At 59.3% G+C, this 55866-nt stretch carries 56 protein-coding genes, 2 pseudogenes and 1 riboswitch (2 of these 59 only partly in view); of the genes and pseudogenes, 25 read left to right on the top strand and 33 right to left on the bottom strand.

What is annotated here, in order from left to right:
• On the bottom strand, window positions 1-570 hold the 5' portion of the coding sequence (gene rpsD / locus RBH10_RS13580; RefSeq protein ID WP_306180652.1) for a 30S ribosomal protein S4. It extends 48 nt beyond the left edge of the window; only the first 570 of its 618 coding nucleotides appear in the window; the start codon lies at window positions 568-570; its stop codon lies beyond the left edge, outside the window.
• 452 nt (window positions 571-1022) lie between these two features.
• Here rpsD and RBH10_RS13575 point away from each other — a divergent pair, with 452 nt between their 5' ends.
• Both RBH10_RS13575 and RBH10_RS13570 read left to right on the top strand, forming a co-directional pair.
• Window positions 1023-2006, top strand: a complete 984-nt coding sequence (locus tag RBH10_RS13575) for a TerC family protein (RefSeq protein ID WP_281036854.1) — start codon at window positions 1023-1025, stop codon at window positions 2004-2006.
• Window positions 2006-2653, top strand: coding sequence for a hypothetical protein (locus RBH10_RS13570; RefSeq protein ID WP_306180650.1), 648 nt, complete (start codon window positions 2006-2008; stop codon window positions 2651-2653). Before RBH10_RS13575 ends, RBH10_RS13570 begins: the two co-directional genes overlap by 1 nt.
• 3 nt (window positions 2654-2656) lie before the next feature.
• On the opposite strand, the gene RBH10_RS13565 is transcribed toward RBH10_RS13570, so the two are convergent.
• The 9 genes and pseudogenes from RBH10_RS13565 to RBH10_RS13525 form a co-directional block, all read right to left on the bottom strand.
• On the bottom strand, window positions 2657-4171 hold the full coding sequence (locus RBH10_RS13565) for an ATP-binding protein (protein ID WP_045017170.1): 1515 nt from the start codon (window positions 4169-4171) through the stop codon (window positions 2657-2659).
• Window positions 4172-4298: 127 nt separating this feature from the next.
• The gene (locus RBH10_RS13560) at window positions 4299-5183 is read right to left on the bottom strand and encodes an EamA family transporter (protein WP_281036856.1); all 885 of its coding nucleotides are present in this window, start codon (window positions 5181-5183) and stop codon (window positions 4299-4301) included.
• A 37-nt stretch (window positions 5184-5220) separates the two neighbouring features.
• Complete coding sequence (locus RBH10_RS13555) at window positions 5221-5859, bottom strand: LysE family translocator (RefSeq protein WP_281036857.1); 639 nt, start codon at window positions 5857-5859, stop codon at window positions 5221-5223.
• A gap of 74 nt (window positions 5860-5933) precedes the next feature.
• Window positions 5934-6221: a HigA family addiction module antitoxin gene (locus tag RBH10_RS13550; protein WP_281036858.1), complete on the bottom strand. Its 288-nt coding sequence runs from the start codon at window positions 6219-6221 to the stop codon at window positions 5934-5936.
• 14 nt (window positions 6222-6235) lie between these two features.
• A pseudogene (locus tag RBH10_RS13545) lies at window positions 6236-6513 on the bottom strand (type II toxin-antitoxin system RelE/ParE family toxin).
• 96 nt (window positions 6514-6609) lie between these two features.
• Complete coding sequence (locus RBH10_RS13540; RefSeq protein WP_281036861.1) at window positions 6610-6849, bottom strand: hypothetical protein; 240 nt, start codon at window positions 6847-6849, stop codon at window positions 6610-6612.
• A gap of 376 nt (window positions 6850-7225) precedes the next feature.
• Window positions 7226-8047 carry a glutamate racemase gene (murI, locus tag RBH10_RS13535; protein ID WP_281036862.1) on the bottom strand — a complete coding sequence of 274 codons (822 nt, stop codon included), beginning with the start codon at window positions 8045-8047 and terminating at the stop codon, window positions 7226-7228.
• Entirely contained in the window at window positions 8031-8873 is an 843-nt protein-coding gene (locus tag RBH10_RS13530; protein WP_045017415.1) for an RNA methyltransferase, read from the bottom strand. The genes murI and RBH10_RS13530 overlap by 17 nt, the downstream gene beginning before the upstream one ends.
• Window positions 8874-9048: 175 nt before the next feature.
• The gene (locus tag RBH10_RS13525; protein ID WP_281036863.1) at window positions 9049-9579 is read right to left on the bottom strand and encodes a hypothetical protein; all 531 of its coding nucleotides are present in this window, start codon (window positions 9577-9579) and stop codon (window positions 9049-9051) included.
• 215 nt (window positions 9580-9794) lie between these two features.
• Here RBH10_RS13525 and RBH10_RS13520 point away from each other — a divergent pair, with 215 nt between their 5' ends.
• On the top strand, window positions 9795-11009 hold the full coding sequence (locus RBH10_RS13520) for an NADP-dependent isocitrate dehydrogenase (RefSeq protein ID WP_281036864.1): 1215 nt from the start codon (window positions 9795-9797) through the stop codon (window positions 11007-11009).
• Window positions 11010-11041: 32 nt separating this feature from the next.
• Here RBH10_RS13520 and RBH10_RS13515 read toward each other — a convergent pair whose 3' ends face one another.
• Window positions 11042-11653, bottom strand: a complete 612-nt coding sequence (locus tag RBH10_RS13515) for a TetR/AcrR family transcriptional regulator (protein ID WP_281036865.1) — start codon at window positions 11651-11653, stop codon at window positions 11042-11044.
• Window positions 11654-11733: 80 nt separating this feature from the next.
• Here RBH10_RS13515 and RBH10_RS13510 point away from each other — a divergent pair, with 80 nt between their 5' ends.
• Together RBH10_RS13510 and RBH10_RS13505 are read left to right on the top strand one after the other, a co-directional pair.
• Window positions 11734-12270, top strand: coding sequence for an anthrone oxygenase family protein (locus RBH10_RS13510; RefSeq protein ID WP_281036866.1), 537 nt, complete (start codon window positions 11734-11736; stop codon window positions 12268-12270).
• Window positions 12271-12615: 345 nt separating this feature from the next.
• Window positions 12616-13242 carry a glutathione S-transferase family protein gene (locus RBH10_RS13505; protein ID WP_281036867.1) on the top strand — a complete coding sequence of 209 codons (627 nt, stop codon included), beginning with the start codon at window positions 12616-12618 and terminating at the stop codon, window positions 13240-13242.
• Between the two features lie 77 nt (window positions 13243-13319).
• On the opposite strand, the gene RBH10_RS13500 is transcribed toward RBH10_RS13505, so the two are convergent.
• The 3 genes from RBH10_RS13500 to recA form a co-directional block, all read right to left on the bottom strand.
• Complete coding sequence (locus RBH10_RS13500) at window positions 13320-13703, bottom strand: VOC family protein (protein WP_281036868.1); 384 nt, start codon at window positions 13701-13703, stop codon at window positions 13320-13322.
• A gap of 74 nt (window positions 13704-13777) precedes the next feature.
• Window positions 13778-16441: an alanine--tRNA ligase gene (gene alaS, locus RBH10_RS13495; RefSeq protein WP_281036869.1), complete on the bottom strand. Its 2664-nt coding sequence runs from the start codon at window positions 16439-16441 to the stop codon at window positions 13778-13780.
• A 233-nt stretch (window positions 16442-16674) separates the two neighbouring features.
• Window positions 16675-17766, bottom strand: coding sequence for a recombinase RecA (recA, locus tag RBH10_RS13490; protein WP_045017155.1), 1092 nt, complete (start codon window positions 17764-17766; stop codon window positions 16675-16677).
• 246 nt (window positions 17767-18012) lie between these two features.
• On the opposite strand from recA, the gene RBH10_RS13485 reads away from it, so the two are divergent.
• On the top strand, window positions 18013-18954 hold the full coding sequence (locus RBH10_RS13485; RefSeq protein ID WP_045017153.1) for a carbohydrate kinase family protein: 942 nt from the start codon (window positions 18013-18015) through the stop codon (window positions 18952-18954).
• A gap of 31 nt (window positions 18955-18985) precedes the next feature.
• Window positions 18986-19910 (top strand): annotated as a pseudogene (locus RBH10_RS13480) (pseudouridine-5'-phosphate glycosidase).
• Window positions 19911-20093: 183 nt separating this feature from the next.
• Here RBH10_RS13480 and RBH10_RS13475 read toward each other — a convergent pair.
• Entirely contained in the window at window positions 20094-22424 is a 2331-nt protein-coding gene (locus tag RBH10_RS13475; RefSeq protein WP_281036871.1) for an OmpA family protein, read from the bottom strand.
• Between the two features lie 343 nt (window positions 22425-22767).
• Between RBH10_RS13475 and RBH10_RS13470 the strand changes: the two genes are divergently transcribed.
• The 5 genes from RBH10_RS13470 to RBH10_RS13450 all read left to right on the top strand — a co-directional run bounded on the left by RBH10_RS13470 (window position 22768) and on the right by RBH10_RS13450 (window position 26629).
• A complete protein-coding gene (locus tag RBH10_RS13470; protein WP_281036872.1) occupies window positions 22768-23541 on the top strand; it encodes an ABC transporter substrate-binding protein in 774 nt (257 codons plus the stop codon).
• 113 nt (window positions 23542-23654) lie between these two features.
• Window positions 23655-24458 (top strand): ABC transporter permease, encoded by an 804-nt coding sequence (locus RBH10_RS13465; RefSeq protein WP_045017145.1) that lies wholly within the window; start codon window positions 23655-23657, stop codon window positions 24456-24458.
• Window positions 24455-25285: an ABC transporter permease gene (locus RBH10_RS13460; protein WP_281036873.1), complete on the top strand. Its 831-nt coding sequence runs from the start codon at window positions 24455-24457 to the stop codon at window positions 25283-25285. The genes RBH10_RS13465 and RBH10_RS13460 overlap by 4 nt, the downstream gene beginning before the upstream one ends.
• A gap of 168 nt (window positions 25286-25453) precedes the next feature.
• A complete protein-coding gene (locus RBH10_RS13455) occupies window positions 25454-25720 on the top strand; it encodes an usg protein (RefSeq protein ID WP_035224318.1) in 267 nt (88 codons plus the stop codon).
• A gap of 84 nt (window positions 25721-25804) precedes the next feature.
• Complete coding sequence (locus RBH10_RS13450; protein WP_281036874.1) at window positions 25805-26629, top strand: class I SAM-dependent methyltransferase; 825 nt, start codon at window positions 25805-25807, stop codon at window positions 26627-26629.
• Between the two features lie 96 nt (window positions 26630-26725).
• On the opposite strand, the gene RBH10_RS13445 is transcribed toward RBH10_RS13450, so the two are convergent.
• From RBH10_RS13445 to RBH10_RS13430, 4 genes are all read right to left on the bottom strand, one after another.
• Window positions 26726-27691, bottom strand: a complete 966-nt coding sequence (locus tag RBH10_RS13445) for an aliphatic sulfonate ABC transporter substrate-binding protein (RefSeq protein ID WP_281036875.1) — start codon at window positions 27689-27691, stop codon at window positions 26726-26728.
• Between the two features lie 291 nt (window positions 27692-27982).
• Entirely contained in the window at window positions 27983-28471 is a 489-nt protein-coding gene (locus RBH10_RS13440) for an Lrp/AsnC family transcriptional regulator (RefSeq protein WP_003507846.1), read from the bottom strand.
• A gap of 70 nt (window positions 28472-28541) precedes the next feature.
• Window positions 28542-29186: a uracil-DNA glycosylase family protein gene (locus RBH10_RS13435; RefSeq protein ID WP_281036876.1), complete on the bottom strand. Its 645-nt coding sequence runs from the start codon at window positions 29184-29186 to the stop codon at window positions 28542-28544.
• On the bottom strand, window positions 29179-29772 hold the full coding sequence (locus tag RBH10_RS13430) for a thermonuclease family protein (RefSeq protein ID WP_281036877.1): 594 nt from the start codon (window positions 29770-29772) through the stop codon (window positions 29179-29181). Before RBH10_RS13430 ends, RBH10_RS13435 begins: the two co-directional genes overlap by 8 nt.
• Before the next feature lie 108 nt (window positions 29773-29880).
• On the opposite strand from RBH10_RS13430, the gene pdhS2 reads away from it, so the two are divergent.
• Window positions 29881-31416, top strand: coding sequence for a two-component system sensor histidine kinase PdhS2 (gene pdhS2, locus RBH10_RS13425; protein ID WP_045017135.1), 1536 nt, complete (start codon window positions 29881-29883; stop codon window positions 31414-31416).
• Between the two features lie 16 nt (window positions 31417-31432).
• Here the strand turns inward: pdhS2 and RBH10_RS13420 are convergent, their stop codons facing one another.
• Window positions 31433-31837 (bottom strand): diacylglycerol kinase, encoded by a 405-nt coding sequence (locus RBH10_RS13420; RefSeq protein WP_281036878.1) that lies wholly within the window; start codon window positions 31835-31837, stop codon window positions 31433-31435.
• A gap of 8 nt (window positions 31838-31845) precedes the next feature.
• Window positions 31846-32880, bottom strand: a complete 1035-nt coding sequence (cobT, locus tag RBH10_RS13415) for a nicotinate-nucleotide--dimethylbenzimidazole phosphoribosyltransferase (protein WP_045017131.1) — start codon at window positions 32878-32880, stop codon at window positions 31846-31848.
• Between the two features lie 131 nt (window positions 32881-33011).
• Between cobT and RBH10_RS13410 the strand changes: the two genes are divergently transcribed.
• The 4 genes from RBH10_RS13410 (at window position 33012) to ribB (ending at window position 35788) form a co-directional block, all read left to right on the top strand.
• Window positions 33012-33797 (top strand): adenosylcobinamide-GDP ribazoletransferase, encoded by a 786-nt coding sequence (locus RBH10_RS13410; RefSeq protein ID WP_281036879.1) that lies wholly within the window; start codon window positions 33012-33014, stop codon window positions 33795-33797.
• Window positions 33798-33817: 20 nt separating this feature from the next.
• Window positions 33818-34012: a DUF1289 domain-containing protein gene (locus tag RBH10_RS13405; protein ID WP_281036880.1), complete on the top strand. Its 195-nt coding sequence runs from the start codon at window positions 33818-33820 to the stop codon at window positions 34010-34012.
• Complete coding sequence (locus RBH10_RS13400; RefSeq protein ID WP_281036881.1) at window positions 34009-34716, top strand: TIGR02281 family clan AA aspartic protease; 708 nt, start codon at window positions 34009-34011, stop codon at window positions 34714-34716. The genes RBH10_RS13405 and RBH10_RS13400 overlap by 4 nt, the downstream gene beginning before the upstream one ends.
• A gap of 161 nt (window positions 34717-34877) precedes the next feature.
• Window positions 34878-35027: riboswitch (FMN riboswitch) on the top strand.
• A gap of 119 nt (window positions 35028-35146) precedes the next feature.
• Window positions 35147-35788, top strand: coding sequence for a 3,4-dihydroxy-2-butanone-4-phosphate synthase (gene ribB, locus RBH10_RS13395; protein ID WP_281036882.1), 642 nt, complete (start codon window positions 35147-35149; stop codon window positions 35786-35788).
• Between the two features lie 199 nt (window positions 35789-35987).
• Here the strand turns inward: ribB and RBH10_RS13390 are convergent, their stop codons facing one another.
• The 5 genes from RBH10_RS13390 to RBH10_RS13370 all read right to left on the bottom strand — a co-directional run bounded on the left by RBH10_RS13390 (window position 35988) and on the right by RBH10_RS13370 (window position 42499).
• Window positions 35988-36749: an ABC transporter permease gene (locus RBH10_RS13390; RefSeq protein WP_045017122.1), complete on the bottom strand. Its 762-nt coding sequence runs from the start codon at window positions 36747-36749 to the stop codon at window positions 35988-35990.
• Window positions 36746-37672 carry an ABC transporter ATP-binding protein gene (locus tag RBH10_RS13385; protein ID WP_281036883.1) on the bottom strand — a complete coding sequence of 309 codons (927 nt, stop codon included), beginning with the start codon at window positions 37670-37672 and terminating at the stop codon, window positions 36746-36748. The genes RBH10_RS13390 and RBH10_RS13385 overlap by 4 nt, the downstream gene beginning before the upstream one ends.
• A 106-nt stretch (window positions 37673-37778) precedes the next feature.
• Window positions 37779-38600 (bottom strand): sulfite exporter TauE/SafE family protein, encoded by an 822-nt coding sequence (locus RBH10_RS13380; protein ID WP_281036884.1) that lies wholly within the window; start codon window positions 38598-38600, stop codon window positions 37779-37781.
• A gap of 449 nt (window positions 38601-39049) precedes the next feature.
• On the bottom strand, window positions 39050-40318 hold the full coding sequence (locus RBH10_RS13375) for an extensin family protein (RefSeq protein ID WP_281036885.1): 1269 nt from the start codon (window positions 40316-40318) through the stop codon (window positions 39050-39052).
• A gap of 366 nt (window positions 40319-40684) precedes the next feature.
• Entirely contained in the window at window positions 40685-42499 is a 1815-nt protein-coding gene (locus RBH10_RS13370; protein ID WP_281036886.1) for a methyl-accepting chemotaxis protein, read from the bottom strand.
• A 252-nt stretch (window positions 42500-42751) separates the two neighbouring features.
• Here RBH10_RS13370 and RBH10_RS13365 point away from each other — a divergent pair, with 252 nt between their 5' ends.
• Window positions 42752-43066: a DUF1883 domain-containing protein gene (locus RBH10_RS13365; protein ID WP_281036887.1), complete on the top strand. Its 315-nt coding sequence runs from the start codon at window positions 42752-42754 to the stop codon at window positions 43064-43066.
• Window positions 43067-43146: 80 nt separating this feature from the next.
• On the opposite strand, the gene RBH10_RS13360 is transcribed toward RBH10_RS13365, so the two are convergent.
• Together RBH10_RS13360 and RBH10_RS13355 are read right to left on the bottom strand one after the other, a co-directional pair.
• On the bottom strand, window positions 43147-44463 hold the full coding sequence (locus RBH10_RS13360) for a replication-associated recombination protein A (protein WP_281036888.1): 1317 nt from the start codon (window positions 44461-44463) through the stop codon (window positions 43147-43149).
• Window positions 44460-45866, bottom strand: coding sequence for a DegQ family serine endoprotease (locus RBH10_RS13355; protein WP_281036889.1), 1407 nt, complete (start codon window positions 45864-45866; stop codon window positions 44460-44462). The genes RBH10_RS13360 and RBH10_RS13355 overlap by 4 nt, the downstream gene beginning before the upstream one ends.
• A 174-nt stretch (window positions 45867-46040) precedes the next feature.
• Here RBH10_RS13355 and RBH10_RS13350 point away from each other — a divergent pair, with 174 nt between their 5' ends.
• From RBH10_RS13350 to RBH10_RS13340, 3 genes are read left to right on the top strand one after another with little or no spacing between them, the layout of a single operon-like run.
• On the top strand, window positions 46041-46394 hold the full coding sequence (locus RBH10_RS13350) for a lysozyme inhibitor LprI family protein (RefSeq protein ID WP_281036890.1): 354 nt from the start codon (window positions 46041-46043) through the stop codon (window positions 46392-46394).
• Window positions 46395-46442: 48 nt separating this feature from the next.
• Window positions 46443-46898, top strand: coding sequence for a MarR family winged helix-turn-helix transcriptional regulator (locus RBH10_RS13345; protein WP_281036891.1), 456 nt, complete (start codon window positions 46443-46445; stop codon window positions 46896-46898).
• A gap of 25 nt (window positions 46899-46923) precedes the next feature.
• The gene (locus RBH10_RS13340; protein ID WP_281036892.1) at window positions 46924-47358 is read left to right on the top strand and encodes a hypothetical protein; all 435 of its coding nucleotides are present in this window, start codon (window positions 46924-46926) and stop codon (window positions 47356-47358) included.
• Between the two features lie 17 nt (window positions 47359-47375).
• Here RBH10_RS13340 and RBH10_RS13335 read toward each other — a convergent pair whose 3' ends face one another.
• Together RBH10_RS13335 and ilvD are read right to left on the bottom strand one after the other, a co-directional pair.
• On the bottom strand, window positions 47376-48377 hold the full coding sequence (locus RBH10_RS13335) for a serine hydrolase (RefSeq protein WP_281036893.1): 1002 nt from the start codon (window positions 48375-48377) through the stop codon (window positions 47376-47378).
• Between the two features lie 379 nt (window positions 48378-48756).
• Complete coding sequence (gene ilvD / locus RBH10_RS13330; protein WP_045017104.1) at window positions 48757-50592, bottom strand: dihydroxy-acid dehydratase; 1836 nt, start codon at window positions 50590-50592, stop codon at window positions 48757-48759.
• 312 nt (window positions 50593-50904) lie between these two features.
• Between ilvD and msrP the strand changes: the two genes are divergently transcribed.
• Together msrP and msrQ are read left to right on the top strand one after the other, a co-directional pair.
• A complete protein-coding gene (gene msrP / locus RBH10_RS13325; protein WP_281036894.1) occupies window positions 50905-51846 on the top strand; it encodes a protein-methionine-sulfoxide reductase catalytic subunit MsrP in 942 nt (313 codons plus the stop codon).
• A gap of 2 nt (window positions 51847-51848) precedes the next feature.
• Entirely contained in the window at window positions 51849-52496 is a 648-nt protein-coding gene (gene msrQ / locus RBH10_RS13320; RefSeq protein ID WP_281036895.1) for a protein-methionine-sulfoxide reductase heme-binding subunit MsrQ, read from the top strand.
• Here msrQ and RBH10_RS13315 read toward each other — a convergent pair.
• Window positions 52450-52878, bottom strand: coding sequence for a DUF2809 domain-containing protein (locus RBH10_RS13315; protein ID WP_281036896.1), 429 nt, complete (start codon window positions 52876-52878; stop codon window positions 52450-52452). The genes msrQ and RBH10_RS13315 overlap by 47 nt on opposite strands.
• Window positions 52879-52934: 56 nt before the next feature.
• On the opposite strand from RBH10_RS13315, the gene RBH10_RS13310 reads away from it, so the two are divergent.
• On the top strand, window positions 52935-53807 hold the full coding sequence (locus RBH10_RS13310) for a DUF817 domain-containing protein (protein ID WP_281036897.1): 873 nt from the start codon (window positions 52935-52937) through the stop codon (window positions 53805-53807).
• Between the two features lie 5 nt (window positions 53808-53812).
• Window positions 53813-54331, top strand: a complete 519-nt coding sequence (locus tag RBH10_RS13305; RefSeq protein WP_281036898.1) for a hypothetical protein — start codon at window positions 53813-53815, stop codon at window positions 54329-54331.
• 153 nt (window positions 54332-54484) lie between these two features.
• On the opposite strand, the gene rplQ is transcribed toward RBH10_RS13305, so the two are convergent.
• A complete protein-coding gene (gene rplQ / locus RBH10_RS13300; RefSeq protein WP_003495230.1) occupies window positions 54485-54910 on the bottom strand; it encodes a 50S ribosomal protein L17 in 426 nt (141 codons plus the stop codon).
• 119 nt (window positions 54911-55029) lie between these two features.
• Window positions 55030-55866: the 3' portion of a DNA-directed RNA polymerase subunit alpha gene (locus RBH10_RS13295; protein ID WP_045017096.1), read on the bottom strand. The gene runs 174 nt beyond the window's last position; only the last 837 of its 1011 coding nucleotides appear in the window; the start codon falls outside the window, past its right edge; the stop codon is at window positions 55030-55032.

Here is a 55866-nt window from a genome sequence, read left to right as displayed (position 1 = left end):
GTACGGAACGTCAGAGAGAGCCGGGATGCGAGCGTAGGTCGCAACCATCTTGTTGTGATCGACTTCGATGTAATCAGGAACGTCGCGTTCTGCGAGCTGAACGGCTTCGAGAACCGTAACCAGCTGCTTGGACTTCTGACGAACTTCAACAACGTCGCCCGGCTTGCAACGGTAAGAACCGATGTTGACGCGAACGCCGTTAACCGTGACGTGGCCATGGTTGATGAACTGACGCGATGCGAAAACGGTCGGAACGAACTTGGCGCGGTAGACGATGGCGTCCAGACGCGACTCGAGCAGGCCGATCAGGTTCTCGGAGGTATCGCCCTTGCGACGGTTTGCTTCGTCGTAGGTGGCGCGGAACTGCTTTTCACGCAGTTCGCCGTAGTAGCCCTTGAGCTTCTGCTTGGCGCGCAGCTGCGTGCCGAAGTCGCTCATCTTGCCCTTGCGGCGCTGGCCGTGCTGGCCCGGGCCGTATTCGCGACGGTTTACCGGGGACTTCGGACGGCCCCAGATGTTTTCGCCCATACGGCGGTCAATTTTGTACTTAGCCGATCTGCGCTTGCTCATCGTATTTCCTTCTCAAAAGGTTATACCGGCCTGTTACCAAACCGGTTTAAGGAAACACGCCCTCCTCTGAAGTCCGTTTCAGGACCTCTGACAGGCTTCTCACATGCAAATGGAGAGACCACGGGACATGTCGGTGATGTTGACCGCCGAACGTCAGCTATTAAACTGCAAGGCAGTCAACGAAACACACCGGACATGACTGCCCGGCGTTGGGGCGGCTTCTAAACACGTTTTACAAATTTGTCAAACAGCGCCTTCCGCTTTTTTCCTGGCAATGCCCTTGAAAACACGGGGACTGCTCCCATCTACCCATCGTAATCAGGACTCGGGCCCCTCTGGCGTGTTACCGGACAACACGCGATGTCGAGTCTCTTGAAGGTTGGGGCCCACGTCGATTCTTGATACGCGTTCCCCATCCGCAAAGCCAACCTCGTCCGGCAAAAGGTTGACTGATGGACTTCCTCCTTACGGATTTTCTCGGCACGCCCACATGGATGTGGGCTGTGTTTATTTCTCTCGTCCTTGGCCTGCTCGCGCTCGATCTGGGCGTATTGCACAAGAATTCCAAGGAAATCGGCATTCGTGAAAGCCTGATGATGTCGGGTTTCTATATCGCCATCGGTTTGGCCTTCGGCGGCTGGATCTGGTACCAGTCCGGCGAACAGTCGGCGATGGAATATGTCACCGGCTTCGTCGTCGAAAAAAGCCTGGCGATGGACAATATCTTCATCATCGCCATGATCTTCTCCTATTTCGCCATTCCCCGCCAATATCAGCACCGCGTGCTGCTGTGGGGTATCCTCGGCGTCATCGTGCTGCGCGGTATCATGATTGCCGGCGGCGCTGCCATCGTCGAAAACTTCCACTGGGTGCTTTATCTCTTTGCGGCCTTCCTCGTCTTCACGGGCCTCAAGATGCTGTTTTCGTCCGACCATGACGAATCCGACATCGGCAACAACCGCATCCTGAAATTCCTGCGCAGTCGCCTGCCGGTGACAGAGAAGCTGCATGGCGAGAAATTCTTCGTCAAGGAAACCGATGAAACCACCGGCAAGCTGAAAACCTTCGTGACGCCGCTGTTTCTGGCGCTCATCATGGTCGAAATCGCTGACCTGATCTTCGCGGTCGATTCGATCCCGGCGATCTTCGCGATCACCACCGATCCGTTTATCGTCTACACCTCGAATATCTTCGCGATCCTCGGCCTGCGTGCGCTCTATTTCGCGCTTGCCGCCCTGATCCACCGCTTCGCTTATCTGAAATACGCGCTGGCTGCGGTTCTGGTCTTTGTCGGCTCGAAGATCTTCGTCGCTGACATGCTCGGCATCGCCAAGATCCCGCCCGTCGTGTCGCTCGGCGTCACCGTCGCCATCCTCGCAACCGGCATCATCGGTTCACTGATCGCGACGCGCAAGGAAGTGAAGGCCATAGAATAATGATGGCCAAAGAGGAGGCGACAACGCCTCCTCTTTTTTTGACAATGAAATATATAACTCGCATCATTGTTGCAGAGCCTAAAATCTATTCTCCCAATATCGAAACAAACTTCCAATTCATTACAAAAATGACTTTTGAACCCGTTGACCAGGCAATATCAGAACAGAAACTTTGGCGAGCGAAGGAAATCCTTCAGGGCAGGCTCAGCCATCCCGAAGTCGATCTGGCGCTCTTTCAAAAATACGGCGAAGTGCTGCTCGAGATGAACGATCTCATTGAAGCGGGACGCATGTTGTTCTGCTCAGGCGCACGCGATGAGCGTTTCAGGGAAGCGATCAATATATTCCTGTCGAAAAGCGACAGGCGTGAACCGCAACGCTTTCTGGCCACGTTGCCTTCTTCCATGAGACGACAACGACATCTGGCGGAATTTATCGCTTCGCCGGAATTCGAACGCGGCGGATGGACATCGGCACAACTCTCCCGGATTGCTCCCATGCAAACGGATGTCAGCCCTCGCCCGCATCAACGGCCACATCGATTGGCTTCCGCACTGGTGGTATTCGTTATCGTTTCCGTTCTGGCATTAAGCCTCGTCGGTCTCTACACGACGATAGGCTTCGCAGTGCGGATTTTGATGCAATAGCGACTACTCCGCCGCAAGCCTTGCATCATCCTCTGCCGCATCCGCATCGCCGGGTGCGGTTTTTGCGTCGAGATCGGGGAAAGCCACGATACGCTTGCCGGAGAAATCGGCATGCACCACGACGAGTTCCTTCTCCTCGAAATAACCGAGAAGACGGCGAGCACGGCGGGCAGAATGGGTGCCATAAGCACGGGCGATACGGGCGTCTGACGGGCAAGGCTCCTCTCCCAGCGCAGCCTTGACCAGCAGCAGGAAAACGCCCTGCAGATCGTCGGAAACCGACATCGACAGTTCCAGCGCCTTCTCCCAGCCTTCACTGGCCGCCATCGCCGCATCCACGCCGGAGCGGGCAATCGCCACCTGCCGGCGGAAATCCGCCAGCGTCATCGGCGTGCCGGGAATGCGGCGCATGCGGGCGCGCACCAGAAAATCCTGATAAAGCACAGCGTCGGTGCGATAGGCGGATTGCGGATCGTCGAGAATTTCGACGAGTACGGCCGCAATCTTCTCTTCGCGGTCCTCCGGCGTCATTTCAACCTGGCCGGCGCGTGGCTGGTCCGTGGAGGGTCCGACGGCGGCGGGGGTGGAGCGGGACAGTTCGGCAAGAATATCTGTGGTCGGGCGCGGTGCCGGCGGCGTGCGGCGGACAGTGGGCCGCGTGAATTCTTCCGGGTCCGGCGTGAAGATCAAGTCTTCCACATCCTGCGGTGCATCCGGCAGCGGCATCAGCTTCGGCGAAGACGAGCGCGCCGAGGTTTCCACTGTTCCAATGACGATGGGCAACGGGCGGCGCGACAGCGCAGGTCCGAGCGCCACGAAATTGCCGCGCTGTAGATCACGGAACATTTCCGCCTGCCGTCGGTCCATGCCGAGCAGATCGGCCGCGCGCGCCATGTCGATATCGAGGAAGGTACGGCCCATCAGGAAGTTCGAGGCTTCCGCGGCCACGTTCTTGGCGAGCTTGGCAAGGCGCTGCGTGGCAATGACGCCCGCAAGTCCGCGTTTACGGCCACGACACATCAGATTGGTCATCGCACCCAGCGACGCCTTGCGTGCATCCTCGGTCACCTCGCCGGCAACGGAGGGCGCAAACATCTGCGCCTCATCCACCACGACCAGTACAGGATACCAGAATTCACGATCCGCATCGAACATGCCGTTGAGGAAAGCGGCGGCGGCCCGCATCTGCTGTTCGACATCAAGGCCTTCGAGCGTCAGCACGCAGGAGACGCGGTGCTGGCGAATGCGGTTGGCAATGCCCGCAAGCTCGGCTTCCGTGCGCTCGCCATCCACCACCACATGGCCGAACTTGTCGGAAAGCGTGACGAAATCGCCCTCGGGATCGATGATGACCTGCTGCACCCATTGCGCCGATTGCTCCAGGAGCCGCCGCAGAAGATGCGACTTGCCGGACCCGGAATTGCCCTGCACCAGCAAACGTGTCGCAAGCAATTCCTCAATATCGAGCTTGGCCGCCTGCCCGCCCGATAGGGTCCCCATGTCGATGCCGACCTGCAATGTTCAATTCCTCGTGCTGCATCAAATCGGGCCGATTCCTGCGCGGACGGCCGAACATGCTCTTTACCAAAAAATCCGGGATTGCGTCTGTTACATCCGCACAATGCACAGACAAATGCGCTTTCGCCTATGCGATCTTCGATATCCGGAAAAAACGCAGGCGTCTGCCGAAGACATTCAACACCAGACCCGCGATCACCAGCCCGCCGCCAAGCACTTCGAACAGCGTGATATGTTCGGCAAAGGCAAGATAGGCGCTGATGAAACCGACAACAGGCACCAGCAGCGAAAAGGGAGCGACGGTCCCCGCCGGATAACGCAGAAGCAGATAACTCCAGATTCCGGCACCGACGATCGTCGCGCCATAGGCCATGTAGATCACCACGAAAGCCATCGTCGGTGTCGCATTGAGCAGGCCTCCCACAATCGCTTCAGGTCCTTCCACCACCAGCGAAAGCAAGACCAGCGGTAGAACGGGCACAAGGCTCGTCCATGCGACAAAGGAGACCGCATTCACCTGGCCGATACGACGGTTGACAATATTACCGCACGCCCAGGCGACCGCCGAGCCGATCCCCATCAACAGCGGCACAAAAGCCGCAGCCGTCATGCGCTCCACGCCGATGACCGCCAGCCCGCCAAAAGCAACAATCGCGCCGACGATCTGTGAAGGCAACGGCCGCTCGCCGAGAAACACCACGGCAAGCGCCAGCGTGAAGAAGGCCTGCGACTGCATGACGAGCGAAGCAAGCCCCGCCGGCAGGCCAAGCTTGATGGCCGGGTAAAGCAGGCCGAATTGCACGAAACCCATCGCCATGCCGTAAACGATCATATGCCGCCACGGCACATTGGGTTTCGGCAGGAAGAACACCAACGGCACGGCCGCAAACAGATAGCGCACCCCTGTCAGAAACAAAGGCGGCATGTCGGCAACGCCGATCTTGATGGCAACGAAGTTGAAGCCCCACAAAAACACGGTGATCAGGGCAAGAAGAATATGCGGCAATGCCATTTTGTTATGTCCGAATTTCAGGCGATCGACCGGCGCGTTACGCCGAAGCGGCCCTCTTCCAGCCAAACGTAATGAGACCCGCGCCGATCAGGAGACCGCCGCCCGTGCGGTTGACGATGCGCTGAACCTTCGGTTTGCGGATCGTATTGCGGGCAGCACTTGCCAGAAGTCCATAAAGGGCCGCATTGCAGGTGGCAAGCACAAGGAATGTCACTTCAAAAATCAGCACCTGCGGCCAGAATGGCAATGTCGGCACCAGAAACTGCGGCAGGAAGGCGACGAAGAACACGATGCTCTTGGGGTTCAGCGCGGTGACGATATAAGCGTGCAGGAATATCTTGAGCGGCCTTTCGCGGCCCGTCACGCCCTTGCCTTCCACCCCTTCGCCACCAACCGGTGAACGCCACAGCTTGATGCCGAGATAGATAAGGTAAGCGGCGCCGATCCATTTCAGACCGGTGAAAAGGGCCGCCGATGTGGCAAGCAGCGCACCGAGCCCGAGCATCGAGGCCGTCATCGCGGTGAAATCACCAAGTGCCACGCCTGTCACCGTCGCGGTGCTCGCCTTGCGTCCGTGACCGAGCGCATAAGAAATCACCAATAGGATCGTCGGTCCCGGAATAGCGAGCATGATGGCGGATGCGGCCACGAAGGCCAGCCAGTTTTCAAGCGGCATGATGCAATCTCCCCTGTTCGATTTTCAGGAGCAAGCCACCAAAAGCGCCCAGCATCAAGCCGAATTTTCGGAGATCATCCCGCTTTGTCATCTAGCGGCCGAACGGGTGGCTGCTCCCGTTTCATCGCTTGTGCGAGATCGTAATTTGACTGCATGGCAAGCCATGCCCGCGCCGTACTGACGCCGGCCCGCTCCAGCCGCAGGGCAAGGTCGGGACTGACCCCTGCCCGCCCGTTTAGCACACGAGAAAGCGCTACGCGCGACATGCCGAGCCTTTCCGCAGCTTCTGTCACGGAAAGCTGAAGTGCTGCAATGACCTCCTCCCGTAGCAATTCACCAGGATGAACAGGAAATTTCATCATTCGAACCACTCCCTTCAATGATAATCCTGATAGTCGACCAGTTCGACATCGCTATCCAAAAATCGAAAAGTGACGCGCCAGTTTCCATTCACCCATACCGACCAGTGACCCTTCATATCGCCTTTGAGGGGATGCAATTTGAAACCAGGAAGTTGAGATCGGAGGCGCCTGCCGCAACCTCAAGCAAGGTGAGTATTCGGCCCAATTTGGCAGCATGAGTCGACTGAATACCCTTGGTCGTCCCGGAACGGTAAAAAGCTTCGAGCCCTTTGTGACGGAAACTGACGATCATACAAAAATTGTATCCTGTATCGCATCGCTATACAGCCATATTAAACGACACAGACAAAACCTCTCCGGCATTTTCTCGCCGGAGAGGCTGCCGCCATCAAAACCGTGGCGCCCAGTGAGGTGTCGACCACTCCCGCCGCCTTTTCCGCCTGGACGGCTCGAGGCCGATATCGTCCAGCAGCCGCTCCGGCAGATCGGTAACATCGGTCGGCGGCGCGCGTGGCACCATTGCCGCGACGAGAACGGCTTTCAGGGTTTTCCAGACGCCGAATGTGACGAAAAGACGGTCGACCGCATCCGGCAGCGCACATGCTACCAATGGTTGATTTTTTTGCATAGGGGATCCATCCCGGCGCGGCAAAGCGGCCAGGTCCTTTGTCGATGGAAAACGACATGCTGCAACGGCGGGCGCAGCACGGGCCACGCGGACGCACAATTCAGATGTCGAACGAAGTGAAAATGCCAAACGGCAGGGAAATCAGGCCATAAGCCTTATCGGAGGTCGATGCCTCGGGGCATATAACCACCAATGACCATGCCGGAAATGCCAGACATGCCGTTAAGGCGCATATTCATATAGTCAGTCATTCCACGCCTCCTTTTATAGCGGTTACAGACGAGAAGCATCTTACACGAGATGCCGGACGCGACAAGAGGCCGCAATCTCGAATTGCAAAAGTCAAATGAAATAGATGCAAAAATACAACAAACAGTCAGGTCAGCGAAACGCTGAGGCCAAAACCCTGCATCAGCCGCCGCGTGGCGAAATCCGGTTTGCCTGATGTGAAGACGGCGAAGTCGAAACCATCGGGATGCTCCGCATCCTGCGGCAGCGGCACCAGATGGCGGGCGCGCCTTGCGATCGCCTCGGCCGGGTCCAGCCAGTCCACCGGCCAGGGGGCCAGCCGGCGAAACACATTGGCCATGAAGGGATAATGGGTGCAGGCGAGAACAACGATGTCAGTACGCTTGCCGTCGCTATCAATGAAGCAGGGCTCGATTTCGGCCAGAACCGCCTCGTCCGGAACCGGCTCGCCCCTGATCCAGCTTTCCGCCATGCGCGCCAGATTTTCCGACCCCACAAGACGGACATGGCATTGCGTGGCGAAGGACTGGATGAGATCACGCGTATAGGCGCGCTTGACGGTGCCGGGCGTCGCCAGCACGGAGACGAGGCCGGAGCGGGTGCGCTCCGCAGCAGGTTTGATGGCGGGAACGGTGCCGACGAAGACCATCTCTGGAAACCGCGCCCGAAGATCGGCCCCGGCCAGAGTGAAGGCCGTGTTGCAAGCGATGATGCAGACTTCGGGGCTATAGTCTTCGAGAAGCTTTTCGAAGAGCGAAAGAATACGCGCCTTCAGCGCCTCCTCTTCCCAACCGCCATAGGGGAAACCTGCATCGTCGGCCACATAGATGAAACCGCGCTCGGGCATCAGTACGCGCGCCTCGCGCAGCACGGTCAGCCCGCCAATGCCGGAATCGAACACCAGCACCGGTTTCAGTTCGTTGGCCGCCACCTCACTCGTTTTCAGCATTCTCCCCCGTACCCTCCGACGATATTCCCTCTGCCGTTTCCACCTTGCCGACCTGTTTTGGCCAACGGCGGGGAAAACGGTCGAGCGTATTGAGCACGCCACGGAAGACGCTGATTTCCTGTTCGGAAAATCCGCGTCTCGACAGCACCGCACGCAGATTGTCGACCATTTTCGGCTTTTTTTCGGGCGGATGAAAATAACCGCGTGAATCGAGCGCTTCCTCGATATGTTCGAACAGGCCGAAAACCTGTTCCTTGGTCGAAGGACGCTGCTCGACGGACTGGAAAAGCGTCTCGCCGAGATCGTCCATGCCTGACTTCATCCACTCATAGGACATCAAGAGCACGGCCTGTGCGATGTTGAGCGATGCAAAGGCGGGATTGACCGGAAATGTCACGATCTCGTCGGCCAGCGCCACTTCCTCATTGGTAAGGCCCCAGCGCTCGCGCCCGAACAGGATGCCGGTTCTGTCACCCGTCTTGAATTTTGCACGCAATGTCTCGGCGGCGGTAACAGGCGCACGCACCGGCTTGAAACCGTAACGCTCGCGCGCGGTCGTCGCATAGACAAAGTTCAGATCCTTGACCGCCTCTTCAAGCGTCTCGAACACCTTTGTCCCGTCGATGACATGATCGGCCTTGGAGGCGGCAGCGCGCGCCTTCTCGCTCGGCCAGCCGTCACGCGGATTGACCAGGCGCAATTCGGCAAGGCCGAAATTAGCCATCGCCCGCGCCACCATGCCGATATTTTCGCCGAGCTGCGGTTCGACCAGAATGATCGCCGGGCCTTCCGCCAGAAGTTCAAGCTCGCTGTTTGTGCCTGCCATCGTCGTTTTCCAGTTTATTGAAGCGCCGCATCGATTTTCACGCCAATGCGGTAGAGCGTTTTGGCGCATTTCAGGACGGAAACCCGAGTTCCACTTTTCCAGGAAATGCTCTAAAGCGCGCTTCACTGGCACAGATCGGCGCCAAAATCAAAGCCGGAGGCCGCAAAACGCCCGCTCATTCGCCCTTGATGATCGCCGCCATCTCAGCGCGCAGCGAATCCCTGCCCTCATCGCCGACGCGGTGAATGTCGCTGATGACCGGCTGGCCATTTTCCTCGATGACATCGAAATGCACCTCGTCGACCGTCGCCTTCATCTCCGCCTCGTCCATGCAGGCCCAGAGCTTGAACTTCGCCGTCACGTCAGTCACGCCGTCCTTAACCGCACCCGGCGTTACCGAAACATCCACCAGCGGACAGCCATCCTGCGAGTTGGTCACCACATCATAACCGAAGGGATCGCCGGTCTCGCCGCTTTCCGCTTCGTAAGCCGGCTTCTTGGAAGCCTCGCGATATTGGGCAACGAAGTCCTTGCTGAACAGGCTGGTCAGCATGTCCTCGTCGAAGATGTATTTCCAGTTCTCCGCATCGCCGGACCAGTTCTTGACGGTGATGTCCATCACCTTCTGGACGGGATCGGCAGGCCCTGCCGCAAGGGCGCTGTGGGAAACGAGGACGGCGGCAGTAAGAAGCAGAATATTCCGCATGATGTGATCCCGAAGGTAGGCCCGATGGCGGGCGAAGCGATTCGCCTGACTGTATTCCGGCAATATGGTTTGGCAATGCGCAAAGCGATATTGCACCGCGCCAAAAAAGCGCCCCCCATGGCTTTGCCTCAGACGCTCGCAATGCTATAGCCGCACCGGATATTTTTCCGAATACCGGCGTTATCAGACGCCACAGCTTCGAAGGTGAGGAATTCATGGCAAAGATCAAGGTAGCCAATCCGGTCGTCGATCTCGACGGCGACGAAATGACCCGTATCATCTGGCAGCTCATCAAGGACAAGCTGATCCTGCCATACCTCGATCTCGACATCGAATATTACGACCTCTCGGTTGAAAACCGCGATGCCACCAACGACCAGGTCACCGTCGATGCGGCACACGCCATCAAGAAGCACGGCGTCGGCATCAAGTGCGCCACGATCACCCCGGATGAGGCACGCGTCGAGGAATTCGGCCTGAAGCAGATGTGGAAGAGCCCGAACGGCACCATCCGCAACATTCTGGGCGGCGTCATCTTCCGCGAGCCGATCATCTGCAAGAACGTTCCGCGTCTTGTTCCCGGCTGGACGAAGCCGATCGTCGTTGGCCGCCACGCCTTCGGCGACCAGTACAAGGCAACCGATTTCAAGTTCCCCGGCAAAGGCAAGCTGACGATCAAGTTCGTCGGTGAAGACGGTCAGGTCATCGAAAAGGACGTCTTCGACGCTCCCGGCGCAGGCGTCGCCATGGCGATGTACAACCTTGATGAATCGATCCGCGAATTCGCCCGCGCATCCATGATGTACGGCCTGATGCGCAAGTGGCCGGTCTACCTGTCCACCAAGAACACCATCCTGAAGGCCTATGACGGTCGCTTCAAGGACATCTTCGAAGAAGTCTATCAGGCCGAGTTCAAGGCGAAGTTCGACGAAATCGGCATCATTTATGAACACCGCCTGATCGACGACATGGTTGCCTCCGCTCTGAAGTGGTCCGGCGGCTACGTCTGGGCCTGCAAGAACTACGATGGCGACGTGCAGTCCGATACGGTTGCGCAGGGCTTCGGTTCGCTCGGCCTGATGACCTCAGTTCTTCTGTCGCCGGACGGCCGCACGGTCGAAGCCGAAGCTGCGCATGGCACGGTTACGCGCCACTACCGCCAGCACCAGAAGGGTCAGGAAACCTCGACCAACTCGATCGCCTCGATCTTCGCCTGGACGCGTGGCCTCGCCCACCGCGCCAAGCTGGACGACAATGCGGAACTCGCAAAGTTCGCAGCAACGCTCGAAACCGTCTGCGTCGACACCGTTGAAAGCGGCTTCATGACCAAGGATCTGGCCCTCCTCATCGGTCCGGACCAGCCGTGGCTCTCCACCACCGCCTTCCTCGACAAGATCGATGAAAACCTCAAGACGGCGATGGCAGCTTAAGCCTTTTCGCTCAGCAGCTTTAAAACCCGGCCTCAGCGCCGGGTTTTTTCATTCGTGCCATAGAGCCGGAATATCAGTATCGCGGCGCGCGCCGATCGCGCCCTTATGTCCTCTTCCGTCGGAAGGCCGATTGCACCCGTGGCGCGTCTGATCTGCAAATCCCCAACCAGAAGCGACAACCAAATGTCCGCAGGCTCTTCCGAAGCCTCGGCACATATGGCGCCCTGCTGCGCCAAAGCCGCAAAATAGATGGCAAGCTTCGGCATGACATGGCTACGGCCTTTGGCCGAGAGAAATTCCCCGAGCGTGGTTTCGCTGCCTGCCTCCGCCGCCGCCACCCTGTTGAGCAGCACCGCCCGTTCTCCCAAAAGCACCGTCAGAAGATCGGCCCCGAAACGCGAGAGCTCGCCAACGCCATCGGCCACCTCCGCCGATGGCAACATCAGCTTTCCAGCATTTTCGGCGACCATGGCTTCATACAGGCCAGCCTTACCTCCGAACCAGCCGTAGAGCGTCTCCTTGGAAGACCTGCTCACCTTTGCCAGCGCCTGCATCGAAAACGCGGCATAACCGTCTTGCGCAAGCATGGCGAAGGCGTGCTCGACAATCTCACGCCGGCGTAATTCCTTGCTTTCGCTTCGCATCAGTGCTCCCTTGACAAAAACCGTACAGATACGTACGGAATATCCGTACGATATCGTACGGATATTCTATGGAGATTTTCATGTCCAGCTCATTTCTGCATGACATAAAAACAAAGCACTTTCCCGCACTGGAAATGGCACGAGAACCGGCGCGCCTTGCCCTGCGCCTGTTCGCGCCGTTTAGTCTTGGCATCATGGCCGGTTTTTTCTTCGCCTTCAGCAATCCCGTCATGATGGCCTTCCAGCAACTGGAAGCGGATATTTTCATTCAGGCGTTCAACGGCATCAATATCAGCGTCCGCAACGGCATTTTCTTTGCTGCCTTCTTTGTTCCGCTTGCCGCCCTTCTTGGCGCAGCGCTTGTTGACCGTAACAATCGGCTGCTCTGGTTGTCTGCATTGGTTATCTACACCGTCGTCGTGATCCAGACCTGCATGGTGAATGTGCCCATCAACGAGTTCTTCAAGACTATTTCGACCGAAATACCAAGCAACTGGCAGGAGCTGCGCGACCGCTGGGCACTTTCCAACCTCGTCCGCACCATGCTCACTACAATCGCCTTTTTTCTCGCGCTGCTCGCTGCCGCAAGAAATAGCGAAAGACACGCACCCGTTTGACGCGTGCGACAATGGCTGACCGGCGACATGAAAGATTCAGGAAACGGGAACCCGGCTGCAACGCCGGGTTTTCTTTTTTGTTCACAGTATCTTGATTAGATGTAGCACTAGGCGCAGACTTCGATTCCGCACTGTGCCGCGGCCACTACAACAATAAGACGAAGCTGAAACAGCATCAATTTACACATAACTTGCCCGACACAGTCAAAATTTTACCGAAGCATCGGCGCAATCTTGAGGAATGCGAAAAAGATGCTGCAGACTATAAAAAAACACCGCGCCAGCACGAAATCCATAACGGTTTTCCCGTGATGCTTCGGCGATTTTGCTTGGGGAGGCAAAAGCATGAGTGAATTGATCTTTTACACCAATCCCATGTCGCGCGGACGCATTGCCCGCTGGATGCTTGAGGAAGTGGGCGTTCCGTACAAAACGGAAATACTCGGCTTCGAAACCTCGATGAAATCGCCTGCCTACCGGCTGATAAACCCGATGGCCAAGGTGCCGGCCATCAAACACGGCGATACCATCGTCACCGAGGCGGCGGCGATCTGCGCCTATCTCGCCGATGCCTTTCCGGGCGCGAACCTCGCGCCGACGCCGAAGGCGCGCGGGCTCTATTACCGCTGGATGTTCTTCGCCGCCGGCCCGCTGGAAATGGCATTGAGCATGAAGGCAATGGGTTTTGAAGTGCCGAAGGAAAAGCTGCGCATGGCGGGCTGCGGCAGCTATGCGGATGTGATGAACACGCTCGAACGGGCCGTCAGCGAAAACCGCTTCGTCGCCGGTGATCTCTTCACCGCGGCGGATGTCTATGTCGGCGCCCATGTCGGCTGGGGGCTGCACTTCGGCACAATCGAAAAACGGCCGGCCTTCACCGACTATATGGCGCATCTGAGCGACCGCCCGGCCTTCAAGCGGGCCGCCCAGCTCGATGAAGAAGCGGCAAAGGACTTGCAGGCGGCGGGTTGAGAAAACCGGCAGGCTATTTCGCCTGAAAGTGGAGCATCAGCGCTCGCAAGGTCACAAAACGGATTTCTGGGACGGTCTTACTTGCTGGACTGGCCGAGTGGTTCGCCGATCTCGATTGCATGCCCGTCCGGGTCATAAAAACGGAACACTCTCTGTCCCCACGCCTGCCGCTCAACGGGATGGATCACCTCCACATGCGGCGCAATATTCTGAAAAGCCGCATCCACATCCTCATGTTCAAAATAGAGCAGCAGATTTCGCCTGCCGTAAGGTTCGCCCGTGTCCGACGATGTCCGCCAGACAGTCTGCTCGAGTGACCGCCCCTCATGTATTGCAAAGCCGCTTTCAAAGAGGACGAAGTTTCCGAAATCTTCCAGAACTTTCAGGCCGAGCCTGTCGCGATAGAATTCCCTGGAGCGGCTGATATCGCGCACGAAAGGGATGGGATTTACAAAGCGCATCACATTCCTTTCGGAGTTCACCATCCAGAATCAAAAAGGCGGGGTAGAACCCCGCCTTTTTCAATTCATCCAGATCAGGCCGCCAGGGCCGCTGCCACCGCGTCGATGGCGTCCTGCGCCTTGGCGCCATCAGGGCCACCGGCCTGCGCCATATCAGGGCGTCCGCCGCCGCCCTTGCCGCCAAGGGCGGCAGAGGCCGTGCGAACGATATCCACCGCGCTGAACCGGGCCGTCAGATCTTCGGTCACGGCAGCGACAGCACTTGCCTTGCCGTCTTCGGAAACCGCGATCAGCAGCACGACGCCGGAGCCGAGATTTGCCTTGGCTTCATCGGCAAGGCCCTTCAAGTCCTTGGCATCGATGCCGGACAGGGATTTTGCGAGGAAATTGACGCCTGCAACCTGCTGGACGTCGTTTGCACCGGCATCCGACGAGCCTCCACCCATTGCGAGTTTCTTGCGGGCATCGGCAAGCTCGCGCTCCAGCTTCTTGCGCTCGTCAAGAAGTCCCTCGACACGCGACAGTACCTCGCCCGGCTGAACCTTCAGCGACGAGGCCAGTGCCTTTACGCGCTCATCCTGCTCGGCGAGATAGGCAAGCGCGCCCTGCCCCGTCACGGCTTCCAGACGGCGCACACCCGCACCAACGGCGCTTTCGCCGAGAATGCGGATAAGGCCGATCTGGCCGGTTGCGGCAACATGCGTGCCGCCGCAAAGCTCGACGGAATAGGGACGGTTGGCTTTTGCACCGTGAACGCCGGTGCCCATGGACACCACGCGAACTTCATCGCCGTATTTTTCGCCAAACAGCGCCATAGCACCCTCGGCAATGGCGTCGTCAACGCTCATCAGACGCGTCACGACCGGCGAGTTCTGCAACACGATCTCGTTTGCCATCTCCTCAACGACCTTCAGCTCCTCGGCCGACATCGGCTTCGGATGTGAAACGTCGAAGCGCAGGCGCTCAGGCGCGACCAGCGAACCCTTCTGGGCGACATGGGTGCCAAGCACCTCGCGCAGCGCCTCGTGCAGCAGGTGGGTGGCAGAGTGGTTGGCGCGCAGACGCGAGCGGCGGTCATGATCGACCGTCAGCTGCACGGCTTCGCCGAGCTTCAACCCGCCCTTGGACACGGTACCGGCATGCACGAACAGGCCTTCGCCCTTCTTCTGGGTTTCGGAAACGGTAAAGGCACCATTATCGCCAGAGATCACGCCGGTATCGCCCATCTGGCCACCGGACTCGCCATAAAACGGCGTCTGGTTGACGACGACCTGCACCGTCTCGCCATCGGCAGCGCTTTCAACCGACTTGCCGTCCTTGACGATCGCCTGAATGACGCCTTCGGCGGTTTCGGTGTCGTACCCCAAGAATTCGGTCGCGCCGAGCTTTTCCTTCAGTTCGAACCAGACTGTTTCGGTCGCCTTGTCGCCGGAACCGGCCCAATGCGAGCGTGCTTCCGCCTTCTGACGCTGCATGGCGTCGGTGAAGCCGGAAATATCGACGCCGATTTCGCGGGCACGCAGCGCATCCTGCGTCAGATCGAGCGGGAAACCATAGGTGTCGTAAAGTTTGAAGGCGGTTTCGCCATCCAGCATATCGCCCTTGTGCAGGGTCGAGGTCGCGTCGGACAGCAGCGACAGGCCGCGTTCCAGCGTCTTGCGGAAGCGGGTTTCCTCAAGCTTCAGCGTCTCGGAAATCAGCGCCTCGGCGCGAACCAGTTCGGGATAGGCGCGGCCCATCTGCTGGATCAGCGCCGGCAGCAGCTTGTAGATCAGCGGCTCGCGCGAGCCGAGAAGCTCGGCATGGCGCATGGCGCGGCGCATGATGCGGCGCAGAACATAACCACGGCCTTCGTTCGACGGCAGGACGCCATCAGCGATTAGAAACGCGGAGGAGCGCAAATGGTCGGCAATGACGCGGTGGCTGCCGCGCTTTTCGCCTTCTGCCGGAACGCCGGTCGCTTCGACGGAGGCCGAAATCAGCGCCCGGAACAGATCGGTGTCGTAATTGTCGTGTTTGCCCTGCAACAGCGCCGAAATGCGCTCAAGACCCATGCCGGTGTCGATTGACGGGCGCGGCAGGTCGATGCGCTCTTCCTTCGTCAGCTGCTCATATTGCATGAAGACGAGGTTCCAGATTTCGATGAACCGGTCGCCATCCTCTTCCGGCGAACCGGGAGGGCCACCCCAGATATGATCGCCATGGTCGTAGAAGATTTCCGAACAGGGACCGCACGGACCGGTATCGCCCATGGCCCAGAAATTGTCGCTGGTCGGAATACGGATGATGCGGTCGTCGGAGAAACCGGCGATCTTCTTCCAGAGATTAAAAGCCTCGTCGTCGGTATGGTAGACCGTGACCAGCAGACGATTGCGGTCAATGCCGAATTCCTTGGTGATCAGGTTCCAGGCATGGGTGATCGCCTCTTCCTTGAAATAATCGCCGAAGGAGAAATTGCCGAGCATTTCAAAGAAGGTATGGTGACGGGCAGTATAACCGACATTGTCCAGGTCGTTATGCTTGCCACCGGCGCGCACGCATTTCTGTGCCGAGGCAGCGGTGGAATAAGGGCGGCTTTCAAGACCGGTGAAGACGTTCTTGAACTGCACCATGCCGGCATTGGTGAACATCAGCGTCGGATCGTTGCGCGGCACCAGCGGGCTGGAGGGCACAATCTCGTGTCCGTTCTTCTTGAAGTAGTCGAGAAAGGTCGACCGAATTTCATTCACACCGCTCATGCCCACACACCGCTCACAGCTGGAGTCCATCATCACCATCCGAAACGATGGCTATCTTGCAAAATCAATGGCTTTTATCGTCCGCATCCTGCCCTGTCCAGCCATGGAGGCCCACCAAGGCGCATAGGCAAAGAAAAAGGGCCGCGCGAGGGAAAATCGCACGACCCTTTTGATCTAGACCAGCTCATACCGGCAAAGTCTCCGGACGTTAATTCCGGACCTTTGCGAATGCATCAGCCTTCGTCGCTGCCATCGTCGCTTTCGCCGGCTTCAGGGCCACCATTCTGCAGGAAGCGATCAGCAATCAGACCGGCATTCTGGCGCAGCGCCAGTTCGATCTCGTTTGCCATTTCCGGATTGTCGCGCAGGAAGGTCTTGGCGTTTTCACGCCCCTGCCCCAGACGCTGGCTGTTATAGGAGAACCATGCGCCGGATTTCTCGACGATACCGGCCTTCACGCCGAGATCGACAAGCTCGCCGGTCTTGGAAACACCTTCGCCATACATGATGTCGAATTCCACCTGCTTGAAGGGCGGTGCCATCTTGTTCTTGACGACCTTGACGCGTGTCTGGTTGCCAACAACCTCTTCGCGCTCCTTGACGGCGCCGATGCGGCGGATGTCGAGACGTACCGAGGCGTAGAACTTCAGCGCGTTACCACCCGTCGTCGTTTCCGGCGAACCGAACATGACGCCGATCTTCATGCGGATCTGGTTGATGAAGATCACCATGCACTTCGACTTGGAGATCGAGGCGGTCAGCTTGCGCAGCGCCTGGCTCATCAGACGTGCCTGAAGGCCCGGCAGGCTGTCGCCCATCTCGCCTTCGATTTCGGCACGCGGCGTCAGCGCCGCAACCGAGTCCACGACCAGAATGTCGACGGCACCGGAGCGCACCAGCGTATCGGTGATTTCCAGCGCCTGTTCGCCGGTATCCGGCTGTGAGATCAGGAGGTTCTGCAAATCCACGCCAAGCTTGCGGGCATAGACCGGATCGAGCGCGTGCTCGGCATCCACGAAGGCGCAGATGCCGCCCTTCTTCTGGGCTTCCGCGATCGTCTGCAACGCAAGCGTCGTCTTACCGGAGCTTTCCGGACCGTAAATCTCAACGATACGCCCCTTCGGCAGGCCGCCGATACCGAGCGCAATATCCAGGCTGAGCGAACCCGTCGAAATGGTCTCTACTTCAACCACATTTTCATTGGAACCGAGCTTCATGATCGATCCCTTGCCGAACGACCGTTCGATCTGGGAGAGCGCCGCTTCCAGTGCCTTGCTTTTATCCACCGATTTATCCTCTACGAGACGCAAAGAATTTTGTGCCATCCGATCCACCTTTAGGTTATTGAAGCCACACAGGCAACGAAGCAATATGGAAATAGGATGTACTCTATTTGTTCTCATCTCGCAAGGCGCAGCCAGCATATTGAAAACAAATAGCGATAAGTCGTTTGTTCTGCTTTCGTTTTTCCGTGTCAGGCCTATCGCCGCGGACCGGATGCGAAGGTGGAAAAACAAAAGGTTCGGACGAATCGTCCACCCTTTCCATCCGCGAAAGAGGGAAACGCAAGCGTGAAGAAAATACTCGTTCTGGGCGGCGCGCATATCGACAGACGCGGCATGATCGAGACTGAGACGGCGCCTGGCGCCAGCAATCCCGGCTCCTGGATGGAAGAGGCTGGCGGCGGCGGTTTCAACGCGGCGCGCAATCTCTCCCGGCTTGGCTTTGCTGTCCGTATCATCGCGCCGCGCGGCGGCGATGTGACCGGCGAGGCTGTGGCGGAGGCCGCAAGGCAGGCGGGCGTGGAAGATACGCCCTTCGTTTTCCTCGATCGCCGCACGCCGAGCTACACCGCCATTCTGGAGCGCGACGGCAATCTGGTCATCGCGCTTGCGGATATGGACCTTTACAAGCTGTTTTCGCCGCGCCGCCTTAAGGTGCGCGCGGTGCGCGATGCGATTACCGCAAGCGACCTTCTGCTTTGCGACGCAAATCTGCCGGAGGATACGCTGAAGGCAATCGGCCTCATTGCCCGCGCCTGCAAAAAGCCGCTCGCTGCCATCGCCATTTCACCCGCCAAGGCGGTGAAGCTGAAGGGAGCGCTCGCCGATATCGATATGCTCTTCATGAACGAAGCGGAGGCGCGCGCCCTGACCGGGCAAACGACGGCAAATGTCCGCGACTGGCCGGACATCCTGCGCAAGGCCGGCCTTGCCGGCGGCGTCATTACCCGGGGCGCAAGCGAGGTGGTGGCCTTCAATGCGACGCAAACTGCAAGCCTCCACCCGCCCCTCATCCATGATGTGAAAGACGTGACGGGTGCGGGAGACGCCATGGCCTCCGGTTATCTTGCAGCAATCACAGAGGGCAAAACCATCGCCGAAGCGCTGCGACTGGGTGCCGCGGCGGCCGCCATCACCGTGCAATCGCCTTTCGCCACTGCCCAAGACCTGTCAAAAGACAGTGTCGAGACCATGTTGGGGCTTGTCCCCGAAGCCGAAATGCTGGCATGAACCCGTTTTTTTATAGTCTGGAACAAAAAGAATGACCCGCCCCATCTCCCCGCTTCTGCCCATCGTCTATTCGCAAGAGGTTGCCGCCGCCAAGCAGCGCGGTGCGCCGATCGTAGCGCTCAGAATCGACCATCATCACCCACGGCATGCCCTATCCCGGCAATATCGAGATGGCCGAAGGCGTTGAACAGATCATCCGCGATCAGGGCGCCGTTCCGGCAACCATCGCCGTCATCCACGGCACCCTGCATATCGGCCTCGAGAAGGAACAGCTCGAAGCGCTTGCCCAGACCACCGACGCCATGAAGGTCTCGCGCGCCGATATCGCCTTTGCGATTGCCGAGCGCCGTACCGGTGCTACGACGGTTGCAGCCACCATGATCGCTGCCGCCCGCGCCGGCATCCGCGTTTTTGCCACCGGCGGCATCGGCGGCGTGCACAAGGGTGCGGAAGAAACCTTTGATATTTCCGCCGACCTGACCGAGCTTGCCAAAACCGGCGTGATCGTCGTCTGCGCCGGCGCCAAGGCCATTCTGGATATCCCGAAGACGCTGGAAGTTCTCGAAACCAACGGTGTACCGGTCGTCACCTTCGGTTCGGAAGAATTCCCGGCCTTCTGGTCACGTTCCTCCGGCCTTTCCAGCCCGCTGTCGCTCAACAGCCCGGCGGCCATCGCCAATTTCCAGGTGACCCGCGAACAGCTCGGCATCGATGGCGGCATGCTGATCGCCAACCCCGTGCCGGAAGAAGACGAAATTCCGCGCGAGGAAATGGAAATCTACATCAACCGCGCCATTTCCCACGCCGAGCGCGAGGACATCACCGGCAAGGCCGTCACACCCTTCCTGCTCGGCGATATCTTCCGTCTGACCGACGGCCGCAGCCTCGTGACCAATATCGCGCTGGTGCGCAACAATGCCCAGCTCGCTGCGGAGATCGCCGTCGCGCTGAACTAAGGGCAACCTCCTTTCCTTGGTCATCCTCGGGCTTGACCCGAGGATCCACACTCCGGTGCAAATAAATGGATCCTCGGGTCAAGCCCGAGGATGACGCCGAGTTGCAGGAAAGGCTTGTCAACAACAACAAAAAAGGCCCGGAAGCTTGCGCTTTCCGGGCCTTCTTTTTCTTCCCGAACTTCCTTAGTTCTGGGCCACCGGCCTTACCAGCGGCGTGACGCGACGGATGGTGACGCGGCGGTTCTGCTGTTCCGGACCGAGCGTCTGGACCTTCAGGTAGCGCTCGCCATAACCCTGCGTCGCAAGGTTTTCCGGCGGGATGCCGTAAACATCGCTCAGGACATTGGCGACGGAGGCGGCGCGCTCGTCGGAAAGCACGAGGTTGCTTTCATCCGAACCGACAGCATCGGTATGGCCTTCGATCAGGAAGGTTTCCGCCGGGTTCTTAGCCAGCGCCTTGTTGATCGCATCCGCCACCTTGCGCAGCGAACGCGCCTGCGCCATCGGGATTTCGGCGCTGCCCGTGGCGAAGGTGATTGTATCGAGGTCGATACGGCGCACCTTGTCGCGGATACGAGCCGAATAACGCACTTCATCCAGCGAATAGACACGCTCCACCGGCTCTACCGGCGGCTGCTCCAGGAAGCGGTAATAATCGCGGTCCGGATCGCTCGACGTGTCGATGATGTAATCGCGGACGGGAATGCGCAGACGCATCGGCGGCAGGTCGAGACCGGGATCGCGATAGACATACTCGCGGTCCGGTTCTTCCATCAGTTCCGGTGCGTAGAACAGCACATATTCCCGGCCACGGTCATCGATGCGCGAACGCTGGATGACATCGCCGTAGCGGTTGCGGATCGTCACCACCTGCGTGCCATCCCGGCGCTCGACGGTCTCGCGGACGCGTCCGCCCGGCAGGCGCTCATAATAGGGCTCGCCGCCATCGCGGATGAAGCGCTGGTTGTCGTCACCGCGCACGACTACGCGGTCGCCGAATTGCAGGATGATCGGCGCATCGCGATCCTGGTCACGCCGGCCGCCTTCGCGCGGCTGCCATTCCCGTGCACCTTCCGGCCGGTCATATTGCGGACGGCGGTCGATGCGTTCGCCCTGCTGCGAGGTGATCGCCTCCATCTTCACGGGCGGCGGCGGAGCCTTGCCTTCGGCGGCACCGGCGCGCTGCGCCTCGGCGTCGGAGGTCGGCACCTTCACGTCACCAGCCTGCTCACGCTCGCGGCGGCGTTGTTCGCGTGCCTGGTTGTTGCCGGAGCGTTCCACTTCCTTGTCGCTGTCGAGAACGGCAGCCCCCTTGTCGACGGGCAGGATAACGGTGTCGGCGGTCTTGGACGGATCCTTGGCGATAGCCTTGGCCTTGTCCAGTTCCTGCTTCGTTGTCGGAGGCGCTTCCGTCTGCGGAATGGCGACCTGATTGGGAACGGGTTCGCCGGCAGGCGCCTGTCCGGTCGTGGCACCACTTGGCGGCGGAGGCGTTGGCGTGCCCGGCAGCGGCGCTGCTGGTTCCGTCTTGCCCTGTCCTTCTACCGGCAGTTTTTCGGATGGCTGCTGGCCGGGCGCGGGATTGGGCTGTGCCTCAGGGGCCGGCGGTCGTGCCGGTGTCGGCGCTTCCTTCGGAACTGGCGCTTCCTTTACGGCGGGTTCGGGGGCGGCAGGCTTTTTCTCCGGCACGGCCTTTTCAGCCGGCTCCGCTTTCGGTTCCGGAACTGGAACTGGCGCCTTTTCCTCTACCGGCTTCTTCTCGGGGGCGGGTTCGCGCGGCTTGGCTGGCTGCTCGGAATTTTCAGGGCGCGCGGCAGGCTGTTCGGCCGCCGGCTCCTTTGCAAGCTCCGGTTTGCGCGGACGTGGCGGACGCTGCTCGCCCTCGCCTGCGGGCTGTTCTGCCCGTTCCGGTTTACGCGGCCGTTCCTGCGGCTGCTGTTCGGCCGGCGCGGGCGCTGGTGCTGCGGGTGCGGCTTCCGGCTCGGCCTGTGGGCGCTTGCGTGCGGGGCGCTGTTCGCCCTCACCCTGCGGCTCCTGCGCACGACGCGGGCGCTCCTGTGCCGGCTGTTCGGCTGGCGCCGGCTCCGGGCGGGCTTCGCGCTGCTTCGGTTCCCTTTGCGGTTCGGGCTGAGGCTCCCGCTGGGGTTCTGGCTGCGGTTCCCGCTTGGGCTCTGGCTGCGGTTCCCGCTTGGGTTCGGGGCGCGGCTCGGCAGGTGCGGCTTCCGGCTTGGGCTCGGGCTCGCGCGCCGGCTCTGGCGCCTGTTCATGTTTCTGCGGCTCGGCCTTCGGCTGCGCCTCTTCGGCCTGCTGGCGCTGCTTGCGCAGCAATTCTTCCGGGTTCTGCTCTTCCGGCTGCGGCTGTGCCTGCGCCAAGATTACCAGGGCCTGTGACTGGGGCATTTGCATCTGCACCCGTGCGGCTCCGGCATAACCGGCAGCAGCCGGCTCCACCGCGATCGCCAGCGACATGAGGGGGAAAACCACCCCCGTCAGCAATGTGTTCTTCTTCAGCATGGGTGCTTCCTCATCTGCCAATCGTTATACGCCGCTTATACCGCGACATTGTAAATCCGGCCGCGCGTGCAGGCGCTGGTCAACGCCTTGCACACGCTTCGGTTCCCATGATGACCAAAGCCTTGTGTACCGGAAATGAACAGATCAAGGCGTTTTCGTGAAAGCTCCGCGGCGGAATCGCGGTCACTAATATTGCAGTTGCATTTTTTGACCAACCGGATGAATAATCTGAGCCGCGCCGAAGGCCACGAACGGCAAACCGTTCTGTCGCGCCTGGCGCTCAAGGCATCCGCACTGAAAAAAACAACAGACTGCGGATGAACGACCAAAAGAGAGGATCGAAATGCCTATTTCCACCCGCCTGCTCGCAGCCGTATCGATTGCCGCCATCTCGCTGTTTTCCGGCGCCGCCCTGGCGCAGGACAAAATCATCATCGGCACCGAAGGCGCCTACCCGCCCTTCAACAATCTGGAAGCCGACGGTACGCTGACCGGCTTCGACATCGACATCGCCAAGGCGCTGTGCGTCGAAATGAAGGCCGAATGCACCTTCGTCACCAATGATTGGGACGGCATCATTCCCGCCCTTCAGGCCAAGAAGTTCGACGCCATCATCGCATCCATGTCGATCACCCCGGAGCGTCTCCAGAAGGTCGATTTCTCCAAGAAATATTACAACACCCCGCCGGCAATCGCCGTGCCGAAGGATTCGCCGATCAAGTCCGTCGACGATCTGAAGGGCAAGTCGCTCGGCGCGCAGGGTTCCACCACCCACTCCAACTATGCCGAAAAGCATTTCCCGGGTTCCGACCTGAAAATGTACCCGACCGCCGACGAATATAAGCTCGACATCTCCAACGGCCGCATTGACGCCGTCATTGACGATATCGTCGTCCTGTCGGAATGGCTGAAGTCGGATGCCGGCAAGTGCTGCAAGATCCTGACGCCGCTTCCGGTGGACGTCGAGATCAACGGCAACGGCGCAGGCATTGCCGTCCGCAAGGGCGACACGGCGCTTGCCGACAAGTTCACGGCCGCCATCGCCGCCATCCGTGCCAACGGCAAGTATCAGGAAATCAACAAAAAATACTTCGATTTCGACGTTTACGGCCAATAACCGGCATAACGCTTGTTGAAATCTCGTGGCGGAAGGCTTGCCCTTCCGCCATTTTTGTTTGAAAACGTAACCATAACAATCACGGCGGCTTAAGACCGCGGGGGAAAACTGGCATGAGCGGAGCATTTTCCGCCATAGGTGCGTTCTGGACCTATGTCTCGACACTTCTCGACCCTTTCTGTGGGCCGGTCGGTCTCTTCACGCTTTTCGGAAACGGCACTCTCGTTACCTGCGGCGATGCCGGCTGGGGCGACGAAATCGCCTTTGGCGTCAAGGTCACGATCTCGCTGGCGCTCGCCACCCTGCCTGTCGGGCTTCTGATCGGTTTCCTCATCGCACTCGCTGCGCAATCGGAGGAAAAATCGCTGCGGCTGGCGGCCGGTGTCTATACCACCATCTTCCGTGGCCTGCCGGAACTTCTGACCCTGTTCATCGTCTATTACGGCATCCAGATGCTGCTGCAATCGGTCGCCGGTTACGTCGGCATTACCGGTCCGATCGAGATCAACGCCTTCGTGGCGGGCATGGTCGCGCTGTCAGTGGTGTTCTCGTCCTATGCCTCCGAAGTGCTGCTGTCGGCCTTCAAGGCCATTCCGAAGGGGCAATATGAGGCGGGCGACGCACTTGGCCTTTCACGCAGCCGCACCATGGTGCTCATCATCATTCCGCAACTGGTCAGGATCGCCCTGCCCGGCATGACCAACCTCTGGGTCATCCTCCTGAAAGATACCTCCTACGTCTCGATCATCGGCCTTGCCGATATCATCCGCCAGACCGGCATCGCCGCCCGCGTCAGTAAGGAAGCCTTCTTCTTCTACGGCATCGCCTGCCTGCTCTACCTCATCCTCGCACTTCTCTCCTCCATCGGCATCGGCTTCATCGATCGCTGGTCGCGCAAATCGGGAGTAAGCCGATGAGCCACGTTCAGGAACTCATTCCGCCACGCCCGGCACCGATCGCAATCGACAAGCCCCTCAACATTTCACGCGTCCTCGGCATCGCCGTCATCACGCTCTGGCTGCTGCTCGCCGCCGGGCTGATCTTTGCCATGATCGAAGGCTGGGACTGGACGAAATTCGAGCGTTACGGGCCGCGTTATATCGATGGTCTCATTACCACGCTGACGCTGGTCGGCAGTTCGATCGTCCTCGGCTCTCTTCTCTCGGTACCGATCGCCTTTGCCCGCATGTCGGAGAACCGTATTATCGGGGCGCTTGCCTACGCCTATGTCTACGTCTTTCGCAGCACGCCGCTGCTGGCGCAGCTTTTCCTGATCTATTACGGCCTCGGCAGCTTCCGTCAGGGGCTGGAAACCGTCGGCCTGTGGTGGTTCTTCCGCGAGGCGTGGTATTGCGGGTTGCTTTCGCTCACCCTCAATACCGCCGCCTATCAGGCCGAAATCCTGCGCGGAGCGATCCAGAGCGTACCGCGCGGCCAGCATGAAGGCGCCGCCTCGCTCGGCCTGTCGAAATTCATCACCTTCCGCAAGGTCGTTCTGCCGCAGGCGCTCATCGTGGCACTGCGCCCCTATGGCAACGAGATCATCCTGATGATCAAGGGCTCGGCCGTGGTCTCCATCGTCACGGTTTTCGACCTGATGGGGCAGACGCGTTACGCCTTCTCCCGCACCTTCGATTATCAGGCCTATCTCTGGGCCGCGATCTTCTACCTGACGATCGTCGAGACACTCCGACACGTCTGGGCATGGCTCGAAGCCCGCCTGACACGCCATCTCAAGCGCTAGGGACCAAGTTGGCAGCACTCACTAACAGAGGCTGCCAACACTTTGAAAAATATAACTATTTTGTGACAATCCACACCTTTGGCAAGGTTGGATTAACCCTGCCGTGTTCCCATATTCAATACAGCGGCAATGCTGTGATCGGTAATCATGAAAACGGGAACCGCCGTCATGAACAAGGACATGGAAATGATGCTGAGGGGCTACGGCCTCACCACCGCCCAGATTTTTTATCGCATGCCGGACCATCCGCTGGTTCTGCAGACCTACGTCTGGCAGGACTACGATCTCGCCCCGGATTTCCCCGAAATGCACGGTTTCCTCAAATTCTGGCAGGAAAAGCTCGACGGCCCGTTGCACTCCGTCCGCTACGTGCACCGGCAGGTTATATCGGCGCAGGAATGGCGCGCGCTGAAAGGAGAGTTCATCCTCCACTGAGCCATCGCGCCACATTAGCATTGCGCCCGTTCCTCTTGCGGCTTACAGCAGACGTCAAACGAAAATGCTGACGGATACCGCACGATGACGAACAACCAGAAAATTGACGAAGAGGCGCTTGCCGAAGCCTATAACCGCGCGCTCGCGCTTGAAAAAGCCGGCGATATCGACGCGGCGGTGAAGGCCTATGAAGAGGTTCTGGCCATCGACCCGGACGATCACGGCGGTGCAGCCGTCCGTATCGCCGCCATGGGCCGCGGAGAACCGCCGTCGAAAGCGCCCGACGCCTATGTCGAAACCCTGTTCGACCAGCATGCCGAAGCCTTCGAGGATATTCTTGTCGAACAGCTCGGTTACGCCGTACCGATGATGGTGCGCCAGCGCCTGCAAACGCTTGATCTCGGCCCCTTCAAGCGCCTGCTCGATCTCGGCTGCGGCACCGGCCTCACCGGTGAAGCGCTTCGCGACATGGCTGACGACATCACCGGCATCGACATTTCCGAAAACATGGTCGAGATCGCCCATGAAAAAGACCTCTACGAGACGCTTTACGTCGCCGAAGCCGAGGATTTTCTTGAGGACAATGACGACGAGCCCTTCGACATCATCACCGCAACCGATGTGCTGCCCTATCTCGGCGCGCTGGAACCGCTGTTTTTCGGTGCCGCCGAAAACCTCGTCCCCGGTGGTCTGCTGATCTTCTCGTCGGAAACTCTACCTGAAGCGACCATGGCCGGACGCCCCTATATGGTCGGCCCGCACCAGCGTTTCGCCCATGCGGAAACCTATGTCCGGGAAAGACTGGCGGCGACCGGTTTCGACATCGTCGAAGTCACCGATATCAACGTGCGCATGCAGGACGGCAACCCGACACCCGGCCATCTGGTGATTGCAAAGCTCAAGGGCTGAGACAGAGGCAGGCGCTCCGAAAATGGAGCGCCTGCCTGAATCAATCTCTCAGCACTAACAGCGAGACGATTGAAGAGACTCGGCTTTCCGCCCGGCTCAACTGGCCTTCGGACGCCAGACGATATCGGCGACCTTGAGCTTCTTCGGCACGATCTTCAGATCGTAGAACTCGTCGGCAAGCGCCTGCTGATAGCTGATGGCTTCATCCGGCACCAGCGACACACGTCCGAGATCCGCCCCCGGACGCGTCAGTGAAACCTTGGTGACATCCTGCGGAACGCCTGTTATGGCCGCCAGCAATTTCGCGGTCTCGCCGATATTGGCCTGCGCCTTTGCACCGACGCTCGCGAGTTCTTTCAGGATCAACGGCACCAGATCCGGATTGCTTTCCACAAAGTCGCCATTGGCGAGGAAATAGCTCCACGGATCGACAATACCCTCGGCACTCGCAAGAACCCGAGTCGTCGGCTCCTTCTCCGCGACGGCAAAGTAAGGGTCCCAGATCGACCAGGCGTCGATGCTGCCGCTGCGGAAAGCGGCCGCCGCATCCGGTGGCGCCAGATCGATGGATGTTATGTCGTTCAGCGTCAGACCGGCCTTTCGCAATGCTTTCACGGTGACATTATGGGCGCTGGAGCCGCGCTTGTAGGCGACTTTCTTGCCCTTGAGGTCCGCCAGCGTCTTCAGCGGTGAATCCTTCTGCACAAGGATTGCCGATCCGCCGGCCGCGCCCTTGTAGGTGCCCACATAACGCAGATTGCCACCGGCTGCCTGCGCGAAAAGCGGTGGCACGTCGCCCGTCGGACCGATATCCAGCGCGCCCGCGCCAAGCGCTTCGAGAAGCGGCGGCCCGGATGAGAACTCCGACCATTTGACCTCGATGCCGCGATCCTTCAGCAGCGCTTCGAGCGCACCCTGGCTTTTTGCCAGCGCAATCACGCCATTCTTCTGCCAGCCGATCCGCAATGTTGTGGTGGCAGCGCCTGCCCGCCGGATATGCGGCAGGAATGCCGCCCCCGTTGCACTCGCAATCAGTCCCAATGTTCCGCGTCGTGTGAGCATGTGGATATCCTTCGCTGTTGCCATCCTTCGATATATAAAGCGTAGATATTCGAGCGATTTTATCAAAATCCCAGTTTGCGTGGAGGAAGCACGAAGAGAATTGAATGTGCGAATTTGCCGTTACAGGCGGAATAAGATTGCCGCGCCGCTTCCACCGCCTCTCGGGTGCGTTTCTCGATCAACCGGCAGATGACCAGCTTGAGCACTTGCGAAAAACAAAACCGCAGAACGAAAAATGCCCTCTCCGGCATCCGGAAAGGGCATTGTTCAAAAGACCTGATCAGTCGCAGATCATTCCTCGCCGGATTTGGGATTATCCAGCAGCATGTAATCGAGCGGCAGTTCCGTCGTGTATTTGATCTGTTCCATCGCGAAGGCAGACGAAACGTCGCGAATTTCGATCTTGGCGATCATACGCTTGTAGAAGGCGTCATAGGCCGCGATGTCAGGCACGACGACGCGCAGCAGATAATCGACATCGCCGCTCATGCGGTAAAACTCGACGACCTCAGGAAACTCGGAAACCACCTCGGAAAAACGCTTCAGCCATTCGATGGAATGCGAGGCGGTGCGGATGGAGACGAAAACGGTGACCTTGGTGTTGACCTTGACCGGATCGAGCAGCGCCACGCGCCGGCGAATGACGCCATCTTCTTCCATCTTCTGGATACGCCGCCAACAGGGCGTCGTGGAAAGGCCGACCTTCTTCGCCAGATCAGCGACAGCCAGCGTGGAATCCTCTTGCAGAATGCGCAAAATCTTACGGTCTAGGCGATCCAATGCGTCTACCCTCCTGAATTAATTTCCTTTCAGTACACTAATTTTTACAAAAAAACAGAAAATTGTTTCACTAAAGCCGCATTTCCACATGTTGTCGCAGAACTGGAAGCAGCTCCTCCGTAAACCACGGGTTCTTCTTCAACCAGCCGGTGTTGCGCCAGCTCGGATGCGGCAGGGCGAAGATGGCCGGCCCCGAATTCGAGTGAAAATAGCTGCGCCAGTCGCGCACGGTTTCGGTCATGGTTTTTCGTCGCCTTTCACCGAGATGAAAGGCCTGGGCATATTGGCCGATGGCAAGGATCAGCTCCACCTGCGGCATTGCCACCATCACCCGCTCCCGCCATTGCGGCGCGCATTCGCGCCGGGGCGGCAGGTCGCTGCCCTTGTCGTCATAACCGGGAAAACAGAACCCCATGGGTACGATGGCGAAGCGGTCCGGGTCATAGAATGTCTCCCGGTCTACATTCAGCCATTGGCGGAGCCTGTCACCGGAAGCGTCGTTGAAGGGTATCCCCGTTTCATGCACGCGAAGCCCCGGCGCCTGCCCCGCAATCAGGATGCGTGCCTTCTTCGACATCACGACCACCGGCCGCGGCTCGTGCGGCAAGGGGCCGTTGAGCGGGGTGTCGCGACAGATGCGACAGCGGGCGATCTCGCAGCGCAACCCGTCCAGCCCGTCATCACGCGTCGGCGGTGTTTGATCCGTCTCAACCATGATCCCATCCCAGAAGATGACGGATGATGGTGAGGAAACCCGCTGCGGGCGTCTCCAGATCCGCAGCGCGGTGTTCGCGCCGCCACTCCGACGGTTTTTCGAATTCTCCCGCCCAGATACCGCGAGCCTCTCTGCGCGCCACGGCCTGCTCACTGGAGAACTGGAAATAACCGGATGCGATGGCAAAACCCGCCGCCACCATTTCCGAGGACACATTCCTGTCGCCCGCCGTACAATAAACCAGCAGCCGCCCATAACGGTCTCTGGAACTGCCGGAACAGGAAAAGGCGGCACCCTCGATCATCCGTTGCAGAACACGGCGCGCCTCCGCACCGCATGGCCAGGTTTCACCGCCGCGTCGGCAGGTCTGCGAAAGCTCCGGCGCATCGATGCCGAGCAGCCGAAACCGGTCCTCGCCCTTTGAAAGCGTGTCGCCATCGATCACGAAGAAACGGCCTGCATAGGTCTCGCTGTTGATCTGGTCGAGCTTGGCGGCAATCAGGATGCCGAGAAAAACCGTGGCAAGAAAAAGCCCGCCGTCCCGAAACGTCGAGAAAAAGCCGCGCCTGCCTCCATTTCGTCTCATGTCACAACAAACCCTTGTCAGAAATGGCAAACAAATCCTTTAACGGAAGCATCTTCTTAAGATTTTGTGCGTAGCCTGCAAAGGGTTCATGTCACCTGCGTTGTAACAATGAGTAAAAGCGTCAGCACGTCCACCGATAAGATCATCGTCGACCGCTCACGAAAACACCGTAACAAGGCTGTTTTCGACACGGTGAAGACGACGCGTGAACGCCTGCAGCAAGGGGCTGGCGGAAGCGAAGCCTATGAACGCGAAATGCTGACCATGCACATCGCCGAAGCCCTCCAGGGCGCGATGATCATGCCGCTTTTCATCGTATTCGCCTCTATCATCGGTGTGTATATTACCCGTGACATTGGGCTGATCATCTGGTCGCTCATTGCGCTCAGTTTCCACGCCATGTCTCTCGTGCTCGCCAAAAGAGCCGCAAAACACGAGATCACGACGGAAAACCTGCCGAAATGGCGCAATCTTTTTCTCGGCATGCAAATCATCATCGGCTGCGCCTGGGCCATGTTCGCGCTGGCCGAACCGGTACGCAACGATCCGACACTCATTCTCTTCTTCAAGGGCGCGACACTGCTGATCGCCCTCTCGCTCACCGCCATGGCCAATTTCATGCTGCGGCGGGCAACCTTCATGACCTTCCTGCCGGTGCTGGCGGCGCTTTGCGTTACCTCCGTCATTTCCCGCGATCCGTTCGATGTCGGCCTTGCCCTGATGTTCGGCATGGCGATCCTCTTCTGTCATCGCATCACCAGCCGGCTTTACCAGACCAGCATAAAGCTGCTTTCGTCGCAGACCGAAAAGGACGACCTGATCGCCGAACTCGAAGTCGCCAACTCGATGTCGGACGAAGCACGGCGGCGGGCGGAAGAGGCCAATCTGGCGAAATCGCGCTTCCTCGCCTCCATGTCGCATGAGCTCAGGACCCCGCTCAACGCCATTCTCGGTTTCTCCGAAGTCATGTCCGCAGAGGTGCTCGGCCCGCTCAACAATCCGCTCTACAAGGAATATTCCGGCGATATTCACCGCTCCGGCCAGCATCTGCTCGACCTCATCAACGAAATCCTCGATCTGTCGCGGATCGAGGCCGGCCGCTACGACCTCAACGAGGAGTCGGTCTCCATGCTGGAGATCGCCGAGGATTGCATCGGCATGATCCAGCTTCGCGCTCGCGCCAAAAGCATCAGGATTTCGCAGCAATTTGAAAGCAGCCTGCCGCAGGTCTGGGCCGATGAAAAATCGATCCGCCAGGTCATCCTCAACCTTCTCTCCAACGCCGTGAAATTCACCCCGCAGGGCGGCGAAATTCTCGTGAAGGCGGGCTGGACGGCGGGCGGCGGGCAATATGTCTCGATCAGGGATAATGGCCCCGGCATCCCCGAAGAGGAAATTCCCGTGGTGCTGTCAGCCTTCGGTCAGGGATCGATCGCGATCAAGAGCGCAGAACAGGGAACCGGCCTCGGCCTACCCATCGTTCAGGCCATTCTTGCCAAGCATGACGGCCAGTTCATCCTGAAATCGAAATTGCGCGAGGGCACCGAAGGCATCGCCATCCTGCCGGCAAAACGTGTGCTGCAAAGCCTACCGGCCGTGGAGGAAACTCACGCCATCCAGCCGCGCCGCCGGTCCTTCGCTTAAGCGTCAAACCTGCCGTTCAGAAGAACAGCGTCGTCACCAGCGAATAAAGCACGAAAAATCCGTTGGCCATCAGAAGGCAGAAGACGGCAAAAGAGCCGAGGTCCTTGGCATGCCGCCCGACGGAAGAGATTTCCGGCGAGATGCGATCCACCAGTTCCTCAATCGCGGTATTCAGCGCCTCGACCGCAAACAGAAGCAGCATCAGCACCGTAAAGACGAGAAGATGCGTAAACGGCGCGCCGACGACCAGAAGCAGGGCAAGACCGACGCCGAAGGCCAGAACCTCATGCCGGAACGCCGCTTCCTGCCACAGCCGGCCAAGCCCCTGCACGGAATAACGGGCAGCAGCAAAAAGATGCCGCCAACCCTTTTCCTTGCGGAAGGCGGGTTCCGGTTGCTTCTTCTGCGGCGTTGCGTCCATCTTCGGCCTCAATGTTCAGTGTGGGCACTGGTGCGGGTATCGACACCCGCAGCTTCGAAAGTCGCCATGCCGGAATGGCAGGCGGCGGCAGCCTTGACGATGCCGGCGGCCAAGGCGGCACCCGTGCCCTCACCCAGCCGCATGCCAAGCGCCAGAAGCGGCGTCTTGCCAAGTTTCTCGACGGCGGCCAGATGGCCCGGTTCACCGGACACGTGGCCGATCAGGCAATGGTCGAGCGCCGAAGGATTGGCAGCCTTCAACAGCGCAGCAGCGGCAGTCGCCACATAACCGTCGATCAGCACGGGAATGCGCTGCACGCGCGCGGCAAGGATAGCGCCGGCAATCGCCGCAATCTCACGGCCACCGAGACGGCGCATGATTTCCAGCGGATCGGACAGATGGTCCTTGTGGAACTCCACGGCAGCCTTCACAGCCGCAATCTTGCGCGCCATGACCTCGCCCTCGGAACCCGTACCGGGACCGGTCCACTCTTCCGCCGTACCGCCATAGAGCGCCAGATTGATCGCCGCCGCGATGGTAGTGTTGCCGATGCCCATTTCGCCAACGCAGAGAAGATCGGTGCCACCGGCAATCGCCTCCATGCCAAAGGCCATGGTCGCTGCGCAATCACGCTCGGAAAGGGCAGGCTCGCAGGTAATGTCGCCGGTCGGGTAGTCGAGCGCCAGATCGAAAATCTTGAGACCGAGATCGTTGGTGACGCAAATCTGGTTAATCGCCGCACCGCCTGCCGCAAAATTCTCCACCATCTGCTGCGTCACGGATGTCGGATAGGGCGTGATGCCGTGCCGCGTAACACCGTGATTGCCGGCAAAAATCGCCACCAGCGGACGGGTGACGGCGGGCGAACGGCCGGACCATGCGGCAAGCCACATGGCGATCTCTTCCAGACGGCCAAGCGAACCCGCCGGCTTCGTCAGCTGCGCATTGCGCTCCTTGGCCGCGACCAGCGCATGCGTGTCCGGGCCGGGAAGCTCGCGCAGCAGCGCGCGGAAATCGTCGAAGGGCAATCCGCTCATGCTCATGGTATCTGTCTTTCTCGTCGTCGGGTTGGCGGAAACTTGTGTTTTCCGGCAAATCGGTCTTTGTTGCGCCTCTCATAATCGCGGATGCGCCGCGGAACAACCGGAAATGCAAGTATAGCAACGGAGACAGCATGAAGGCCGGGGATTTTATAACAGATGTCGCGCATTCCGTTGCCTTTCTCAGCCGCCTGCCGGTTCCCTCGCGTTTTTTCGGCGATGATGACGGCATATCGATGCGCCGCACTGCACGCGCCTTTCCCGCTGCCGGTCTGCTGATCGCCCTGCCCGCTGCTGTCCTCGTGGTGGCATTAGCGAGGTTCGACGCCTCACCGCAGCTCACGGGCTGGCTCGCCATCGCCCTGACTGCACTCATAACCGGTGCGCTGCACGAGGATGGGCTGGCCGACATGGCCGATGGTTTCGGCAGCGGCAAGGACAAGGCAAGAACGCTTGAGATCATGAAGGACAGCCGCATCGGCAGCTATGGTACGATTGCCATGATCCTGTCCTTTGCACTGCGCGCCACGGCACTCGCATCGCTGATCGAGACCCTGCCCGCCAAGACCGCCGCCGCCTGCCTCATTGCAGCATTGGTGATGAGCCGCGCCCTGATGGTCTGGCACTGGCAGGCGCTACCGGCCGCAAAAACCTCCGGCATCGCCGCCGGCGCCGGCCAGCCGGGGACAAGCGAGCGCAACATCGCGCTCGCGACCGGGCTGTTATTGCTCGTGCTCTTCACACTGCACGCCCTGCCCATAGTCTCAATAGTGGTTGTTCTGGCGGCGGCGTGCCTCGCCGCGGCGCTTTTCGGCAGGCTCTGCGTCAACAAGATCGGTGGCCACACCGGCGACACCATCGGCGCCTGCCAGCAGATCACGGAGATCGTGATTCTTCTCGCTCTTGCCCTTGCGGCATGACGGCCTGATATAGATTCACCATGGAAACACCCTGTATCCACATCTGCTCCCTCGACGTGACCAACAGCCTCTGTATCGGCTGCGGCCGCACGCTGGAGGAGATCGGCAGCTGGGCGAGCTATAACGACGAGAAGCGCCGCATGATCATGTCGGCGCTCCCCGAAAGACTGGCAAAAGCAGGCAAGGACGCCGCCAAGGAGACGGACACCGCATGAACAGGCTGACTTTCGTTCTCCTATTGCTGGCCGTGGGTCTCGGCCTGCTTCTCGTCAATCACGACAGCGGCCGCACCTTCGGCATCGACAACGAACAATTCGGACGGATGGTCTATCTCGTGCCGATCGCCGGGCTTTTATCCGCAGGCATTCTGGCCGGAAGCCGCGGCAGCTTTGGTACCGTCGTCCGGCAACTCGCCATCTGGCTCGTCATCATCCTCGGCCTCGTCTCCGTCTATCTCTATCGCTACGACCTGCAATCCTTCGGCGACCGGCTGCTGGGCGGCCTGATACCCGGTCGCGCCGTTGTGGTGACGACGGCAGGCGGCGAACAGGAAATCGTGCTGCACAAATCGATGAGCGGCCATTTCGAGGCGAATGTCGGCATCGAAGGCAAAACCATCCACATGCTCGTCGATACCGGCGCAAGTTCCGTGGTGCTCGCCAATGCCGACGCGGCCGAGATCGGCATCGATACGACCAAACTGCGCTACACCGTGCCTGTCATGACGGCCAACGGCCGCACGGCAGCGGCCCCCGTCACCCTGTCGGAAATCGGCATCGGCCCGATCACGAGACGCAACATCCCCGCCCTCGTCGCGCAGGACGGTCAATTGGGCCAGAGCCTGCTCGGCATGAGCTTCCTGTCGACGCTCGGTTCGCTGCAGATGCAGACCGATGAATTGCGATTGCGCGACCGGTAAACCTCAGCCGTTTGAAGATCATTCTCCGGTGTTCGGGCCAGCCATTGGTCGCGGAACGGAAATACCCCGTTTCGAACGCAATCGGGATATTCATTTCGCGTGCACCGGCAATGACAAACCCATTGCCGCTTGCTTCCTTCCCGTTTGATAATTTATGTTGGCGATGTTCTCAGGGCGGGGTGCAATTCCCCACCGGCGGTATCGGGATTTTCCCGGAGCCCGCGAGCGCTTCCGGTCTCCAAAGCCGGAAGGTCAGCAGATCCGGTGAGAGGCCGGAGCCGACGGTATAGTCCGGATGGAAGAGGACAAGGCATAAGGCGCCCGCACGCAGCGGGCCTCGCATTGCATTGTTCGCCCAAGGGATATTTGGCGCTTCTTGAAGCGCGAAAATGCCGCAAAACGGCATAACCCTTGAAAGGCCAGAAAGAAAATGACCATTGCTAAAATTGAAGACGCGATCGACGCCATATCCCGTGGCGAGATGGTGATTGTCGTTGACGACGAAGACCGCGAAAACGAAGGCGATATCATCGCCGCTTCAGACAGCATCACCCCGCAGCAGATCGCCTTCATGATGAACCACGCACGCGGGCTGATCTGCGTCGCCATGCCAGGCGAGCGTCTGGATGCGCTCGACATTCCGCTGATGGTGTCGCGCAATACCGAATCCCTCAAGACGGCCTTCACCGTGTCGGTGGACTATATTCCCGGCACCACGACAGGCATTTCGGCGGCGGACCGGGCAAATACCGTGCGCGCACTGGTGTCGGAATGCTCGCGTCCGGAAGACTTCGCCCGTCCCGGCCATATCTTCCCGCTGCGTGCCAATCCCGAAGGCGTGCTTGGCCGCACCGGCCACACCGAAGCGGCCGTCGATCTATGCCGTCTTGCCGGAAAGTTCCCCTCCGGCACCATCTGCGAGATCGCCAATGACGACGGCACCATGGCCCGCCTGCCGCAGCTCAAGGTCTTCGCCGAACGCCATGGCCTGCTCGTGGTGACGATCAAGGACCTTGTCTCTTATCTGAAGGGCGAGGTTGTGGAGGAAGTGGCGCAAAAGCAGGTCGCCTGATCTGCGCTTTCCGAATACGAAAACGCCCGCGTGCGAATGAACCGGGTAAAGTAACGATTGCTGGACTGAAGCTTCTCAAGTGTCATCCTCGGGCTTGACCCGAGGATTCACAACCCAGCGTGACAATGGATCCTCGGGTCAAGCCCGAGGATGACGTTGTGTGTGAGGAACACTTAGCGATCCGTGACGCGCTGAGACCTCAGTTGCGCAGCCGGTAACCGGTCTTGAACATCCAGCTGACGACGCCGAGGCAGATTGCGAGGAACAGCGTGATCATCGCCAGACTGATGAGGGGATTGACGTCGGCGATCTCGTAGAAGCTCCAGCGGAAACCGCTGATAAGGTAGAGCACCGGATTGAAATGGCTGACCGCCTGCCAGAAGGGCGGCAGCATGTCGATGGAATAGAAGCTGCCGCCGAGGAAGGTCAGAGGCGGTATCACCAGCATGGGAATGACGTTCAGCTGCTCGAAATTCGTCGCCCAGATGCCGATAATGAAGCCGAACAGGCTGAAGCTTACCGCCGTCAGCACGAAGAACAGCACCATCATGAACGGATGGGCGATGGTGATATCCACGAAGAAGGTGGCCGTTATCAGGATGATCACGCCAATCATCAGGCCCTTGGTCGCCGCCGCCCCGACATAGCCAGCGACAATTTCCGTCGTGGCCACCGGCGCGGACAATATCTCATAGACCGTTCCGGTGAATTTCGGGAAATAGATACCGAAGGAGCCGTTGGCGATACATTGCGTCAGAAGCGTCAGCATGATGAGGCCGGGCGTTATGAACGCACCGTAGGAAACCCCGCCAACCTCCTGAATCCTTGAACCGATCGCGGTTCCGAACACAATGAAATAAAGCGATGTGGAAATGACCGGTGAAACGACGCTCTGCAACAGGGTGCGGCGCGTGCGTGCCATTTCGAACAGGTAGATGGATTTGATGGCTTCGAAATTCATTTCTGGCCTCCCACCAGCGAGACGAAGATATCCTCAAGCGAGCTCTGCCGCGTTGAAATATCCTTGAAGTGGATGTTGGCGGCGGAAAGAGCGCCGAGAAGATCGGCGATGCGACCCTGCTCGCCATTATCCTCGATTTCATAGGTAACGGTGCAACGGTCGTCGGACAGCGCCAGGCCGAAAGGCGCAAGACTATCCGGCAATTGCTCCACGGGCTGCGCAAGTTCAAGGAAGAGCTGCTTGCGGCCAAGCTTCTTCATCAGCGCCGTCTTTTCTTCCACCAGCAGCAATTCACCGCCATTGATGACGCCCACACGATCGGCGATCTCTTCCGCCTCCTCGATATAATGCGTGGTCAGGATGATGGTGACGCCCTTGGCGCGCAGCTCGGAAACCACATTCCACATGTCGCGGCGGAGATTGACATCAACGCCGGCGGTCGGTTCGTCGAGGAACAGGACCTTCGGTTCGTGCGCCAAGGCCTTGGCGATCAGCACGCGCCGCTTCATGCCGCCGGAAAGTTCCCGCAGCATGTTGTCCTTCTTGTCCCACAACGACAGGGACTTGAGAACGCTTTCGATCAGTTCAGGCTTCTTCTTCTGTCCGTGCAGGCCGCGCGAGAAGCTTACCGTGTTCCATACGGTCTCGAACATATCCGTCGTCAGTTCCTGCGGCACGAGGCCGATCAGGGCGCGGGTCTGGCGAAAATCCTTCACCACATCATACCCGCCAACAAGCACCGAGCCTTCGCCCGGATTGACCAGACCGCAAATGATCGAGATCAGCGTCGTCTTGCCCGCGCCATTCGGCCCGAGAAGAGCGAGGATTTCCCCCTCTTTGATATCGAGGCTGACACCTTTGAGCGCCTGAAAGCCATTTGCGTAGGATTTGGTCAGATTCCGTATCGAAACAATGGCATTCATGGCAAAACTTTCGAAAAAACCGACAGAGATGCACGCCATATAGGCCGTGGGGCACGCAAATGCCAGTCCGGATGGCCTGAACACTGTGTTCCGCGAATAGGGAAAATCAGCCGTAGACGCTATAGAAAAACTGCGCTGCGACGAAGACCAGAAACACCCCGAAGGCCCGCTCCAGTTGTTTCTTGCTGAGCGCATGCGCCAGTCGCGCACCATAGGGCGCGACGACAAGCGTGATCGGGATCAGCAGCACCACGGCAACCCAGTTGATGAAACCGGTTGAAAACGGCGGCAGGCCCGCATCGCCCCAGCCGGCCCAGATGTAGCCCAGGAGACCCGGCAGCGAAATCAGCACCCCGACGCCGGAGGATGTGGCAACTGCCTGATGGATGGTGCGTCCGTAAAGCGTCATGAAGGTATTGTTCATCACCCCGCCGCCCACACCCATCAGGCCGGATAAAAGCCCGATGCCGGTGCCCACCAGAAAACGGGCGGGATTTTTCGGCAGGTCGGAACCGAGATGCCAGCTCGCCCGGTTAACGATCATCCGGAAGGCGAGCGCAAGCGCGATGCAGGCGAAGATCAACCGCAGGGCGACGCTGGAGGCGTGGGCTGCCACCACCGATGCGAGGATGGTACCGAGCGGCACGGCGACAATCCAGCCCTTCAGAAGATCGATATCGACGGCGCCTTTCTGGCGATGCGTCAGGAACGAACGGATGGAGGTCGGCACGATGATGGCAAGCGATGTGCCGAGTGAAAGATGCATGCGCACCGCCTCCGGCACATCCAGAAGCCCGAAGACATGGTAGAAGACGGGCACCAGAACCGCGCCGCCACCAATGCCGAACAGACCCGCCAGAAGACCGGCGATGACGCCCGCTGCCGCAAGCGCCGCGGCAAAGACGATTAGCTCTGAAACAGGGGGCATGAAAGCGGACTCCTGCGGGCCGTTGTCACATACATGTGACGCTCATAGCGTATCAGAGACGGGCGGCAAGCCATGTTGGCCGCAGGTCAGTACGGCGCGATGTTTTTTGCCGGATATCCGCACCGGATGGACCGTTTTATGGGATCGTATCCCATTGCATGCCCTTGCAAAGACGCCGATATCCCCCGATATGGCAGTCTTCTTCAACCGGCCTTAGGGCCGGTCTTTTTTTGGGCAGCAACACGCGACCCGACAGGCTGAGTTTCCCTTGCAGGCGTCCCTCACCTCCGTACTCGACGTCATCCTCGGGCCCGACCCGAGGATCTGCCAACGTCTCATAAAAACGATAGGTTACAGATGCCCGGGACAGGCCCGAGCATGACGGAGGAGAGGTTTTCAAACTTCGTCATCAACCTCGGCAACCCTCAAATCCACTCTGCCAGTACGATTTAATCACAATGCCTGTAACCGGATTTTCGAGTGCGTAGGTCGAAGTGAAAATGGTTCCAGTGATTGGGATCGCTGCCCGGCCCGAGAACGGTCGAGAAATATTTGCAGCTATCCGATCTGACCGCTTTCAGCAGCGCCTTTTCGCGGAAGGCGAAGAAGCTCTTGCTGCGAACGTCGATTTCCTTGCCGTTGTTCAGGGTGATGGTGCCGATATCGATGGCGTTGCCGCGTGCGTGTTCGGACCATGGGTTGCTGGAGCGCGAATTCATCTTGCGGCAGGAATAACCGCCCATAGGCGTGATGCGACCGACGCCCGACAGATAACGGAAGCGCGAGGATGGCACGAGTTCGAACTTCACCCACTTGGCAAAGGCAAGTGTGACCTGGCAATTGAGCTTCACCGACGGCCGGATGGCAACGCCGCTGGCGAGACCACTGAGTTCGATCGGATAATCGATACCGCAGGTCGGACCATCGGCAATGCGCGCGACATCCCGGAAAGCGACACCAAGGCGGCGCAGCTCGGAGCGGCAGGCCACTTCCGAAGGTGGCATGACGCCGGGCGGCATGGCCGACCGGTTGCTTTGCAATCCGCCGCGCGCCATCGGATCATTAGGCATCAGCATGGCGACCTCTTCCACCGGCTGGCGGCGGGAGGACGAACCGGCGGGCGGCGGCGGTGTCAACCGCGATTGACCCGTGCTTTGCTGGCGGCGCGGCGGAGAAACGGCCACCGGATTGTCGGTGCCGATACCGTCCACCACCGGCTGGGTGGAAGCACCCTCGGCGATGTCGGCATCCTGCTCTTCCGCAAGCCCGCGAACCGGCTCCACGCCCAGCATGGAATCCATATTCACCCCACCCTCGCCTTCGGCGATCTGATTGGACGTAACCTGCTGGCTGGATGTGCTGGGAGAAGCCATGCTGTGGCCACTCGCGGCCATGCGGGCCTGATGCTGGCCATCGAGTGTGGAATAGCCCTGAGCTCCCTGCGGTGACTGTAGCAGCGGATCCTGCGAGGCGTAGACCTCCGGCATCGGCTGCGACACGGCTGCAGGATAATCGGCAACCTGCCCGGCCCGCTCAGCCTGATGGACCGCGCCTGATGGTGCGCTGTAACCCTGCTGCCGCGACGACCGGATTGAGCTGACACGCGCCGTGCCATCGACCTCCGCCGGTGGCACGAGGCCCTCCGCCGAACACGACACCATGACCGTGGAAATCATCAGCAACGTCACAAGACGACGCGGAAGGGAAACATACGCCATACGAGAACCTGTACCTTCAGCGGCCGCTACCCGCGGCAATACAGGCAAATTTTAAAGAAACGGGGTAAACGAATCCTTATTGGTTACGAGAAATAACGAACGGCCTGTTTCGTGACGCGGGAAATGGAGATGGCTCGGCCGCAATCACCCCGAAGGCGATGACGAAAACGCTGAAACCTCTCTTCAGTCAGCCGGCACTCTAACCTCTCCTCCGTCATCCTCGGGCTTGACCCGAGGATCTACAGCCGCGCGAGGAATGGATCCTCGGGTCAAGCCCGAGGATGACGTAGAGTATGGAGAGACCTTGTCAGTCATCCAAGGGCGCAGCCAAGGCCGCGCCCTCCACTCTGCCCAAAACGGACAAAATCACGCAGCCCGCGAAATCTCGCGTCCCGTATCATGTCCGAGTTCGAAACGGGAAAGCAGCGAGCGCAGCTGGCGGCTTTCCTCGGCCAGCGTCTGGCTGGCTGCCGTCGTTTCTTCCACCATGGCGGCGTTCTGCTGCGTCATCTGGTCCATATGATTGACGGAGGTGTTGATCTCCTGCAGACCTGTCGCCTGTTCCCGCGCCGCCGTGGCGATGGAATTGACGTGGCCATCGACACGGTTGACCAGTCCCACGATCTCGTCCAGCGCATCGCCCGTGGAGCGAACAAGTGCGACACCGCCGCCGACTTCTTCAGCGGAGCGGTTGATAAGGGTCTTGATCTCCTTGGCGGCATTGGCCGAGCGTTGCGCGAGTTCACGAACCTCCTGCGCGACGACGGCGAAACCGCGTCCCGCCTCACCCGCCCGTGCGGCCTCCACCCCGGCATTCAGCGCCAGAAGGTTGGTCTGGAAAGCGATCTCGTCGATGACGGAAATGATCTGGCCGATACGTTTGGACGATTCCTCGATACGGCCCATGGCATCGACGGCATTACGCACGATCTCGCCCGAGCGGCCGGCGCTTGTTTTCGTGTCCTGCACCATCTGCCGTGCCTCATTGGCACGCTCGGAAGCGGTGCGTACCGTGGCCGTGATCTCGTCGAGAGCCGCCGCCGTCTCCTCCAGCGCCGCCGCCTGCTGTTCGGTCCGGCGCGAAAGATTGCCGGTCGCACCGCTGATGTCAGAAGCGCTGTCATTGACGACATCGCCGGTTCTGGCGATGGCCTCGATCGCCCCATGCAGCGCGCCGACGGCACGGTTGAAATCCATGCGCAGTTTTTCATATTCCGCGCCGATATCGGCAAGCTCGACGGTCAGATCGCCATTGGCGAGCGCCTCCAGCGAGTTGCCAAGCTGGTTCATGGCATGAGCCTGACGTTCGGATGCCGAGCGCAGGGCCATCTCATTGCCCTGCCGCGCTTCCTCCAGCGCCCGCTGCTGCCCCGCCTCGCGGGCCTGCAAGGCGCTGCGCTCATTGACGCTGTCACGCAGCACCAGCAAGGTCTTGGCGATCGCACCGATTTCGTTGCCACGGTCGGCGAATTGAATTTCGGCCTCGCCGTCACCCTCCGCGATCCGCTTCATGCTCTGCCGGATAAGATCGATCGGCCGCGTCACGCTACGCACAACGGCCGCAGCCACGCCGATGATCAGAAGCGCGGACAAACCGCAAAGACCGACATAAAAATAGGCCTCGCTCCGGAACGCAGCCTTGAGATCGTCCACATAAACGCCGGTGCCGACAATCCAGCCCCAGGGCGCGAAACCGGCCACATGGGAGAATTTCTCCACCGGCTCGGGCGCGCCGGGTTTCGGCCAGTAATAATCGACGAAGCCCTTGCCGCCAGCCTTGACCGTGTTGACGAATTCGACGAACAGCGCCTTGCCGTTCGGATCCTTGTTGGCGGTGAGGTCGGTGCCGTTCATCTCGGGCTTGATCGGATGCATCACCATTGTCGGATGCATGTCGTTGATCCAGAAATAGCCGCTGCCATTGCCATAGCGCATGGCCGCGATCGTTACCTTGGCCTGCTGCTGCGCCGCCTCCCGGCTCAGGCTGCCGCTCTGTTCCAGGCGATAATATTGCTCGAGAATAGCGACGGCGGTTTCGTTCATCGCCGCAAGGCCCGCTTTCCGCTCGTGCTCCATTTTGCGGTAGCTTTCGAACAGGCTGAATGTCAGGGCTGCGATCAAAATTGCCAGAAACAATGCGACGAGCGCATAAAGGCGCATAGATATCGTGACGTTTTTCATATTCCCCCCAATGCCGTTGACGGCACTCCCAGCCGCGGATGTTAAAGGTCAGAAATTTATTATTATTAAATGCACATATTATACGTTGGTATTATTCCAGCGCCTGCGGCCACAGGTCCATAATACTCCCCGCCACTGTTCGAAACCGACGTAACAGGCCGGAATTTGGCAAAGATTCCCCGATTTTAAAGAGCTCGTTAACCCTGCCGCCCTATCCTCTTTTGCCAAAACAGAGCTGCCTGGAGGTGTACGATGGCCCGGCCGAATTTCCGCTTTACGCATTATGACCTGAAGGAATTGCGGGCTGGGACGACCATTGAAGTATCCCTGTCGGCCGTCAACAATGTGCGGCTGATGACAGCGGCGAATTTCCAGCGTTTCACCGAGTTGCTGGACTTCAAATATCTCGGCGGCGTCGCAAAAAAATCGCCGATCCGCCTCAGCATTCCCGAAACATTGCACTGGCATCTGGTGATCGACGCCGAAGGCCATAACGGCCTCGCTGAATCGTCGGTCAAGATGCTGCCTGCGCAGGCGCAGGCAGCCCCGCATCGCAAGGCGTCCTGATTTCTTTAATAAACAAAGAGATAGCGCGGCTTTACGATTCTTTTTGCCAAGCACATGATTCATTTTGTGAGGAGCGCGGCTTAACGCGATCCGCGTTCCCGGCGCAGCTTTGCCCACCAGTCGAGACGCTTGCGGATTTCCCGCTCGAAACCCCTGTCGGGCGGATCGTAAAACGTCGTGCGCCCCATTTTTTCCGGGAAATAGTCCTGCCCTGAAAAGGCATCCGGCTCGTCGTGGTCATAACGGTAACCGTCGCCGTAGCCCTCGCCCTTCATCAGCTTGGTCGGCGCATTGAGGATATGTTTCGGCGGCACCAGCGAGCCGTTTTCCTTGGCCGCCCGCATCGCAGCCTTGAAGGCGTTATAGACGGCATTGGATTTCGGTGCGGTGGCGATATAGACGCAGGCCTGCGCCAGCGCCAGTTCGCCTTCCGGTGAACCGAGATAATCATAGGCGTCCTTGGCGGCGTTGCAGACGGCAAGCGCCTGCGGATCGGCAAGGCCGATATCCTCCACCGCCATGCGCACCAGCCGCCGCCCGATATAGAGCGGGTCTTCACCGGCATCGAACATACGGCAGAGATAATAGAGTGCGGCGTCCGGGTCCGAGCCACGCACCGATTTATGCAGCGCGGAAATGAGATTGTAGTGGCCGTCCTGGCTCTTGTCGTAAACCGGCGCACGGCGCTGCACGATGCGCGTCAGCCCTTCGGTATCGAAAGTCTCGTCCTTCCTTGCCGCTCGCCAGACTTCTTCGGCAAGGGTCAGCACGGCACGGCCATCGCCGTCGGCCATACGGATCAGGCTGGCACGCGCCTCTTCCGTCAGCGGCAGCGGTTTGCCCTCCGCCTCCTCGGCGCGCTTCAGAAGCTCGCTCAAGCTGTCCTCATCATGCGAGCCGAATGTCAGGACACGCGCGCGCGACAAAAGAGCGGCGTTGAGCTCAAAGGATGGGTTTTCGGTGGTGGCGCCCACCAGAATGATGGTGCCGTCTTCCATGACCGGCAGGAAGCTATCCTGCTGGGCACGGTTGAAGCGATGAATCTCGTCGACGAAAAGCAGCGTCTGCCGGCCATTCATCCGTCGCGTCCGCGCCGCCTCGAAAACCTTCTTGAGATCGGCGACACCGGAAAAGATCGCCGAGATCTGCTCGAAGGCCAGCCCGGCTTCACCGGAAAGCAGCCGGGCAACCGTGGTCTTGCCCGTCCCCGGCGGCCCCCAGAAGATCATCGATCCGAGCGACCCACTGTCGATCATACGGCGCAGCACGCCCTCTTCACCCGTCAGATGCGGCTGCCCGCTCACCTCCGCCAGCGTCTTCGGACGCAGGCGATCGGCTAGAGGCCGCCGGTTGGCGACCTCCACGGGCACTTGCGGGGCAAAGAGGTCGTCGCTCATCGCAGGAACTGCCGGATGCGCTGCCCGTCGCGCAGGATTTCCACCCGCCAGAAGCCGGGATTGTCGTCCAACGCTTTCTCGACTGCAGCCGTTGAGCTGATATCCGCACCGTTCAGCGACAGGATGACATCCTTCGGCTGGAAGCCGACGCGATAGGCCGGCGAACCGCGCTTCACGTCGGTAATGACAACGCCGGTCACCTGCGAAGGCATGCGCAGCTCATCGGCAAGCTTCGGCGAGAGGTTGGCGACGGTAGCACCCGCGAAAGGATTGCGGCCTTCAAGCAACCGTTCGTCACGCGGCGCGGTTTCCGGCGCCGTGTCGAGCGCAATCGTCACCTTTTTCTCTTTGCCCTTTTCCACCAATGTCAATTCAGCGGATTTGCCTATGCCGGCCGTTGTCAGGCGATAACCCAGCGCATCCGGGTGCTCGACCTCGAAGCCATTGACGGCGGTAACGACCTGTCCCGGCTCGATGCCCGCCTTTTCCGCCGGACCGCCCTTGACGACACTGACGACGAGCGCGCCGCGCGCCCGGTGCAAGCCAAGCGCTTCAGCAACATCGGAGGTCACCGGATCGAAGGTCGCACCGATATAGGGCCGCTGGAAGTTGGCATCCCCGCGCTCGGCGGCGGCGACGAAAACGCGGACGAGATTGGCGGGAATGGCAAAACCGATGCCGTTCGATCCACCGCCCTTGGAGAAGATGGCGGTGTTGATGCCGATCAGCTCACCCGCCATGTTCATCAACGCACCGCCGGAATTGCCGGGGTTGATGGAGGCGTCGGTCTGGATGAAGAAACCGAAATCGCCCTGCGTCACCTGGTTGCGCGCCAAACCCGAGACGATACCGCTCGTCACCGTCTGGCCGACACCGAAGGGATTGCCGATGGCAAGCACGAGATCGCCGACCTCGATGGCATCGGAATTGCCGAGCGACAGCACCGGGAACTGTTCCTTCGCATCGATCTGCAGAATGGCGAGATCGACGCGGTCGTCCTTCAGCAGCACCTTGGAGGAGAATTCACGCCCGTCCGCCAGCGCCACCTTGATGTCGTCGGCGCCGTCGATGACGTGATTGTTCGTCACCACGAGGCCGCCGGCGGTCACGATCACGCCCGATCCGAGTGAAGACTGTTTTTCGGTGCGGTTCGGCATCTGCTGGCCGAAGAACTGTTCAAAGAACGGGTCGCCGGCAAAGGGCGATGTTCGCCGCTGCACGATACGTTCGGCATAGACGTTCACCACAGCACCCGCGGTACGCTTGACCAGCGGCGCGAAGGAAAGCTGCATTTCCGTGTGGCTTGCGGGCACGGTCTTGTTGTCCTGCGCCCGCGCTCCCGCCGGAACGAGAAGCAGCGCCGCAAGAAAGCCGGTGGACAGATACTTCAGCACGCTCTGCATGTGATTCCTCATCCTCATCAGTATGATGGAGTTATAACGCGAAAGCCTATAAAGCAAAGCGCGGCAAGATGATGGCCGATCTTTTTCATGCGGGAACCTGCTTGCGCAGGTGGAACCAACGGCACCCCTTCCCGGTTTCACCCGCACCAGAATGTCCTCAAAATGAGATGATCCATGCATCTGAAACAGATACTTCTTGCCTCCGGCATCATCCTCGCCGCCTCTTCACTGGGTTCGCCGGCCGGTGCCGCGAGCTTCGATTGCACCAAGCCCGATCTCGCACCGGATGAAAAGGCGATCTGCGACAACCGCGCCCTCAACGATCAGGACGTGAAGATGGTCACCACCTTCGACATCCTGACCCAGCTGATGGCGATGGGCGCTCGCGACACTTTGCGCGACGAACAGAGCAAATGGCTGAAGAAACGTCAGGAATGCAGCGCCGATGTCGCGTGTATTACAAGCGCCTATGAGGAGCGCATGAAGCGGCTTGGGGAAGCCTTTCAGAGCATCTCCCGCCCCCTGTGATCAAAATCCACAATTGACAACATACTGTCAACATGACAATGTATTGTCATGAAAACGGATATTGCACGCACCCTTTCCACCTTGGCGGTGGCAATCTTTCGAACCAATGGCGCATTGATTGCGGCAGGCGATGCCCTGTCCGCACCCTTCGGCCTCTCCAGCGCCCGCTGGCAGGTCCTGGGCGCCGTGGCGCTTGCCGGTCAGCCGCTGACCGTTGCGCAGATCGCACGCAATATGGGCCAGACCCGTCAGGGCGTGCAGCGTCTCATTGATGAGATGGAACGACAGGGTATCGTCGGTTTCGAGAACAATCCGCATCACAAGCGGGCCAAACTCGTTCACCTCACTGAAAAGGGTGAGAACGCCTATGCCGCAACCATGCGGCAATGGGACGAACTGGCGAGCCGCCTGGCCACGGAAATGCAAGCGGGGCAACTGAATGTTGCTATAGACTGCCTCAATCAGCTTTTCGCCGGACTGGACACCGATCCACCGCCCGGCTGACCTGACCCTCTAAAGGACGACATCAATGAAGACCCTTCACCCCGTCGCCGGCACGCTGGCGCTGGCGACCATACTCGCCTTTTGGTTATCCACCGCGTTCACCGAAATTTCCGGTTCGAGCGAAGCGATCCGCGCCGTCAAGCTCGCCATCCCCTGGGGTTTTCTGGTGCTCGTACCAGCACTTGCCGTCACAGGCTTCAGCGGCTTTCGCCTCGGCGCAAGGTGGAAGCATCCGCTGGTCGCAACCAAGAAAAAACGCATGCCGATCATCGCGCTGAATGGGCTGCTGATCCTTGTTCCCTGCGCGCTGGTACTTCGACACTTCGCTCTTTCAAACGATTTCGGGGCCGCCTTTTATGCCGTTCAGGCTCTGGAGCTTTGCGCCGGGGCGCTGAACATCACTCTCCTCGGAAGAAGCTTCCGCGATGGTTTACGGTTGAAACGCCGGCTGGCGGCCTAAGTGGAAAGCTCGCGTGTCTATGCCGCACGAATGACGTTCTCCATCAGCCCATTCAGCTGGTCGCGATAACCGGTTCTGGCCGAGGGCGCGTCCTCACGCGACGTCATCACCACGGAAAGCCGTCTGGAGGGAACGATGTAAAGCATCTGCCCACCATAACCCCAGGCATAATAGACCGTCTCGCCCGCCATCTCCTTGATGAACCAGCAATAGCCGTAACCATCGCCATTAAAGACGGAGTTGGTGCGCTGTTGCCAGGATTGCTCAATCCAGCCTTTTGAAATCAGTCGCTTGCCATCAGGCGTGACACCGCCCAGCCGGTAAAGCTCGCCAAAGGCCAGCAGCGACCGTGCCGTCATCGCCATCTGGTTGCCGCCAAGATAGATGCCCTGCGGATCGCGCTCCCAACTGCCGATGGAAAACCCTTGCAGCGGTCGGAACCAGTCGCGCGCCAGAGACAGCGTCGAGCGGCCAGATGCCTTCGTCAATATCGCCGAAAGCAGATGTGTGGACGCGGTGGAATACAGCATGCCGCCGCCCGGCTCTCCGTTGAAACCCGACCCGAGCGCCATTCGCACCCAGTTGCGGCTTTCCACCCAGCGACCGTAATTCGGGCCGGACATGCGCTCCAGACCCGATTGCATGGAAAGCAGGTTGCCGATGGTGATCCTTTCCAGACGCGGATCGGGGTTTGGCGGAAAATCGCTGCGCAGAATGGTTGCGATCGGCTGATCCGCCCCGGCCAGTATCTTGCGATCGATCGCCATGCCGACCAGCGCCGAAACGACCGATTTCGACGCCGACTTGATATTGGTGGAACCGGCAAGGCTGGCGCCATGATAGGCACGGCTTGCGACCTCCCTGCCATCGATGCTAACGACAACCGCCTTGAGGCTCGAAAGCGCATCCGCATTCCGCAGCAACGGTTCGAAACGGACGCCGTTGTCGGCGCTTTGCGCGCGGGCAAGATGGGCAACAGGCAGGGACGCAATGAGGGCGAGTGCGGTTCGTCTTTTCATGCTGTTGAAGTTAGCGATCGCCGCGCCGTGGAAAAGCCCCGGCAGGCGAAATCACTCCAACGTGACTGCGGAGACGGCCGGAATCCGGCTGGGAGCTTTCGAATTTACAACGGTAAAACAGTAGGTTGCACAGATTTGGAGAATCAAGCTCTGAGGCAATTGAATCTGTTTCTGAACCGCGAGTAGCATTCGCCAAAAGCGCAATAAAAAGCCGCCCCGAAAGGGCGGCTGGTCAAGGATGATAGATCTATCCTCACATTTGACGTCATCCTCGGGCTTGTCCCGAGGATCCATGGCGTTCGCGGCTTATGGATCCTCGCCTCAAGGGCGAGGATGGCGGAGGAAGGCTTCGCACCTTCGCCCTTAAGCCGAAAAGGCCTTACTCCGGCAAAATCCGCACGGCACCCTTGTCGGCACTGGACGCAAAGGCGGCATAGGCCTTCAGCGCGGTTGTGACATTGCGCTTGCGCGGTGCCTCCGGCTTCCAGCCGAGTTTATCCTGTTCGGCACGGCGCGACGCCAGTTCCGCTTCCGCGACGCTGAGGTTGATCGTGCGGTTCGGAATGTCGATCTCGATCAGGTCGCCCTGACGCACGAGGCCGATCGCGCCGCCCTGTGCCGCTTCCGGCGAGGCATGGCCGATGGAAAGGCCTGACGTGCCGCCCGAGAAACGACCATCGGTGATAAGCGCGCAGGCTTTGCCGAGACCCTTGGACTTGAGGTAGCTGGTCGGGTAAAGCATTTCCTGCATGCCGGGGCCGCCCTTCGGGCCTTCGTAACGGATGACGACCACGTCGCCCGCCTTGACCTCGTTGCCGAGAATGCCCTTCACCGCCGCGTCCTGGCTTTCGTAAACGACCGCAGGACCGGTGAATTTCAGGATGGATTCGTCTACACCCGCCGTCTTCACGATGCAGCCGTCGAGCGCGATGTTGCCGTAAAGCACAGCGAGACCGCCATCCTTGGAGAAAGGCTTTTCGACCGAGCGGATAACGCCGTTTTCGCTGTCAGTATCCAGATCGTCCCAACGCGAGGACTGGCTGAAAGCAACCTGCGTCGGCACACCACCCGGCGCTGCCTTGAAGAATTCGCGCACCGTCTCGCTGTTGGTGCGGGTGATGTCCCAGCGGTCGATGGCGTCGCCAAGCGTCGCTTCGTGCACCGTATAGGTATCGCGATTGAGGAGACCGCCACGATCCAGCTCGCCGAGAATACGCATGATGCCGCCGGCGCGGTGAACGTCTTCCATGTGCACGTCCTGCTTGGCAGGCGCGACCTTGGAAAGGCAGGGAACCTTGCGGGAAAGACGGTCGATGTCTTCCATGCCGAAATCGACACCGCCCTCATGCGCCGCTGCGAGAATATGCAGCACCGTATTGGTGGAGCCGCCCATGGCGATATCCAGCGACATGGCGTTTTCGAACGCCGCCTTGTTGGCGATGGTGCGCGGCAGAACGGTCTCGTCGTCCTGTTCGTAATAACGGCGCGCCAGATCGACGATCAGATGACCGGCCTCAACAAACAGCCGCCGGCGATCCGAATGGGTGGCGAGCGTCGAGCCGTTGCCGGGCAACGAAAGGCCCAGAGCTTCGGTCAGACAGTTCATGGAATTGGCGGTGAACATGCCGGAGCAGGAACCGCAGGTCGGGCAAGCGGAGCGCTCGATGATCTTGACGTCTTCGTCGGAAATCTTGTCGTCGGCAGCCGCAACCATGGCATCGACCAGATCGAGTGCGACCGTCTTGCCGTGCAGAACGACCTTGCCCGCTTCCATCGGACCACCGGAAACGAAAACGGCGGGAATGTTGAGGCGCATCGCCGCATTCAGCATGCCGGGGGTAATCTTGTCGCAGTTGGAGATGCACACCATCGCATCGGCGCAATGGGCATTGACCATGTATTCCACCGAGTCAGCGATGATCTCGCGCGACGGCAGCGAATAGAGCATGCCGTCATGGCCCATGGCGATGCCGTCATCGACCGCGATGGTATTGAATTCCTTGGCCACACCGCCTGCCGCCTCGATTTCGCGGGCAACGAGCTGGCCAAGATCCTTCAGATGCACATGGCCCGGCACGAATTGCGTAAAGGAATTGACCACCGCGATGATCGGCTTGCCGAAATCGCTGTCCTTCATGCCGGTGGCGCGCCAAAGGCCGCGCGCGCCCGCCATGTTGCGGCCGTGGGTTGTCGTTCTGGAGCGATAGACTGGCATGGTGTTTTCCTCGATCTCTTAGGCAGAAGAGCGCATTGCCGCAACGCGGTCAAAAAGCCCTCGCCCTATTTTGCGGTTTTTCTAGCGCAAACCGCAAGCCCTGTCACTGTCACCTTCGGGCAAAACAGTACGGTTCGGTACGGTACGCTCACTTTCAACACGGCAATCCGGGCAGCCTCTCATCACAAATGCGCGATTTCCGCCGCCCGACCGCTGTTTTTGCGCAGAGGGCTGAAACATATCTGTGCAGCAGCCGTATAGCCTATCATAATCGATTTATCGCCGATGCACCCGGCTTTTGTGGAGGTTGAAATGCCCGCCTATCGTCCGCCCCTGATCGCGGCTACAGAAATCACGCCGAAGAATATCTACCTGTCCCGACGCGGCTTCCTCGGTACGGCGGCAGGACTTGCGGCAATCGGGCTTGGCGGCCGCGAGGCAATTGCCGCTCCGCTTGCGGCGAAACCCGGCGCCTACAAGCTGGATGAAAAGCTCACCCCGCTCGATGCCGTCACCAGCTACAATAATTTCTACGAGTTCGGCGTCGGAAAATCCGACCCGAAGGAAAATTCCGGCAAGTTCAAGCCTACACCGTGGACCGTGAAGGTGGATGGCCTCGTCTCCAAACCGCAGGAATTTGGCATCGAAGAGCTGATGAAATATCAGCTCGAAGAGCGTACCTATCGCATGCGCTGTGTCGAGGGCTGGTCGATGGTCATTCCGTGGATCGGTTTCCCCCTCGCCGCGCTTCTCGACAAGGTGGAGCCGCTTGGCAGCGCCAAATACGTCTCCTTCGAAACCGTGGTGCGGCCGGAGGAAATGCCCGGCCAGAGCGGCCTGTTCCAGCCTTTGTCCTGGCCCTATGTCGAAGGTCTGCGCCTCGATGAGGCACGCCATCCGCTGACCATTCTCGCCGTCGGCCTATACGGCGAAACGCTGCCGAACCAGAACGGTGCGCCCATCCGCCTCGTCGTTCCGTGGAAATACGGTTTCAAGGGCATCAAATCCATCGTCCGAATTTCGCTGACCGAGAAACAGCCGGAAACGACTTGGAAAAACTCCAACGCCCGCGAATATGGCTTCTACTCCAACGTCAATCCGCATGTGGACCATCCGCGCTGGAGTCAGGCGACGGAACAGCGCATCGGCGAAGGCGGCTTTTTTGGCACCCAGAACCGCCCTACCCTGATGTTCAACGGTTATGAAGAGGTGGCAGGCCTCTATACCGGCATGGACCTGAAAGCGAACTACTGACCATGGCCCTCGCCTTTTCGCTTCCGTCGCTGCCGAAGCGTTACCAGCCGGCGGCCATCTGGTCGCTTTATGCGATCGGGCTCTGTCCCGGCGTATGGTATTTCTACCTCGCCGCAACCGGTGGCCTCGGCTTCAATCCGGTCAAGGATTTCGAGCACCTGCTCGGCATCTGGGCGTTACGCTTCCTCTGCGCTGGGCTTCTGGTAACCCCGCTGCGTGACCTGTTCAACATCAACCTCATCGCCTATCGCCGGGCACTGGGGCTGATCGCCTTTTATTACGTGCTGGCGCATTTCACTGTCTATCTGGTGCTGGATCGTGGCCTGATCATCAGCTCCATCGCCGGCGATATTCTGAAGCGGCCCTATATCATGCTCGGCATGGCGGGGCTTACCATGCTCTTGCCCCTCGCACTCACCTCCAATCGCTGGTCGATCCGCAAGCTCGGCAGTCGCTGGAACACGCTGCACAAACTCGTCTATCTCGTGCTCATCGTTGGCGTGCTGCATTTTGTGCTGGCGCGAAAATCGATCACGCTGGAGCCGGTTTTTTATATCAGCACGATGGTGGTGTTGCTCGGATACCGGCTGGTGCGGCCATCGATCATGGCGATGAAGAGGGCGAAACGCGCCAGACCCGTCCGGTCATGAAAGACGCGGCCGCAATCCCCCCGACATAACAAACGATATTCCACAGCGAAAAAAAACGGCCGAGCAGCAAAGCTCCGGCCGTCGTTGCACGAAACGCGTCCAGCGCCGGAAAATGGACAAGCCGGATCAGCTCAACGATCACGACGACAAGAACGGCGATGTGAACCTTATAGCCATGCCAGCGCGAGGGAAAGACGGCTGCCAGCAACAGGTAGGCCATCGCACCCCAGAGCACGGATCCGCCATATTTCACCGCCACGAACGGCAACCCCACGTCGTAGCCGAACGCCCGCAAGCAAAGGCCGCAAACGACCACCGCCACTGCGCCGGCCAAAAGCCGGATGCGGGCAAAATAAGGCGGGGATAGGGGTGGCAAGCCCATGCGAGCTCCTTCCGGTTTTCGTATGAAAGGTGACGAATGCAAATCGGGGCGTGAACATGAGCATAGGGACACGTCCAGCCGCAAGCCGCCTCTCCGTCTTGGACAATCTGCTTTGCGATACCTATCCCTGGGGCGAACTCAAGGGCATCAGGCGTTTTATCGTCGAGTTTCTCTATTTCGGCATCAAGGAAGCCCGCGCCTGCCTGTTTGCAGGCTTGTTCTTCATCTCCATCTTCGTGACGCCGCATGGCGGGCTGTTCGGAATTCCGCGTTATGACGTGCTGCTGGTCATTGCCCTCGCCATCCAGTTCTTCATGATCTGGAGCAGGCTGGAAACGCTGGACGAGGCCAAGGCAATTCTGCTGTTCCATATCGTCGGTTTTGCACTGGAGGTGTTCAAGACTTCCAGTGCCATCCAGTCATGGTCCTATCCGGATTTCGCCTATACTAAAGTGCTCGGCGTGCCGCTCTTTTCCGGCTTCATGTATGCCGCCGTCGGCAGCTACATCATTCAGGCATGGCGGCTGCTGGATGTGCGCATTCGCCACTATCCCACCTACTGGATGGCAACGCTGATCGGCATTGCCATCTACGTCAACTTCTTCACCCACCACTTCATCGGCGATTACCGCTGGTACATCGCCGCCTGCGCGATCGGTCTCTATTCCCGCGCCACCGTCGTTTACCGCCCCTATGATCGCGATCGCAAGATGCCCCTGCTTCTCTCCTTCGTCCTGATCGGCTTCTTTGTCTGGCTGGCGGAAAACATCTCCACCTTCTTCGGTATCTGGAAATATCCCGATCAGATCGGCGCCTGGTCCGTCGTCCATATCGGCAAATGGAGCTCATGGTCGCTGCTGGTCATCATGACCTTCACCATTGTCGCGCACCTCAAGCACATCAAGGGCCGTATCCACGTTCCGGAGTGAGAGAGATGAATTACTCCAAGGCATTTTCAAGTCTCGCAAGTTTTACAACTAAGCGCGTGGGCCTGAAATCCAACAATAGAACTGGCGGCCCTATATTCGCATTCCTAATAATCGCTTTGGCCGGTTGTGGTGTAGATTCACCTGATCGTTTGCGCAGCGATATCCCGGACGGCATCCCCGCTGGTGAGACCGTCTACTACAATACCAGATGGTTTGAATGCGCTGTCGCCATTTACAAGCTCGACTCCGTTTTCATGGATGAGGTCCGTCGGAACGGATTGCTTTCTCTAAACAAAGCAACATCCGCGCCTTGGGCTGAGGCGCCGGTACTGGGGGCGAACTACGCCATGGATCGCTGGGTCGCTGATTTTGGAAGTAGTTTGGACTGCATCGAAGACAAGAAGCTGCAAACGCTCTTTGAGCGAGCATCAGTCAACGGCGGCTATTTTCAAGTTCAGCTTACAAACTCGACAACCCTAATCGCGCCTGATGAGGGTTTAATGATGGTTGGCGGATACGAGTAGCTGCATCGCTAAGTATGGATTTAACTATCCCCACTCCAACATTTCGCCGCGACGCAAACCTTAATCATTCTGTCGGTTGATATCTGAACGCAAAAAAGCCGGGTGATCTCTCACCCGGCTTTTTAACTCACGACGCCCTGAAGGCGTCAGAACTTATGCGGCTTCGGCAGCAGCAGCTTCTGCAGCAACGCGAGCCTTGTCGGCTGCGCCCTTGGCATCAACGTCACGCTCGACGAATTCAACGACGGCGAGAGCCGCGTTGTCGCCCTGGCGGAAGCCGGCCTTCATGATACGCAGGTAGCCGCCGTTGCGGGTTGCGTAACGCGAAGCGATCGCGTCGAACAGCTTGCGAACGGCGTCCTGATCCTTGATCTGCGAGATCGCCTGACGACGAGCGTGCAGGTCGCCGCGCTTGCCGAGGGTGACGAGACGCTCGACGATCGGGCGGATTTCCTTCGCCTTAGGAAGCGTGGTTACGATCTGCTCATGGGTGATGAGCGAAGCAGCCATGTTGGCAAACATTGCCTTGCGGTGGCTGGCGGTTCTATTGAGCTTGCGGCCTGAATTTCCGTGGCGCATTGCTATTCTCCTTTAGTGCAGGCTTCCTATCCGGACCTGCCGTTTCCTGGCACATGCAGGTGACTTACCTGCTGTTTGACGGGGAAAGGCAGTCTTTAAAGGGTCTGCCTTTTTGCTTGTTAGTATTGGTCTTCGTAACGCTTGGCGAGATCTTCGATGTTCTCAGGCGGCCATGCCGGTACTTCCATACCGAGGTGCAGACCCATGGAAGCGAGAACTTCCTTGATTTCGTTCAGCGACTTGCGACCAAAGTTCGGCGTGCGAAGCATTTCGGCTTCGGTCTTCTGGATCAGGTCGCCGATATAGACGATGTTGTCGTTCTTCAGGCAGTTAGCCGAACGAACCGACAGCTCGAGCTCGTCGACCTTCTTGAGAAGCGCCGGGTTGAACGCGAGTTCGGTAACCGATTCTTCTTCTGCTTCCTTCTGCGGCTCGTCGAAGTTGACGAAGACGCCGAGCTGGTCCTGAAGAATACGAGCGGCGAAGGCAACGGCGTCTTCGCCGGAAACCGAACCGTTGGTCTCGATCGTCATGATCAGCTTGTCATAGTCGAGAACCTGGCCTTCACGGGTGTTTTCCACCTTGTAGGACACTTTCTTGACCGGAGAATAGAGGCTGTCCACCGGAATGAGGCCAATCGGGGCATCTTCCGCGCGGTTGCGCTCAGCCGGTACGTAACCCTTGCCGTTGTTGACGGTGAATTCCATGCGGATTTCAGCGCCTTCGTCCAGCGTGCAGATCACGTGGTCGGGGTTCAGGATTTCGATGTCGCCAACCGTCTGGATGTCACCAGCGGTTACGGCACCTGGGCCCTGCTTGCGCACGACCATGCGCTTGGAATCGTCACCATCCATCTTGATGGCGATTTCCTTGATGTTGAGCACGATATCCGTCACGTCTTCCCGAACGCCGGGAATGGAGGAGAATTCGTGCAGAACACCGTCGATCTGCACGGC

The organism is Rhizobium sp. AN73, assembly GCF_030757975.1.
Lineage (GTDB): Bacteria > Pseudomonadota > Alphaproteobacteria > Rhizobiales > Rhizobiaceae > Agrobacterium > Agrobacterium arsenijevicii.
This window is presented reverse-complemented; position numbering and strand designations above follow the sequence as displayed.

Coding starts and splice junctions, on each gene's coding strand:
- RBH10_RS13575 (WP_281036854.1), top strand. CDS start 1,023: ATGGACTTCCTCCTTACGGATTTTCTCGGCACGCCCACATGGATGTGG.
- RBH10_RS13570 (WP_306180650.1), top strand. CDS start 2,006: ATGATGGCCAAAGAGGAGGCGACAACGCCTCCTCTTTTTTTGACAATG.
- RBH10_RS13560 (WP_281036856.1), bottom strand. CDS start 5,183: ATGGCATTGCCGCATATTCTTCTTGCCCTGATCACCGTGTTTTTGTGG.
- RBH10_RS13555 (WP_281036857.1), bottom strand. CDS start 5,859: ATGCCGCTTGAAAACTGGCTGGCCTTCGTGGCCGCATCCGCCATCATG.
- RBH10_RS13550 (WP_281036858.1), bottom strand. CDS start 6,221: ATGATGAAATTTCCTGTTCATCCTGGTGAATTGCTACGGGAGGAGGTC.
- RBH10_RS13540 (WP_281036861.1), bottom strand. CDS start 6,849: ATGCAAAAAAATCAACCATTGGTAGCATGTGCGCTGCCGGATGCGGTC.
- murI (WP_281036862.1), bottom strand. CDS start 8,047: ATGCTGAAAACGAGTGAGGTGGCGGCCAACGAACTGAAACCGGTGCTG.
- RBH10_RS13530 (WP_045017415.1), bottom strand. CDS start 8,873: ATGGCAGGCACAAACAGCGAGCTTGAACTTCTGGCGGAAGGCCCGGCG.
- RBH10_RS13525 (WP_281036863.1), bottom strand. CDS start 9,579: ATGCGGAATATTCTGCTTCTTACTGCCGCCGTCCTCGTTTCCCACAGC.
- RBH10_RS13520 (WP_281036864.1), top strand. CDS start 9,795: ATGGCAAAGATCAAGGTAGCCAATCCGGTCGTCGATCTCGACGGCGAC.
- RBH10_RS13515 (WP_281036865.1), bottom strand. CDS start 11,653: ATGCGAAGCGAAAGCAAGGAATTACGCCGGCGTGAGATTGTCGAGCAC.
- RBH10_RS13510 (WP_281036866.1), top strand. CDS start 11,734: ATGTCCAGCTCATTTCTGCATGACATAAAAACAAAGCACTTTCCCGCA.
- RBH10_RS13505 (WP_281036867.1), top strand. CDS start 12,616: ATGAGTGAATTGATCTTTTACACCAATCCCATGTCGCGCGGACGCATT.
- RBH10_RS13500 (WP_281036868.1), bottom strand. CDS start 13,703: ATGCGCTTTGTAAATCCCATCCCTTTCGTGCGCGATATCAGCCGCTCC.
- alaS (WP_281036869.1), bottom strand. CDS start 16,441: ATGAGCGGTGTGAATGAAATTCGGTCGACCTTTCTCGACTACTTCAAG.
- recA (WP_045017155.1), bottom strand. CDS start 17,766: ATGGCACAAAATTCTTTGCGTCTCGTAGAGGATAAATCGGTGGATAAA.
- RBH10_RS13475 (WP_281036871.1), bottom strand. CDS start 22,424: ATGCTGAAGAAGAACACATTGCTGACGGGGGTGGTTTTCCCCCTCATG.
- RBH10_RS13470 (WP_281036872.1), top strand. CDS start 22,768: ATGCCTATTTCCACCCGCCTGCTCGCAGCCGTATCGATTGCCGCCATC.
- RBH10_RS13465 (WP_045017145.1), top strand. CDS start 23,655: ATGAGCGGAGCATTTTCCGCCATAGGTGCGTTCTGGACCTATGTCTCG.
- RBH10_RS13460 (WP_281036873.1), top strand. CDS start 24,455: ATGAGCCACGTTCAGGAACTCATTCCGCCACGCCCGGCACCGATCGCA.
- RBH10_RS13455 (WP_035224318.1), top strand. CDS start 25,454: ATGAACAAGGACATGGAAATGATGCTGAGGGGCTACGGCCTCACCACC.
- RBH10_RS13450 (WP_281036874.1), top strand. CDS start 25,805: ATGACGAACAACCAGAAAATTGACGAAGAGGCGCTTGCCGAAGCCTAT.
- RBH10_RS13445 (WP_281036875.1), bottom strand. CDS start 27,691: ATGCTCACACGACGCGGAACATTGGGACTGATTGCGAGTGCAACGGGG.
- RBH10_RS13435 (WP_281036876.1), bottom strand. CDS start 29,186: ATGGTTGAGACGGATCAAACACCGCCGACGCGTGATGACGGGCTGGAC.
- RBH10_RS13430 (WP_281036877.1), bottom strand. CDS start 29,772: ATGAGACGAAATGGAGGCAGGCGCGGCTTTTTCTCGACGTTTCGGGAC.
- pdhS2 (WP_045017135.1), top strand. CDS start 29,881: ATGAGTAAAAGCGTCAGCACGTCCACCGATAAGATCATCGTCGACCGC.
- RBH10_RS13420 (WP_281036878.1), bottom strand. CDS start 31,837: ATGGACGCAACGCCGCAGAAGAAGCAACCGGAACCCGCCTTCCGCAAG.
- cobT (WP_045017131.1), bottom strand. CDS start 32,880: ATGAGCATGAGCGGATTGCCCTTCGACGATTTCCGCGCGCTGCTGCGC.
- RBH10_RS13410 (WP_281036879.1), top strand. CDS start 33,012: ATGAAGGCCGGGGATTTTATAACAGATGTCGCGCATTCCGTTGCCTTT.
- RBH10_RS13405 (WP_281036880.1), top strand. CDS start 33,818: ATGGAAACACCCTGTATCCACATCTGCTCCCTCGACGTGACCAACAGC.
- RBH10_RS13400 (WP_281036881.1), top strand. CDS start 34,009: ATGAACAGGCTGACTTTCGTTCTCCTATTGCTGGCCGTGGGTCTCGGC.
- ribB (WP_281036882.1), top strand. CDS start 35,147: ATGACCATTGCTAAAATTGAAGACGCGATCGACGCCATATCCCGTGGC.
- RBH10_RS13390 (WP_045017122.1), bottom strand. CDS start 36,749: ATGAATTTCGAAGCCATCAAATCCATCTACCTGTTCGAAATGGCACGC.
- RBH10_RS13385 (WP_281036883.1), bottom strand. CDS start 37,672: ATGAATGCCATTGTTTCGATACGGAATCTGACCAAATCCTACGCAAAT.
- RBH10_RS13380 (WP_281036884.1), bottom strand. CDS start 38,600: ATGCCCCCTGTTTCAGAGCTAATCGTCTTTGCCGCGGCGCTTGCGGCA.
- RBH10_RS13375 (WP_281036885.1), bottom strand. CDS start 40,318: ATGGCGTATGTTTCCCTTCCGCGTCGTCTTGTGACGTTGCTGATGATT.
- RBH10_RS13370 (WP_281036886.1), bottom strand. CDS start 42,499: ATGAAAAACGTCACGATATCTATGCGCCTTTATGCGCTCGTCGCATTG.
- RBH10_RS13365 (WP_281036887.1), top strand. CDS start 42,752: ATGGCCCGGCCGAATTTCCGCTTTACGCATTATGACCTGAAGGAATTG.
- RBH10_RS13360 (WP_281036888.1), bottom strand. CDS start 44,463: ATGAGCGACGACCTCTTTGCCCCGCAAGTGCCCGTGGAGGTCGCCAAC.
- RBH10_RS13355 (WP_281036889.1), bottom strand. CDS start 45,866: ATGCAGAGCGTGCTGAAGTATCTGTCCACCGGCTTTCTTGCGGCGCTG.
- RBH10_RS13350 (WP_281036890.1), top strand. CDS start 46,041: ATGCATCTGAAACAGATACTTCTTGCCTCCGGCATCATCCTCGCCGCC.
- RBH10_RS13345 (WP_281036891.1), top strand. CDS start 46,443: ATGAAAACGGATATTGCACGCACCCTTTCCACCTTGGCGGTGGCAATC.
- RBH10_RS13340 (WP_281036892.1), top strand. CDS start 46,924: ATGAAGACCCTTCACCCCGTCGCCGGCACGCTGGCGCTGGCGACCATA.
- RBH10_RS13335 (WP_281036893.1), bottom strand. CDS start 48,377: ATGAAAAGACGAACCGCACTCGCCCTCATTGCGTCCCTGCCTGTTGCC.
- ilvD (WP_045017104.1), bottom strand. CDS start 50,592: ATGCCAGTCTATCGCTCCAGAACGACAACCCACGGCCGCAACATGGCG.
- msrP (WP_281036894.1), top strand. CDS start 50,905: ATGCCCGCCTATCGTCCGCCCCTGATCGCGGCTACAGAAATCACGCCG.
- msrQ (WP_281036895.1), top strand. CDS start 51,849: ATGGCCCTCGCCTTTTCGCTTCCGTCGCTGCCGAAGCGTTACCAGCCG.
- RBH10_RS13315 (WP_281036896.1), bottom strand. CDS start 52,878: ATGGGCTTGCCACCCCTATCCCCGCCTTATTTTGCCCGCATCCGGCTT.
- RBH10_RS13310 (WP_281036897.1), top strand. CDS start 52,935: ATGAGCATAGGGACACGTCCAGCCGCAAGCCGCCTCTCCGTCTTGGAC.
- RBH10_RS13305 (WP_281036898.1), top strand. CDS start 53,813: ATGAATTACTCCAAGGCATTTTCAAGTCTCGCAAGTTTTACAACTAAG.
- rplQ (WP_003495230.1), bottom strand. CDS start 54,910: ATGCGCCACGGAAATTCAGGCCGCAAGCTCAATAGAACCGCCAGCCAC.